The following is a 55,657-nucleotide window of genomic DNA, read 5'->3' on the forward strand; positions in this document are numbered from 1 at the left end:
TGTGCATATGAAAATTATAGGAACCCGGACAGCTATCGGCATCAATTGTCTGGAAGACTTGTTTGAGTGCTGAGATATTCTGGGCTTCTGGTTTGAGACTAGAAGCGGGGGACGTAGCGAAATTGACAGCCATAAGCGTTATTATAGAAAAAACTAGCTTTGTTTAATATATCTAATAAATTCATATGTTGCACCTGTGGCAATAGTCGGCTGTAGGATTGAAACATCTGGCTGATTGTGGCGTTCGGCACAAGATATCAATTCACTCGCACATCTTGCACAATTCTCTATCCAGCATTTTATCGTCGGGTGGGGGCGGGTTTATGAGATTATTGATTTTAGGCAATTTATAGTTGGTAAAACTCGCCTCTACAGGTTTGGGGAAAATGCCAGCAGATATCAATTACTCCCACAATATTGCATCATTCTTAACAACAAGCTTTCCGGCCTCTTCCACAAAGAGTAAATTTTCTTGTAGGGAGTAGGGTTGGGCACTCTTAGCCCGCCCTCATTTAAAAGTTTATGTAACAGTGATTCTAGTTTTTCAATTCAAATAATCTATTAGCAACATATTCCTTGGCGGAATGCCATACTAATTCAACTACGTTATAGTCCGGGCTATATTTTGGCAAAAACTCTATGATTAGATTCGGCATTTATGACGCTATTTTCTGCAAAGTCTCTGCTTTTATATGAAAACTAGCGTTGTCCAAAAATATCACAAACTTACAGCCTTTATCTTGAAAGTCTTCCGCTAAATTTACTTGCAATATCCACTCGGCTTTTAAATCTTCATAAAATTTTTTCAGCACTGCATAAAAATTAGCATAATTCCCAGATGGAATAAAATATACCCGTTTTTTTTATCTTAATATCTTACTCCACCCATAACATTAATACGACTTTTTCGTCGCTCTCCTATGAATGTTACTTCGAGTTACTTTTATACACCAGTTCTTCCTTCTAATCACCCTTAAACTAAATGCACTATCGTTCTAAAACCATACCTGCAAAAGGTTTGGATATTACTTTTCTATTTTTAAATACTCCGCTAATTTATTTTTAAATCAACCCCCTTTATACCGTATATTGCTTAGACTCTAAGCTAGATTTAGCCGAAAAGAAAACATACTTTTTTGAGTTTAAAATCCTCCTAAATTGGGTACTACTCAGCTCTATTCCTGTCTGCTCTCCTAGATGTATTGCAAGTCTAGCTGTTGTCCATATTCCGAACTCATAACCATATTTCTCAGGCTCTATTTCAACTGTTTCTAAAAGTAAATCAATGTATTTTTATGTGGCTTTTCGGTAATTACCCTTCATCCTATTATCTTTAAAACTGTCTAAATTATCAGGATGACCATGAATGCGACCGTAGGCAACTTTTATGAGAGAACATCCAATTAGTTCAGCAGTCTGAGCTTGTGTATTTCCGTTGTTTAGTAATAAAAATATTAACGCTCTTTGTCGAATGTCTGGATGCTCATGGTCTTTTAATGCTTGTTGCAGAGTTTACTTTGTCTCGGAACTGAGAAAGTTTTTAGCAGGCATTCACTTTTTCTGAATATCATTATGTTATATTATACCAATATGCGTTTTAAATGCACAACAGCTTAGACACTTCTGTTGAGCTGTGATTGTGCCACCATTATAAACGCTGAAATCATCTGAGCTTAAGACCCCAGCAAATTCTGTACCCAGCATGGTTTCTAGTTCCACACGTCACAAAAGTATCCGCGGAATGGAATAAACAGAATCCCTCTCCACTAGCCGTCCATAGCCCTTCTTTAACCCCCATCAAACACTCTTAGCGTTTCATCTACATGAACATTTGATTGCACGCCCATTTCCACAGTGCATTTATAGCTGGCTTTACCGCTGCTGCTACTCGTTGATTGGTCTTTTGGAGTGCTCCTACTCCCACTTCTATCGTGTGATGGAGGAATCGAAGAAGCCTGACTGGTGGTTCGACTTTTTCCCGTAGCAATGGCTAGTTTTTCTTGCAATTCTTCAATTATTTTTTGCAGCCCCATTACGAGTTATACCAGTTCAGCTTGGCTCAACTGCTCGATTTGGATTTTTTCTTTCTGTCTGGTGGCTGCGGGCTTTTTCATTCGTTTATTTTACCAGCTTTTGATACTTAAGTCTTTTTTGACCTGAATCCTTACCTTCTATTGTCCTCACATTACTAAGCAACTGCAAGTTCATATTGCAGAACAAAAATTTCATCAGCTTTCAACATAGCCATAGCATATTCACTCCCTTGACTATCAGCAAACTCCACTAAATACTGACATTCCTTTCCCGTATCATACACTTCAACAATAGTTCCCACAAGTCCAACTGGTAAACTAGAAATAGATGCGTATTCTGGTTCCACTAGCGCTAATCGCGTATTGGCAATCGGCTTGAGAATCGCAACAGAATCCAAAACTCTAAAGTGTTTGATCGTAGTTTAAGAAAAGCTGAAATCCAACAACGGTTAGAAGTAGTTGAAGTAATTTCCTAGAAGTACCTTCTCAAGGTTTTTAGGGGCAGGTTTAGTTAGGATATACGCGATCGCAGCGAGTTTACCCATTTCACGCACCCGCCCTCCCCACGCTAGGATTTACCCCTTACTTAGGCCTTAAGTTCGCGCTGCTAAACTCAGAAGCCACAATCATCGACCCAATCCCCGCATCGGTAAATATTTCTTGCAGCAAAGCATGAGGAATTCGACCATCAATAATGTGAGCACCCTTCACACCCTGAGCCAAACTCCGCACACAACAGTTAACTTTGGGAATCATGCCCCCAGACACAACTCCCGACTCAACCAACTGTCTCGCTTCCTGAATATCTAACTTAGCAATCAGACTCTCTGGTTTGTGATAATCCTCTAAAATGCCCGCAGTATCTGTCATCAAAATCAACTTTTCCGCTCCCAAACCAGCGGCAATTTCCCCAGCTACCGTGTCAGCATTAATGTTGTAAGATTGACCGTTTTCATCGGCGGCCACGCTCGACACCACCGGAATATATCCGCTGTTCACCAAAGATTCCAAAATCTGGATTTTCACGCCGCTGACTTCACCCACAAACCCAATTCCTTCCCGCCCATCTGGACGAGCTTGAATCAGGTTGGCATCCTTGCCGCACAATCCCACTGCTTTGCCGCCGGCTTGGTTGATTAACGAAACAATTTCCTTATTTACTTTACCCACCAAAACCATTTCTACAACTTCCATTGTCGCCGCATCAGTCACCCGCAAACCATCCTTAAATTGCGGCTCAATTCCTAATTTTTCGAGCCAAATATTAATTTCCGGGCCGCCGCCGTGAACCACAACCGGACGCATCCCCACGCAAGCTAGCAGCACAATATCCCGAACCACCTTGTCTTTGAGATTGCTATCTTTCATCGCCGCACCGCCATATTTGACAACTATGGTGCGACCGGCAAAGTGTTGAATGTAAGGCAGTGCTTCGGACAGCACCTCTACTCGATTAGTGTCCGAATTCCTAACAAAATCGCTTTGTTTGAGCATGGGTAAATTACAGAAGACTAAAAACTTAATTCTAAACTTTAATGGCTAAAGCACATATTAACAGCCACAAAAATCACTTTTTCTCTGAATTTTATCGACGCGCAGGCTCGATCGCCCTTATTGATCCCAATCTTCAAAAAATTCATAGGTTTTTTTAATAAAAGCATTAAAATTTATGTATTATAACTTATACATTTTTTGCTACAGTCAAGAAATGTATAACTCCCTAGATTTACTTAACGTTTTATGTTAACTGCTGTCGCCCAAGACTCGGAAAACCTTCAGTACAACCTACCATCAGAGGCTGACTCGTCCCCCCGGATGACGGTATTTTGCGATTTAGACGGGCCCATAGTCGATGTTTCCGATCGCTACTATGCCACCTATCAACAGGGATTGGCCGATACTCAAGCAGCTTATCTCGATCGGGGAATCAACCTCAACCTTCAAATCCTCAGCAAACAGCAATTTTGGCAAATGAAGCAAAACCGCGTGCCCGATGCTGAAATAGCCAAAAGTTCCGGCTTGTCGGGAGAAGAAATTAACGTTTTTTTAGGATGCGTCAGTCAAATTGTCAATCAGCCAGACTTGTTGCACTTAGATCGCATCCAGCCGGGAGTGCAATGGGCGATCGGACTTCTGCACTCCCGCGGCGTGCGGCTGATTTTAGTCACCCTGCGGCCGAGAAATCAAGCCGTTCAACTGTTACAAAATTACGGTTTAGCCAGACTGTTTACCAGCATTCGCGGAACTCAGATGGCGGATGCGGCCTATCACAACTATACAGCCTTAAAAACTGAATTGTTGGCTGAAGTGGCACAAGAATTTGAGTCATCGCTGGGTTCGGCTTGGATGATCGGAGATACAGAAGCAGACATCCTCGCAGGAAAAGCATTGGGAATACCTACAATTGCCGTTACCTGCGGAATTCGCAGCCGCTATCAACTGCAAAAGCACCAGCCTAATTTCATTCTCAGCGATTTGATTATTGCCGTTCATCACTTATTAGGTTCGGCGCAACAAGTAATAGTAGAATGACTACAGTTAACGAATGACTAATGACTGTTGACTGTTAACGGTTAACTGTTAACGAATGACTAATGACTGTTGACTGTTGACTGTTAACGAATGACTAATGACTGTTAACGAATGACTAATGACTAATGACTGATGACTAATGACTAATGACTGATGACTGATGACTGATGACTAATGACTAATGACTGATGACTGACTAAGATTTTTCTAAATTCCTGGTCATTTCCCACAAGCGATTGAGCGGAAAATAAATCACCGGAGCCCAAAGACTGCTAAGAATAGCAGAACACAAAGCCACTCGCTGGTGATAGCTCCAAATTTCCAGTAAAGCCCGATCGCCCATAGAAAAAAATTGCAGTCCCATCACCGTTTCCGCTACCACCGCCATCCCAAACACAATTAACGCGATCGGAATCGGATCTCTCTCAACAATATCTACCGGAATCGACCAGGTTTTCTGCAAAACAACTGTTAAGACTCCTACAACAACTAGACTGACAGCGTGGCTGGGATGAGGAGCCGTCATCGCATCTTGAAGGAACCCCAAAACCAAGCCCATGCTAGCGGCTCCCCAAACTGTACGTTTCCGCTTAATACTCCAAGCTACCAACCAAATTAACAGCCAGTTAGGCCCAATTCCCAACAATTCCATTCCCGGCATCCGAGTGGGCAATATCAGTATGCACAGCATCACAGATAGAAATGTAACTGCGAAGTTAAGAAATGGGCGCGATCGCGAAGACATCCGAGATAAAGCTTTCATTGTTGCTGTGCTCCCTCAGATGGTGCAGAAGATTGACTCTGCGAATCCTTCGGTTCGGCTTGCTTAGAGTGGGGGTAAACCACCGCCCACTCCAGAGCATTCATCGGTGCAGAAAACTCAACCACAGCCTCTGGAGCCGGAGTTTTATTCATATCCACCGAAACCACTTTTCCCACCGGCAAACCAGGAGGGAACAACTGACTGTAAGAAGAAGTTGAAACCACATCCCCAGGCTTGACATTGGGAACATTCTCAAAAAACTCCATCACCGCCTGATTTCCGCCTTTCCCGCGCATAAAACCCATGTGACGACTGCGGGTAATTCCCACACCCAATTGACTCGTAGCGTCGCTGACTAACAGCACCAAGCTAGTATTAGGAGTAACGCTGACTACTCTGCCTACTAAACCGCCGGGACTCATCACAGTAAAATCTGTTTTAATGCCATCATTACTGCCGCGCCCCAAGGTTACTTGCTGCCACCAGTGGTCGGCGCTGCGACCAACAATAGGAGCTACAATCCCTTTAGGTTTCTTAGCAGAAACGTAACCTAAAAGCTCTTTTAGCTTTTGATTTTGAGTCTCTGCTTCTAATAGTTGGGCTTGCAATTCTTGAGTTCGCGCCGAGATGAGTTCCTCTTGTCCAGAGCCGTTGGCGTGAAACGGACGAGTCACCCAATTGTAAACTTCAAATACTGCCGCACCTTGTGTTTGTCGAACTCCCCAAGCGGCAGTTACAGCTAAACCTAAAAGAGCTATTTGCAGCCGCAGATCCCACCACTTTCGGAATGTATTTTTTAGCATAATTTCACTAATCTAAAATTGTTAAGTCAGGATTTTAGATTTGAGATTGCAGCCGTATTTCTAAATCCACAATCCCAAATTTGTTAACTACATATTACGCGACGACTGCCCGCTGAAAACCCGTTCCAACTGTTTGTTTTCCAATACTCTACCAGTTCCCAAAACCACGCAGCACAGCGGATCGGCGGCCACGTGAGTGACAATTCCTGTTTCGTGACTGATCAGAGTATCTAAACCTTTCATCAGCGCGCCACCACCAGCCAGCATAATTCCCCTGTCAATAATATCTGCCGCTAATTCCGGCGGGGTGCGTTCCAATGTACGCTTGACAGCTTCCACAATTACTGAAAGCGGTTCCGACATACTTTCGCGAATTTCTGGGCCCTTGATAGTAACAGTTCGCGGCAAACCCGACAGTAAGTGCAAGCCCCGCACTTCCATCATTACATCGTCATCCTCTGGAGTTGGATATGCAGAACCAACCTGAATCTTAATTTCTTCAGCAGTGCGTTCGCCGATGACCAAATTGTGAACTTTTTTCATGTATTGGACGATCGCCTCATTGAGTTCGTCGCCGGCTACCCGCACAGACTCACTGATCACCGTACCTTGCAAACTCAAAACCGCAACTTCCGTAGTACCTCCGCCTATATCTATAATCATATTGCCAGTCGCCTCAGCAACAGGCAGTCCAGCCCCGATCGCCGCCGCGATGGGTTCATCAATTAACCGTACTTCTCTAGCACCAGCCTGAGTCGCCGCCTCAATGACAGCACGCCTCTCAACTCCCGTGACACCGCTGGGGATGCCAATAATTATCCGCGGCGAAACTAAGCTTCGGCCTTCGTGAACCCTGCGGATAAAAGTCTTGAGCATTAGTTCTGCCGTATCGAAGTCTGCAATTACCCCGTCGCGAAGCGGGCGCAGTGCTATGACATTCCCTGGCGTGCGGCCGAGCATTTTTTTGGCTTCTTCTCCAACAGCCAGCGGTATTTTTAAATCTTGGTCGATCGCCACTACAGAAGGTTCCTGCAGAACAATACCTTTGCCCGATACATAAACGAGCGTGTTAGCAGTACCGAGGTCGATACCCATATCTCTAGATAACGAAAATCGATTGAGAAGACCCACTGATTCGTACCCCCCCCAAAAACTAAAATACTATTGTGTGCAATAATGTTGTTACAAAAGTGTAACCGAGGTGGATTCTATTACGTTTTTCATCCTGAGTCTAGTCAGAAATGTACATTGTCGAGCTCAGGTTGAGCGCAGACTTGCCAATCATCCACCATCAATATGTTCTCCTAACTGGGTGTACAATCAGGATGAAGCCTCACAAGCGCTGTTCCAAGTTCAGTTTGGAGGCTAAGGCGCGTGTGGACTGTTTAACTACATCACCGATCGACCACATTCCAAAAAAAGTTTATGAGTCTTAATGTTGTAACTTTAGTAGGCCGCGTCGGCGGCGACCCGGACGTGAAGTATTTTGAGTCGGGTACAGTTCTGTGCAAGTTGACCCTGGCAGTGAATCGCAGAACCAAGAACAGCGATCAACCAGACTGGTTCAATCTGGAAATCTGGGGCAAAACAGCGCAAGTCGCTGCTGACTACGTTCGCAAAGGCTCTCAAATTGGCGTAACAGGCTCTTTGAGGTTCGAGCGCTGGCAAGACCGGAATACGGGAGCAAATCGCTCTAAGCCTGTAATTAGAGTAGACCAGTTAGAATTCCTGGGTTCCAAACGGGATAATGAATCCAGTATGTCGCAACACAACAGCGAATTCTAGCGTTTGGGGAATTTGGGAAGTAATATTTGTGAATTGGGTGGGTGCTCGTGACTTCAGAAAAGTTAGAAATAGTTCAAACTGAGTACCAAGCTGGGCAAGTAGCTTTTGAGAGTGGCCGGTATGCTCAAGCTGTGCAGAGTTTAGAAACAGCTACCGGTTTAGTCGATCGAAATTCCAGGTTGGGCGGTGAGGTGCAGATGTGGCTAGTGACAGCCTACGAAGCCTCTGGCAATACAGAAAAGGCGATCGAGCTTTGCCGCAAGCTCACCCGCCATCCCCGCCAAGAAACCCGCCAGCAAGCAAAGCGCTTGCTGTTCATTCTCGAAGCTCCCAAACTCACTATCCCTCCTGAATGGATGGTGAAAATCCCTGATTTGGCAGCTTTAGATGAAAATCAATCAATCAGTTTTCAATCCAATCCGAACGCTGATATCAAGTACGCTAAACCCAAGCCAGTCGTACCAGAGCCTGTAGATTTGAGTCAGGTTAATACGAAAGATAATAGGTTTATCTGGGTGGCGTTAATTGCGATCGGGCTAATTTTAGGCGGATTATTTCTTAGTTATTAATCATTTGTTTAATTTCATATGCGGTCGATTACCCAATATGGTAGGGGCGGGTTCACCAACAATACTCGCCAATAATTGACAATCTCAAAAACCCGCCCTGGTCGCTATATTATAGTCAATCGATCCGACATGATGATATCAAACCATTGCTTGCATAAGCCCTGAGAGAAGTTAAGCAATGCCTTTTAGCAATTATAAAAGTATCAGCGCGGTCGCCAAAGAATTCCAAATTAATTGCCTACGGGAGAATTTCATTGTCGAAACAGAATTTGCAGTCAGCGAAGTTTTTCGGAATGAATTAGAATTGATTTTCAATGAGGGAGTATTTGACAACTCGGAAATCGCCATTTGTGAAAATATCATTTATCCTGTATTAAAAGAAGTTTGGAAAAATTATCGCAGTAATTTTCTCCTCTGGAGTCACCAAACCTTAGTCTATAATGATAATCTGTCAGGAATTCCAGATTATATATTGGCGAAGCGCTCCCCCCTCGGCACAGTAGTTTTTGACCAAGAAACTGGGATACAAGCCCCGTCCTTTTAGGACGGCTTTTCTTGGTTTCTAATGTATTCCTTCAATACTTCTAGAGGTGCGCCACCTACGGAAACCGCAAAATAACTAGGACTCCATAAAGCTTCTTTGTGGGGTTTTTTGTATCCAGCCTGTCCGTAGCGACGACTAGAAACACCTTTGAGTGCATTAACTATTTGAGAAATAGATAATTTAGGCGGATACTCGATCAGCGCATGAACGTGATCGGCTTCCCCGTTGAACTCTAGCACTTGAAAGTTCATTTTTTGGGCTACATCTCGAAACGACTTTTCAATCAAATCAAGACTTTCGCTCGTGAATACAGACCGACGATATTTTGTTATACAGACCAAATATATTTTAAGTTCTGTAACAGAATGGCGTTCCCGACGGTAAACTGTTGTCATTGCTTGTCAACCAATATATAATTAAACCTACAGACCAACATTCAATATAACCATGAAGGCGAGATTCAAGTACAGATTTTATCCGACGACCGAACAAAAGCAGAGCTTGGCTCGGCTGTTTGGCTGCGTCCGGGTGGTTTGGAACGATAGTCTAGCCCTCTGCAAGCAGTCTGAAAAAAAGGCAAGTTCATCTGAGCTGCAAAAAATCATAATAACCCAAGCAAAAAACACCGAAGAAAGAGTTTGGCTGAGCGAAGTTTCTAATATCCCTCTACAGCAGTCTGTAGCGGATTTAGAAACAGCTTTCAAGAACTTCTTCGATTCCTGTAAAGGGAAGCGAAAGGGTCGTAAAGTGGGTTATCCTAAGTTCAAGAAAAGAACAAATAGCCAGTCTGCCAGATTTCGGATTGGAGGCTTTTCTTTTAAGAATGGCGGTGTGTATTTAGCCAAGATTGGTATTGTCAAGCCAATCTGGTCAAGAGAACTTCCATCTGAAGCTAGCTCAGTCACAGTAATCAAAGATTGTGCAAATCGTTATTTCCTAAGTTTTGTAGTAGAAGTTCAACCCGTTCACTCTGATGCCAAAAACCAAAGTATCGGAATTGATTTAGGAATAAAAACTTTTGCAGCAATGAGCAATGGAGAAAAAGCTGAAAGCCCTAGCTACCAAAAATTAGACCGGAAAATTCGCAAACTCCAGCGCCAATTAGCTCGTCAACCAAAAGACTCTAAAAGGAGAAACGTAACCCGAATTAAAATTGCTAAGTTGCACAATAAAATTGCCGATACCCGGAAAGATTTCCTGCACAAATTGTCAACTAAAGTAGTCAAGGAAAACCAAGTGATTATTTGGGAAGACCTCAATGTATCGGGAATGGTAAAAAACCGGAAACTTTCACGGGCAATTAGTCAGCAAGGATGGCGAGAATTTAGGACTCTCTGTGAGGCTAAATCTGAAAAGTTTGGTAGAGAGTTTCAAGTAATTAGTAGATGGGAACCTACTAGCCAAGTTTGTGCGGATTGTGGTTTTAAATGGGGCAAGATTGATTTGTCTATTCGTTCAGTGCTTTGTGTTAGTTGCGGTACTGAGCAGGATAGAGATCAAAACGCTTCGAGGAATATAGAGAAAGTCGGGATGGGGAATCGCCACGACTCTAAACGGACGCAGAGGGAGAGTGAGACTATTTCGGTAGCATCACCCGATGAAGCGTCAAGAATCACCGCTGCTTCAGCACGGTGAGTATTTCAAAAGCCCTATTTCATATTAGTTGAAGCCAAGAAAGAGAGCGCATTTGATGAAGGATGGGGGCAGTGTTTGGCAGAAATGATCGCCGTGCAGCGACTTAACAATGAACCGGAACAAACTATCTTTGGGATTGTTTCTAATGGGGCAATGTGGCAGTTTGGCAAGCTGAAATTAGAAATGTTTACTCAAAATAAAATTTTCTATACAATTCAGGACTTAGAGCGACTGTTTGCAGCAGTTAACTATGTTTTTAAACAGTGTGAATTACAATTATAGAGGAATGCTCTTCAGTTTTAGGCGCGGGTGTCGAGAAACCGGGTTTTTATGGAAATACTTCGCTGTAGCCGGCAGATTCACAAAAAACCCGGTTTCTAAGTTGAATTATTTACAGCAATCTTTGGAGATTTTACAGCATTTGCGATCGCCCGACGCGGAGACAGTGAGAGAAATTATTGCTATGGTTCAGCAGATGGCTGGGGATTGATGGATGCACTTCGACTAAAGAAACTGGGTTTTTCGCAGCTTTTCGGTGGTGTATCGATATTCTGGGAAAAAACCCGGTTTCTGGCAACACCCTAAATCGCTAAAATAAAGAAAAGACCAAACCAAAAAGGCGATTATTGTGAGCGATTCAACCATAGAACAGATATTAAAATTGGCATCTCAACGCGCGGATGCCGCTGAAGTATACTACCTGTCGAGTCAAGACACCCCCATCGAATTTGAAAACAATCGCCTCAAATCCCTGCAAACCAAAGCACTGCAAGGCGTAGCACTGCGGCTGATTTCGCACGGCAAAATCGGTTTTGCTAGTTCCACAGATTTAACGCGGATAGACGATTTAGTAGATGCAGCCATTCAAACAGCCGAAATCGGCGACCCCGCAGAATTTGAACTCGCCTCCGACTTCCACCTAAAAGGCCCGGAAACCACCTACACTCCGCCCACAACTCAAGAATTAGTCGAAAACGGCAAAAACCTGATCGAGCAAGTTCACGCCTACAATCCCGATATTATGGTAGATGTCGGCTTCCACGTCCGCAGCGGGCGCGTCAAAATTGCCACGACGCGAGACGTGTATGCCGAAAGAAGCAGCCAAATAGTCAGCGGGACGATCGCGGGAAATTTGGTAAAGGGAGAAGACTTTATGCAAGCATACAGTTACGATGTTGCGCGCGATCGTCCCCTGGATACCAACAGCATCCTCGAATCACTCCTCGAAAAATACCGCCTCGCTGAACATTCAGCCAGCATCACCAGCGGTTCCTACCCAGTATTATTTACCCCCAGAGCCGCCGCTAGCACCCTCGGTGGCCTCTTTGATACCATCCTTTCAGGCCAAGCAGTAGTTCAAAAAGCCTCTCCCCTAGCCGACAAAATCGGCGAAACCTTATTTGACGAACGCTTTACCTTTTTTGAAGACCCCACTTTAGGCCCTTCTGCTTGTCCCTTTGACGACGAAGGTACACCCACCACCCGCAAAGTCTTGATAGACAAAGGTACTGTCACCGGATTTTATTGGGATCGCAGGTGGGCCGCTCGCGCCGGTGTACAATCAACCGGCAACGGTTTTCGTGGCGGATTGTCTCGCCCCGGCCCTGATTTGACTAACTTTTGCATTTCCCCCGGAAATACCGCCACTCAAGACTTGATTGCTAGCATGGACGAAGGTCTAATAGTAGAACAGGTTTTAGGTGCCGGTCAGTCCAATCAGTTAGCTGGCGAATTTTCTGTCAATTTGGACTTAGGCTATAAAGTAGAAAAAGGCAAAATTGTGGGTCGCGTCAAGAATACAATGGTGGCAGGCAGCATTTTTGAAGCCTTTAAAAATTTGGCAGATTTAAGTAGCGAAGCCGAATGGGTAGGCGGTGCAGCCTATTTGCCAAGTATGCTGTTTCAACAGTTGGGTGTAGCTTCGAGGCAATAAGTTCAGTGCGGTTTTACTCGTTACCAGGCTCTGCCTGGTAATACAGATGATGAGGCTCTGCCTCGAATTTGGATGAAAGCTTGCGAGGCAAAGCGTCTGGACATGGGTTCCCAGGCAGAGCCTAGGAACCAGTTAAACAAACATAGAAACAGTGTCGGCAATTCAACGCTTTGCTAATTCATGCAAATAGGTAAAAATAGGGAAAAATATATAATGAAAGAGCAAAATGTCAAGGATGGAACTGGGAAGAAGAAAAAGCACTTTTTCTTTCTTTTACCTTTGGTTTTTTGCCTTTTAACTCTAGTGACTGGATGCGTTCAGTACGATGTCGGGGTCAACTTTGAGAGTCAAACTCGCGGCGAAATCGTGCAGCACATTAAACTAGGGGAAAGGTTGACGAGCTTCAGCAGCGAAACTGTTGCAGAATGGTTGAAAAGCGTAGAACGCCGGGTGAGGTTGCTGGACGGAAAAACTAAACGGGTTTCCCCCACAGAAGTTCTAGTGACGATTCCTTTCAATAATGGATCCGAGTTGCAAGACAAGTTCAACCAATTTTACAATCCGATCGCACCAACGACAAAATCTCTGGTTTCAAGTCGGCTAGAAACCGATTTGCCGAAGTTTGAATCTCACCTTAATGTCAAGCAGAATAATTTGTTATTGGTGCTGAGAAATCGGTTGAGTTTGGAATTGGATTTGCGCTCTCTTTCACTGCTTTCTTCTAATGGCAGTCTGCTGCTGAGTCCGGGGGGACTTTTGGAGCTAGACTTTAGCTTGAACACACCTTGGGGCGCCGAAAGTATTGAAACAGTCGCTGGTGCGCTGGTTCCCGAAAGCTATCAGCAAGGAAAACAGTTAGTTTGGAAGCTCAAACCCGGAGAAGTTAACTATTTGGAGGCGATATTCTGGATTCCCAGTCCCGTAGGAATTGGGGCGCTGATTATTGCCTTATTTGTGGCGGCGGGCATTGCTTTGAAATATCAAATATTGCCAGGGCTGGGAATCGGCAAGAAACCGCAAAACATCGGTCAAACCTAAAGAGGATATGTCCTAGAGGGGCGGCTTAACCAATCTCTTCAATCAACTCTCAGAGCTGCCATCAACCCGCCCCTCCCCGGATATTATGGTTAATTGACCCGATTAGATTTTATAAAAACACTGAGAATATATGCCTAAAAACAGTTGACAAATGGTAAATAATTTGCTTAACCTGAATTGAGAATTAGGAACAGAGAAAATGCGATCGCTAAATTTCTTCTTCATCTTTCTGATTTGCTTGGCTCTAGTATTATTCAGCATAGAAAATACACAGCCAGTCGTGATTCAAGTTATCGAAGGCGTCCAAGTTAAAGCTCCGCTGTGCGTAGAACTAATTGTAGCGATAGGATTAGGGGCAACACTAGCGTGGCTGTTCAGTCTGTGGTCGAGAATGCAGCGAACCCTCGCCTCGCGCCAACAACTCCGCCAAGTTCGCGAAAAAGAGCAGCGGATTCAGGAATTAGAACAAAATCTTGAACGCTATAAAGCCGAAGTAGAAGGCCAACAACCTTTGTTAGAAAGTGCAGAACCGATAAGTTTAGAAATAGCAGCCATTGAGGCCAAAGCTGCTGAAATGACCGCCAATTAATTTGATATGCTCTCTGGTTTTCTCCGAGGCAAAATCTAAAATCTAAAATCTAAAATCTAAAATCTAAAATCTAAAATCTAAAATCGAATGGCCGTTTCCCGAGACCAAGATGGTTTAGAAACGATTTCCGAGGGGATCGCAATTTTAATTGACCTCGCCGAACGGGGAGAAATTGATCCTTGGGACGTTAAGGTAATTGAAGTGTTCGATCGATGTCTGAGCAAGCTTACGAACGCCTGCGATACTGATCAGAGTAAGGATTTCTCCGATTTGTCCCACTCCGGCCAAGCGTTTTTGTACGCTTCAATGCTGGTTTTGCTCAAAGCAGAAAGTATCGTCCTCTCAGAACCCCCCGCGAATCCCGACGCCGACGAGCCTGCAGTAGAAGACGCAGAGCACTCAGGCGGGCGACACTTGCCGCAGCATTTAGAGCGGCAATTGCGCCGTCGCGGTGTAGCTCAACTACCGCAAAAACGACCGGTGACTCTCCCAGAACTGATTGAGCAGTTGCAGCTAATGAAAGCAGCAATGGAGCAGCAGACAGTTACCCCCCGGCGCCGCCCTACCTCAAAAATGCGATCGCAAGCGGCCCAGGCTATCTTTGAGCTAGCTCACCAAGAAAATCTCGTAGAAACTGCTAGTGAACTCGAACGGTTTCTGGCTCAGCGGGGCGCGGAAATTGACGAGGGTTGGCTGGACTTGGACAACTTGCTAGAGCTCTGGCATCATAAGGATTTGCACTCCTCTGTCAACCCAGAACACCCGGTATCCACTGGGGAAGTTCACTTGCCAAATCATGACCGCGTAGGTATTTTTTGGGCGTTGTTGCTACTATCGGCTCAGTCTAAAGTAGAGTTGCTTCAAGAGGAGTTTTATCAAGACCTCAAAATCCGCGCGCTTTGAGCTTAGAGGGTATTAGGTTCTCGGGCGAAACTAATAACTATGCCACTGCGTCGGTTAAAATTCCAGGGAGAATCTCGCTCTATGGCATTCTGTTGCTGAGTCCCGAATGCGGAGAGTGGCAGTGCGAAGTTCTTGGTGATTCCCTATTCCTGGTTTCTTAAATCTAGGTAAATTGGGGATAAATGATTGATAGCCTGGTACGATGTCGCCTATAAACTGGTCAGGATTTTGCTGTGCTCGATCGATTCGACGATCGCCACCGCTAGCATCTAATTGTTCAGTTGATATCAGTTAACAGAGGGTTGAGGAAGTTAAGAGTCAGGAACTCAGGGCTAAAGCCACTGAGCTTGTAAGAAATTGCAAGCTGTTCTGACCAGACCCCTCGAAAGAGGAGACGTTATTTAGGTCACGACACCGGAGAATGCGACGCTAGTTTTCCGCTCTGTCATCTGCAATTAAACAGTTTTAAAGTCACTGAAACAGTGTTGCAGGTCTAACAAGCTTTTATAACCAGGTCGAAGCGAACATTACCCCGAAAGGGAGGCTCCATAAGAGCAAACATTATGCGTACAGAGTTGCAAGGTTTGAGGCGCTAACTGTCCTGCCGAAAGTGCATTACAAAAGTACACTCCTGTCGAGCAACTCCAAGGCGGTAATGGATACAGAAAGATTAAAGGCGGTTGAAACCGCCCGTGTCGTTTCCCTCTCAGGTCTTTCATACCCTGAGTTTCCCACTTACCGAGTTTTTCTTATGAAAGCGATGATTCTGGCGGCCGGTAAAGGCACTCGCGTCCGTCCTATTACTCAGACAATACCCAAACCGATGATTCCCATCCTGCAAAAGCCAGTGATGGAGTTTTTGGTTGAATTGCTCCGCCAGCACGGATTTGACCAGATTATGGTCAATGTTTCCCACCTGGCCGACGTGATTGAAAACTACTTTCGCGACGGTCAAAAGTTTGGGGTACAAATTGCCTATTCTTTTGAAGGGCGAATTGAGGAGGGAGAACTGATTGGAGAGGCTCTCGGTTCTGCTGGTGGCATGAAACGAATTCAGGATTTCTCGCCGTTTTTTGACGATACTTTTGTGGTGCTGTGCGGCGACGCTTTGATTGACTTGGACTTGACTGCTGCTGTGAAGTGGCACCGGGAAAAAGGGGCGATCGCTACTATTGTTATGAAATCGGTTCCCCGCGAGGAGGTTCCCAGTTACGGAGTGGTGGTAACAGACGAGTCTGGCAAAATTAAAGATTTCCAAGAAAAACCTTCTGTAGAGGAAGCTCTGAGTACCGACATTAACACTGGTATTTATATTTTTGAACCGGAAATATTCAAATACATCCCTTCGGGCCAGGAATACGATATCGGTTCGCAGTTATTTCCCAAGCTAGTAGCAGAAGGCGCGCCTTTTTACGGGATTAGCATGGACTTTGAGTGGGTGGATATCGGCAAAGTTCCTGACTATTGGCGGGCAATTCAGAGCGTGCTGCTGGGACAAGTTAAAAATGTTTCGATTCCGGGAATTGAAGTGCGCCCCGGCATTTACGCTGGTTTGAATGTAGCTGTTAACTGGGATAAAGTTGATATTACTGGGCCTGTTTACATAGGGGGGATGACGATCATTGAGGATGGAGCAAAAATTGTCGGCCCGACAATGATTGGCCCAAATTGTTGGCTTTGCAGTGGCGCCACTGTGGAAAACAGCGTGATTTTTGAGTATTCCCGTTTGGGCCCGGAGGTGCGGTTGGTTGACAAACTGGTGTTCGGGCGCTACTGCGTTGATAAAACCGGGGCTGCGATCGATTTGCAAGCGGCGGCTCTCGATTGGCTGATTACTGACGCTCGCCAAGTTTTACCCACTCAACACGGAGAAGAGCGGCGCGCGATATCTGAAATTCTCGGTAATGGTGGATAATTGCTAATTGCTAATTGCTAATTGCTAATTGCTCAAGGTAAGGTGCGCCTAGCGCACCCTACTTTTACATTTACGATCTCAGCTTTCAATTCTGGTTATGTGCTTAGGTTGCACCTCACCTCTTCCACCATTCTCGCTTAACAGGCTTTCCGGCCTGTTCCACAAGAAAATCTACTGTTTGTGGAACAGGCCGGAAAGCCTGTTCATAAAAGGCTTCTTGACAGTGGTGCAACATCTCAGTTGCACCCTACATCTTGCACCATTCTCAATTAGCCCTAGGGGCGGGTTCGCCAACAGCCTTAAAGCTTGCAAATAGGTTCTATAAACCCGCCCGATCCCACGAAAAATCCTCTTATTGATATTGCTGCAAGATGTCAGTTGCACCCTACATTTTAAGACTGAAGATAAGTATATTGGCTGAGACTCCGCTCATAATTTTGCAGCAAAAGTTGGGCCTCGGAAAGAGTAATTTTATTTTGCTGCAAAGCTGCTTCTGTCTGACGGCGGATGCTTTCCACCAAATTTTCTGAATCGTACTGTACGTAGCTAAGGACTTCTTTCATAGTGTCTCCTTTCACAACGTGTTCGATATGATAGCCAGAAGGTGTTAGCTGAATATGAACTGCATTAGCATCGCCGAATAAGTTGTGAAGGTTGCCCATAATTTCTTGATAAGCACCTCCCAAAAAGAGCGCCAAATAGTAAGGTTCTCCAGGTTTGAGAGTATGCAGTTCCAAAACCGACTTCACATCTCGCAAATCGATGAATTGGTCGATTTTGCCGTCGCTGTCGCAGGTAAGATCGGCTAAAATACCGCGTTGAGTTGGTTCTTCGTCGAGTCGGTTAATTGGCATAATTGGGAACAATTGGTTAATTGCCCAACTGTCCGGTACTGACTGGAAAACAGATAAGTTGATGTAATAAATGGACGCCATCACCTTTTCTAAGTCTTCCAAATCGTCAGATACGTATTCATTTTGCCGCGCGATCGCCTGTATTTTATCGCAGCAAGCCCAGTACAACTGTTCGGTTTTCGCCCGTTCCGCAATTCCCAAATAGCCTAAGTTAAATAAACTGACTGCTTCTTCCTTGAATTGGATAGCATCGTGATAAACTTCTTGGTAATTTTCGGGACTGATAGATTGGTAAATTTCGTAGAGATTGCGCGGAATTTGGTGCGCGTTTTCGTCTACTGGTTCGGGTACTTCTCTGGGGACATCGCTAGTACCGAGTACGTCAAAAACTAACACTGATTGGTGAGAAGCGATCGCCCGCCCGCTTTCGCTAATGATAATTGGAACCGGGATTTTCCGCTCGTCGCAGGCATCTTTCACTCCCGCTACTACGTCGTTAGCGTAGTTTTGCATATTGTAGTTTTTGGAAGCGTGGAAGTTTGTTTTAGACCCGTCGTAGTCAACGCCGAGGCCACCGCCTACGTCCAAGTAGTTCATATTAGCTCCCAATTTAGCTAATTCTACATAAATGTGGCTGGCTTCTCGAATGGCGTCTTTGATAACGCTAATTGAGGAAATTTGAGAGCCGATGTGGAAGTGCAGTAACTGCAAACAACCGAGCATTCCCGCTTTTTCTAGTTCGCCGACTGCACGCATAATTTCAGGAATTGTCAAGCCAAATTTTGCCCGATCGCCCGTGGAACCTCCCCAGCGGCCAACCCCTTTGGTAGTGAGTTTTGCTCGCACTCCCAAAATCGGTTTAATGCCTAATGCAATGCTTGCGGCGATTGCGAGTTCTACTTCCTCTATTTGCTCCAGCACAATTACGGAAGTTTGCCCTAGTCGCTGCGCCAAAATAGCAGTTTCGATGTATTCGCGGTCTTTGTAACCGTTACAAATTAATAAAGCGCCTGGGTTTTTTAAGGTCGCCAAAGCTATCATTAATTCCGGTTTAGATCCGGCTTCGAGCCCGAAGTGATGGGGTTGACCGAAACGCACCAAATCTTCAATTAATTGTCGGTGCTGGTTGCATTTAACTGGAAAGACACCGCGATAGACATTTTTGTAGTTGTACCGAGCGATCGCTCTGGCAAAACACGAATTTAAGCGCTCGATCCGGTCTTCCAAAATATCAGAAAATCGAATCAGCAGGGGCAAAGCCAAATTTCGCTGTTTTAGGGATTCTACCAGTTCGCACAAGTCCAGGGAACCGCCGCGATCGCCCTTGGGAGACACTGTAACGTGACCGGCTGCATTGATCGAAAAATACGGTTCGCCCCAACCTTGAATTCGGTAGAGTTTCTCACTATCTTCTATTGTCCAAGATGCTTGTGGCAGTTGAGCCGCCGTTACCAAAGCAGTGTCTGGTGCCACCGAACTCGTGACTGTTGGCGAGTGAGTCGATAGCGGATCGAGATCGGAGAAAGCAGCGGTAGCTGGGGAACTCATCTTATCAGAAACCTCTTTGAGGAGTGGTCAAATAGATAGTTTATCGCACATATCGGGTTTCCTGATGTAGTTGAAAAATCACTTTGGGTACACGGGCTGGCGATTTTAGATTTTAGATTTTAGATTTTAGATTTTAGAATTGAGTCTACAGATAGATGAAAAGCGGGGATTGAACTACAATCTCAACCGTATTTGCTTTGCGGGACTTATTTCTTCAAACAAATATCCCTATGCAGGTGAACTCGGAAACCGGGTTTCCGAGTTCACCTGCGCCAAGAGAGTTGTCGGACGATCGCTCGCCCGACACACACTAACCAAAAATCACCTCCGGCGGCGCCATGTCAGCGCCCATAATCATTCCCCCGGTCTTAGACTTCTTCAAGCCCGGTTGAGGTGCTTTTTCTGGGGTCTTCTGAGCCGGTGCAACTGAGGCTGGCGGTGTCACCTGCGGTTGAGGTACTGCCTGTGCTCCTGGCACCACGGGTTGCTGCGACAGCCAACCCAAACCCCCTACAGCCCCAGCCATCAAAGCGGTGTAGCCGATGTACAAATGCACCGGACGCATTTGAAAGCCTTCGCCTGAGTCGGAATCGGAAACAGACACATACATACTGGGAATTGGAGTCGGAGCGGGTTTGGGCAAAGCATTCGCCATAGCGCTGCCGTCTAGTCCCAAGGCGTCGCCTAGTCTGCGGATAAAACCTCTAACGTAAATATCTTGGGGCAGTTTGTCGATTTCCCCATTTTCGATCGATTCGATGTGGTGCAGCGGCACGAGAGTTTGACTGTGGAGTTGGAGCAGGGATAGGGAGCGAATTTGCCGTCCCTTACGCAATTCTTTACCCAACTCCCGCAGGCATTCTTCTCGCTGTTGAACGGCTAAAGCTGCTTCTTCTTCCTTGGTGAGTTTTTTCGGCTTTTTGGGAAAACCGAACCCTGGAAAGAATTTTCCGGGGACGGTGACAGTTGCAGGTAGAGCCGACTCGACTTTAATTTCGTCTTGGGGCGCTTGTTTGCTGTCTTCAGAAGTGTTAGTTTCTCGATCGGAATTTTCTTCTGTGTCGGACTCGGTTTGGGGGGGCGCTTCCACAGTAGCGCTGCGCCAATAGAAGACAGGAGCAGTTACTGGTGGCTCCAATTCTTGAATTTCTGTCACCGTCTCAATAGCGGGACTTACAGCAGTAACACTCTCTTGGGCTACTTGCGCTTCAATTTTGTTCTGTTTGGGAAATCGATCGAATGCGAGCTTGACGGCTTCTCTGCTAACTGCTCTAATTAAAATTTCGGCAGCGGAGGCTGCTTCGCCCAACATTGTTTGCAGGCTAGCTAGAGCGTGGCTATAGGTGTCGCTACAGAGGAGTTCAGCTTCTATTTGACCTAGAACAGAACGAAAACTTTCTTGAGAAATTTCAATAGTTGGGTGATCTGTCACCCCAAAATAAGCCTCGGGTTTCAGTGCCATGATATTCATGTTGTCTTGGTAGAAGGTATCTGAGTACGTTCTTCGACAGGTTGGCAGTGATTCCGGATGTCGGTTGGGGGAGAGTGGGAGAGTGGGGCATCGGGCATCGGGCATCGGGCATTGGGCATCGGGCATCGGTTGCCCCTCCCCAATAACTATTGTTTGTGGATGCGATCGAGCAACCAAAGAGCCCCGAAAATCCCGACAAAATGGGCAACAGTGGCGTGAGTATTGGCGAGTACCACAAATATATCTAGAGGCTGAATAAATCGGCCCACATCAACTGCGGCACCGAACAAGGCTTGCGGCTGAGCTAGAGATTTCGCTAAAAGCGTGCCGCTGATGGCTTCTGCGCCGATCAGCGTCAGGATCATTCCTGACAAGTTGCTCATCAGTGCCAGCCGCACCTCTTTGATGGTGTCTGCTTTTTTGGGGCGCGCTGCGTTACCGGGCGATCGCAGTTGTCTCGACAAACGGGTGAAGCGGAAAGAGCGATATACGCTGTAAGCGAGTACGGCTAGCCCGCAAATGGCAAAAAAAACGCCCCCGCCGGTGCCGGCACTGGTTGAACGCCCAGCGACGGTAGTGCTGGGGAGGGCGAAGGGGATGGCAAAGAGCAAAATGATCCCCGCTACAACCGCTAGCACTAACTGTACCCAGAAGCAAACCCAGCCTGTTGTACGAAGGGCAAAGGCTACTCGCTGTACGGCGACAGGAAGCTTATCGTTATCTAACTGATTAGTCATATTTTGAGCGGGTATAATTAATTGGCATTAGTTGGCAGCAGTTTTTTCTCTTCGGGGACGGTTGACGGCGGTTAACCCTCTTTATAATAGAAGTAGCAATGTTTAAGATTTGTAACTAACATTGGATTTCACATTTGAATAGCGTCGATCGCCAGGTACCCAAAGCAATGACACAACTCCAACCCACCGTCACTCCCAAACTGGAACAGCCAAAGTTTGGCTTCAACAGCTACGCGGAACGCCTTAACGGTCGAGCCGCGATGATCGGTTTTTCTCTAACTTTAATTATCGAGTATGTCACAGGCCAGGGCTTGCTGTCCTGGTTAGGTCTCAACTAATTTTAGCAACGGCGCGGTCAGCCTTACACTTTGTCTTGACTCGAACGGCAGCGGGTGTGGCTTCTGCTGACCGCGACAAATTCGGGAATTGATTAAAATATTAATTAGAAACAAGCCCAGCGACTTCTCTGTCGAGAGAGTTCTGTTCCCGAATGCAATAGCTGGCTTTTGGAGGTATATATGGGGTGGAATTTTGATTTGACAAGCTTGGCAATTTTGCCTCGCTCCCGTACAATTCCCCACAGGCGAGAAGATTAATTTTAGTGAAGCTAGTCTTTGAGCTAGAAATCCCGATCGTTCCGCCAACTCTAAGTTTTAGAGATGGCTCTAATCGCTTAATGCTTTATTAAACTTGCCATCAAGCGAATTATGGCGACCATATTGACAGGCGCTCCGTTTTATGTAACATTCTCAGGATAATGCCGAAAACCAAGGCAAAAATTTTCTGGTTTGTAAACCACGGTCGATTTAAGACTGACCAGCCTATAACAAGGTCGAACGGGATACCACGATTCGTTAAATGGGTTGAAAATAATGGTTCAACAATGGCTAAAAGCTTCAAAAAGAATAGTTGTACTGACTAAAAAAATAGGGTGGGCTACACCCGAATTTACGCCTGTGGACAAGTAGGAGCCGACTCCCTTGGCAGAAGCAGGAATCAGACCCTCTAGAAAATACTTCTAGTTGAATGGTGAAACTGAGATAAGTTTAGCCAAGTTTTGTATAGCAGCTTGTAAATAAATATAGAACAGAGTAAAACCAAATGAATGCTTCATGGACGCGACTTTTGAGGTCAGCTTACCGTAAAGAGCCAATTACCAGCTTTGTTGTGACAGTGGGCGTTGTCGATGCAGCCATCGGCAGCATGGGTGCGAGTGGCTCTTTATTGGCTTTTGGGCTTGGCACCGCTGGGGTGGCGATGGCTCTCCGCTGGTGGCAATTTTACCGCTCTGCAGCCGAACAAACCGCACCTGCTCCCGAATACTATCTTCCTCCTCAGTCTTCTAGACCTCAGTTACCGGTGCTTAATGTGTCTAAAAAAAATCCTCCTTATTAAGATTACTGGGCAATGCTGACTGGGCGATGTGCCGATCGACTCCCTGGATCTGAGGCACCAAAAGATAGGGCAAGAAAGTCTTTCGATCTTGGATGCTTGGTTTATGAATATTTCTGTTGCCGAGAAACTGTACAAAATTGGCTCTGTAGCTGCCTGTAGCGGTTTGTCGGTCAAAACTGTTCGTTACTATGAGGAGATGGGCTTGCTGTCTCCTGCGGTGGAGCGATCGCCCGCGGGCTATCGCTTGTTTGGCGAAACCGTATTCAACAGGTTGGCGTTTATTAAACGATCTCAGACTCTGGGTTTGAGCCTTCAGGAAATTAAGGATATTTTAGAGGTTCGCGATCGGGGAGAGTTGCCTTGTTCTGAAGCGAAGCAGCATCTAACGGCTAAAGTAGAGGAAATTTCCGTGCAAATTGCAGCCTTAGAAACTTTGAAGAGGGAGTTGCAAGGCATTCTCAAGTGCTGGCAAGAGCAACCCTCGCAGGCGAGCATTACTAGCACGATTTGTCCGAACATTCAGCGGGATTGAGCAGCGGAAAGATACAAAAAAAGGGAAGGAATTATGGGTTTCCTTCCCTTGATGGTTTTGTTGGTGGTTTTGTGGGTGATTTTGTCGATCGTGTTGAGCTTTTAACTGTTTTCGCAGAGTTTGCTGTTGCTTTTTGAGTTGCCGAGCCCTGGCTGAGCCGCCTTTACCTTTGGAGTTTCTACCCTCGCTGCGAGGAGACTCCCAACTTTTTAGTCTCATGTTTTTCATTTTTTGCACTACTTCTATAATACACCGCCAGATTTTCACTGTCAAGTATTTTTTAGAGCGAAGTTTCGTAGTATCAACTGTTGAGTGATTGGGATTTGCTAAAGGCATAGCGATGGTGCGCCCCTAAACACTCTACAGCCCGATCGTGCCCCCATAAGCACCCTACAATTAGAGTTTTTTGTGGATTCCCTTAACAGCCCTAATTGTGTATATTTATCAGTCCAAATATCCGGCGGGTATTTCAGCATCTGTAAAAATTGGCAGCGTTTCCCAAATTTTCACCCATTCCGGAAATTGGGCTACTTTTTTTAGCTGGAGCGACATTTCTATTAAGGAAAATCCTAAATTGTGGAAATCTTGAATAAGTTCGGCTTTCAAGAAAATTTCATTTTTAGCTAAATCGGGAGCATTAGTCGCAATGACAACGCTGTTGCCGGTTTCTAAATTGCATATATAAACTTGTGCGAACACAGTTTGAATCGTTTTCACCGCTGCCGCATTAAACTCTTGTTTGTGGAACAGGTGGACAACTAGAACACCTGCGCTTGACAAGCGAGTTTTGCACAGTTGGTAAAATTCTTGTGTCACCAATTTATAGGGCATATAGCCGCTGCCAAAACCAGCATCCACGATAATTATATCGTTTTTTACTATGGAATCTTGTTGGGCTAGATATTCGCGTCCGTCTTGAATGACTACTTTGAGTCTGTCGTCGAATTGAATGCCAAAAAATTTTTGAGCTACTTCGACTATTTTTTGGTCAATATCTGTACATTCGACTATCGCGTTAGGGAAATAGTGGTGGAAAATTCTGGGGAGAGTGCCGCCACCAAATCCGATTACATAGATTTTTTTTGGGTTAGTTTTCCAGACTAATGCTAGCAGCACGGATCGGGAATAGGGAAAAATTAAATTTAGTGGATTGTTGAGGTCTAGGATAGATTGAGCTACATTTGTGATTAAGGTTTCTCTGTCTGCTAAGAGCAGTAGTAGCACTGAGTTTATTTTTTTTACGGCGATGCAGTTGTCGCCGGAGTTTTGTTGAAATAGGAAGCCGTCTGGCTGTTGCTGAAGCCAAGTGATTTGTTGGTTAATAGCTGCTAAGTTGCTGGTTTGTCGATCGCCTTTATAATCAGTCATACGATTTTAGATTTTAGATTTTAGATTTTAGATTCAGGGTAAACGAATCTTAACTTTAACCCAAAATATGCTACAGTTAGATCCGACTAATTTTTTATGTACTTTATTGTAGTTCAAGATTGTGATCGAGGGCAAGAGGTTTTAGTAAAGCTGTAACTTGGCAACAAAAACAAACAAACAAATAAATTCATTGCCAAAAGTGTATATTTTAAATACCATTTTTTTTTAGTTTTTCCACATTGAACGACCTAAGAATAGAAAAAAGTAAAGAAGATTTGCTCAAAGATATTAGATCGATCGCGATTCTAGCTATCCAGACGCGGTGCCGACGGATGGGTGGCAAGAACAGCCTATGGTAACGCCAAATATGAATGGTTCAAAAGCTTTCTATAATTACCGGTATACCATCTCATGACCAAGAATTTCTTGATGGTACCCGCCACGTGATTTATCCGTGGAATCAATCCAAAATCTAAAATCTCAAATCCTTGCGTCCCCCGAATTTATCTCGCGCAAGTCAATCCAAAATCTAAAATCTAAAATCTAAAATCGAATGACAGGTTTAGTCTCCTTATTAGCCCGAAGTGAACCGCAGCAGTTTCAAGAATATTTTTTGAGTTGGGTAAATGCGATAATCGGGGAATTAGAATTAAACGCGATTGCCATTGATGGCAAAACAATGAAACTATCTTATGACCGAAATGAGCAGCAAAAAGCCCTATATATAGTCACTGCATGGTCTTCATCTCATCAATTAGTTTGAGGACAAAAAAAAAGAGATAAAAAATTTAATGAGCTAGATGAGTATGAATCCGTAGAATGGCGGCTGAGTGTGTCGGAGTTAGTTTGAATAATTCATGTAGGGGCGATTCCCTACGGGATAGCTGCGCTTCATGCACTTTTTGACAATTGGGGATGTAAGGGCGATCGCACTTTCGGAAAAAGAACAATTGCGTTACACCCAAAACATTATCTGACAAGACTGATGCACTCCGACTAAAGAAACGGGGTTTTTTACCGAATTTGCAGGCTACAACGAAGTATTTGGATAAAAAACCCGGTTTCTGGGCCTCATGGGTAAGTCCTATTAAATAGATGACAAGGGATGTCGGCCACAATCAAAGCTTCGAGAGGGCGATCGAGCTTTGACGAGTCTTCGTAGATGCCGACAAACTGACTTACGCAAGCTAAAGATTCGTCTTAAGGCATTTTTTACCTGTCACTGAAGAGTCTGTACATCAGGATATGCCAGAATTTTTGCATCAGCAGTTAGTAAGGGACACCCGCAAATCCTCGCAGTTGCCACAATGATTTGATCTGCTGGATCGCGGTGAAAACCTGTGAGTTTAGTTGACTCGACAATGATGGGAATGGTGAGTTCGAGTAGCTGCACTCCGGGATAAGCCAAAGCTTGTTTTAACCACTCATCAACTATAACGGACAAAGTAAGTCTTCCCATTTCTACTAATTTAGCAACCTCCCAACAAGAAATGATGCTGATTCCTAAACCTTGAGATTGATATTGTTGTATCCTGTCCCGATGTTTCTGAGTTAGTCGTGTGTTATCGTCAACCCACCAAACCCATATATGAGTATCTAGTACAATCATTGTAACACTTCCCAATCTTCCAAGGAAACCGCAGGTTCAAACGGCTCATTATAGCCAATGACAGTGCCTCGCAAAGGATATAGAAAAGTATTTTTCATGGTTTCATTTACCAAATTTAGATAGCTAATGAATTCTCGATATCCATCCAATTCTGTTTGTTCTTCGGGAGTGAGATTTGATGCTTGTTGTTGAGCTGTTAAAGTTTGAATTCGTTCCTGGGTTTGAATAGAAGCGCTAAATATTAAGAGTCCGTTGACTAACTCAATGCGGACAGAACCTTCGCTGGGCAAGCTGTTGGGTAAGTGAGGCAGCTTGATGGGCAAATTAGCAATCATGGCATTAATTGACTGTATTTGATGTTGTTTTTTTAATTATACCGATCGCTCTGTTGAATTTGACAGTGGTTGCCATGCTGAAATTATGGGCGATCGCACTTTCGGACAATAAGGGCGATCGCACTTTTGGTTATTTGGGGGAAAAGGGATCTCGCTATCAATTTTTACTCTCGAATGCGAATTCTGTAAACTTCTACCAGTAGTAATTTACCTCGATAATGCTCCTCACTATCGTGCAATGATAAGTATTCTGTTAGCCTTGCCATCAACTGAGGAATAATTTCAGGGTGATTTCTCAGTTGAATAGAAATGATTCCTTGATATGAACTTGGCGGATAAGTCACAATATCTGAGAAGTCTCCATTCAGAGAAACAAGTATGGCATTGAATTCCTGAGCTTTGGCAATGACAATAGTATCTGGAGATTCTATTGAGATGTAATCTCCCAATACAAAAACTTCATGTCCGGTATCACGAAGTATTTGAATAATAGACTTAGGAACGCATTGATCGATGAACAATCTTAAACTCATTAGGCAACTGTTTCAAAATCCGACAAATCGCGAGCATAATCAAGACAAGCAGCTATCTGTTCTTTGGTGATATCGGGAAACTCGTCGATGATTTGTTCTACAGTGTTATTTGATGCTAAATATCCTAAAATCAGGCCAACGGGAATTCTAGTCCCTTTGATTCTTGGTTTACCTCGCAGTACATCGGGGGTACTAACGATATGTTCTCTCCAGTTTACAGGCATAACTTGTCCTTTCTGAATCTGATAAGTTATATTATCTAATCTGACAAGTTATATTTTAACTTAAGGAATGGCGATCGCCCTTTGGGATTTGACATGGGAAAGGCGATCGCACTTTCGGACAATAAGGGCGATCGTACTTTCGGAAAAAGAAACAATTGCGCTACACTCAAAGCATTATGAGACAGCTTTGAGGTATTGCGTTACAGGCTTCAAATCGATGTCATCGTTGTCAGTCAGTATTTTAAATAAATGACGCGGAATGCCGGCTGCAATCAAAATTTCCAAATCGCGATCGAGCTTTGAGAAGTCTTCATAGATGCCCACAAACTGACTTACGCAAGCTAAAGATGAATCTTTCGGGTCATTGACTCCCGTGTATTTGTACTGAATATCAAAACCTGCTTTTTCGCCAATTTCTTCGATATCCCAGTCTACAAGATTAAGATCGATCGCTTCAACGGCCAGGGCAATATGACCGGGCGGTATGGGGTCAAGAGGCTCGCAGCACCAACCCTCAGAATGGTTCCAGACACTTTGACCAACTGATTCTCGAATTTTCATGTATTTTCCCTCACTGAAAGTAGCAGCGAAACCAGGCTTTGCCTTCAGGGCGAACATCTGCAAGAGACCGTTCATATTCAGTTGCTAGCTGTTGGCATTTCTTTTTCGCTTCTTTTAGGTTATACGCTTGTACGGGTTCGTTGATGGGATTGCCAAGCTCTTCTTTTTCCCGTTCTGGATCTCTCACTTGTCCCCCTTTTTGCTGCTCTTGCTGGATGAGGGGACTTGCTGAGCCTGAAACCACATCTCGATCGCCTCTTCCAACCCTTCTCCTATATTTAGCTGCTTCAGAGTACACGCAGCTTTAAACTGAAGTCCTAGTTCTTTTCGGACATCTCCCGATAGCTGTATGTAATTTGGGTCGTGTCGCTTGGCTGGCACTTCCGTACTTTTTCCCATTTAGGCTTCCTCCAATTTTTATATTCTCACGATCGTACACCTGTTATGCTGATATGTTATCATGTTAACAAGTTGAATATGTGCGCGAGTGAATAAAAAAAGGGCGATCGCCCTTTGGGATTTGAAATGGGAAAGGCGATCGCACTTTGGGATTCGGGATGGGAATGCCGATCGCGCTTTTGGTTATTTGGGGGAAAGGGCGATCGCACTTTTGGAAGAAAAGGGCGATCGTACTTTCTCTAACTTTACTTAACTGGCTTCCAACTATTGAGAGATTCCCGAATCGAACTTAATTGACTGAGGTACTCAATAAGCTTGGCTTTTTGATACTCAAGACGAGCTAGAATTTCCGGCGCTTCTGCTTCTTTGGTTTCCCGTTCCTTCAAAACGCGATCGAAGTCATTTTGAAACCTTTTTATGTAATCATTAATTTGCTTTTCGGCACTTCTGAAATCAGCCGAAACCTGTTTGTTAATAACTCGCTCTAACAAATCTTTGTTTGTAAAAGTTTGCACATCTATTTTTTGATTGATTGACTCTAATGTTTGCCGTAAATTAACTTCAAAAAAATTGCGATTTTTGGTAACAGGTTCATCAGTATAATAGACTTGATCGGAGTCACAACAACGACTTTTTTTACCTTTTTTCCTTTCTATTTCTACCACTGCTACTTGTACATCTTTAATTCTTGCATCAATTCCTGGAAAATCAAAAGTTGGAAACTGAATCGGGTTTATGTTCAGTTTTACTTCTAAAGCATCACCAAGATAATTAGATAATTCATCTGATATTTCTTGGATATCTTCTTGAATTATTATTGCCAATTTTTCGCGAATATTCGTCCCCTCTCGAACTAATTCATCCTGAGTATCTATCCACCAACTTTGAATATAGGGCGGACAAAACTTATTAATTGTTTTAATTATTTTTTCAGCTTCAGCCTTTGTTTTACACCGAATAATGTACGGATCAAACTCTTCACTATCAACAATCTGTTCAGAAACAGAGGTATTGAAAGCTTCTGGAATAGACTCACTCAGTCCATCCAACAAAGACGTAGTGACTTTGAATGCTTTTCCTAATACTGGACCGAAAGAAGGTATCAATTCTAACAGTCTTTCTCCAATTTCTCCCACTAATTGTCCAAAAACCCCATTGTTAGTCTTAACTTCTACTGATTGGGGCAACAAGAGATTTTCTTTTAACTTAGGAGATTTAGCGGATCGACGAGATTCGGCAATTTTATGAATCTCACTGCCTATCTGCTCTTTAGCCTTATTCGCAAATGTGTTAATGCCTTGACTAAATCCTTGGATTAGTATTTGTTTTTCTTGCTCGACAGTATTTTTGACTAACTCAACTTTGTACCTCGCATTCTCTGAGCGTTTCCTGTACTCTTCAACTTTTTGTTTGAGGGCTTCAATCCCCATTTCCCAACCCCTGATATCTGTATTCAGAGTATCTTCAATTGCCTTAGCAGCTTTATCGATTTCTGCCACCACCTCACTCAATAGATTCCACCCAGAATTTTGCGTAATCCTTTGAATGACTGTTTCTTGAATGGTCGGAATACCGCTATCTTGCAAAGCTCTTGGTGCAATCTCTTCAGGTAAAGGAATTACTCTCCTACCTTTTTCATCTCTCTCAGCATATTTGGCACTAAAGAAATCCTCAAAATCTTTTATCTCCTTTTCAGTGGCCTTTTCTTGCTGAATCAGTTTCGCTAGAAGCCCTTGTCGAGAACTAGCAGGGTAAATAACTGGATTGCAAAAGCCAAAGCCAACTAACTCTCGCTCTAAATCTTTAATGACATCAGCAATTTCTTTGTCTCTCTCTGTTTTTTGGTCAACTTTATTCAAAATAAAGTAAATTTTTCCCGTGTTCTCAGCTATAAAATCCTTACGATTTTCAACAACATCCTTAAACAAATCAGCAACTGCATTATCTTTGTAGGAAGCGTAGTTTAAAATAAACAGAATGGCATTGCAGGTTCGCAGTGCTTCTAGTGCTGTCTGCTTCAGTGCATTTATGTTGAAGTTTGCAGACTCCCACTCATTAGGGCCGGGAGTATCAACTAAGGTAAAGCCTGTGAGAGAAGATAATTGGCTAATTGCTTCAATCGGATGCTCTATCTCAAAGCGTGTAGTGTTATCGGGATTGCCTTGTTCTCTGATTTCACGGGTACGCTGCAGGAATTTTTGCTGAATTTCGCCAGCGTCACCCTTAACAAGAATGACTGGTTTTCTTTCTCCTTCCCGATACTCTAAAAGTTTAGGAGTTTCGCCTGGTTTAATGTGTCGGACATCTGTACGGCAGATAGTGCAGGCGGCCGTTTCACTCGCCAGTACATCAGCACCGATGATAGAATTTAAGAAGGTGCTTTTGCCAGCTTTCATTGCTGCTATGACGGCTACTTGATACTTCTGATCTTGCAAAGCCTTTAAAGCTTTGTTAATTTCATCTTCAATGCTTTGTAGCCCTTGACTTTCATCTCCCTGAATGCGGAGTCCGTCTCGAAATTCTTTGAGATATTGTAAGAGGAAAGTGCCTGTACTGTCAATGCTGGTGTATGCTGCTTGAAATTCTTGAGAAGACATAAGTTAACACTTTTTAGTTGAGGGACGGGCTAAGTTAGAGCTAGAAATTCGCGGTTCAAATTGAAAGATATTTAGCGCTTACCCACCTATCCGCCAGGGGTTTAAACCCCTGGCTAACAGCGAAAGTCCTCTGAAGAGGACTGAAAATTTTGTACATTAGGTATTTAGTCCTCTTTAGAGGACTTTCGCTATCAGACGGGGGTTTTTAACCCCCGGCGGACTCGTGCAACAAGCGCTAAATATCAACAACCGACTTGAGTTATTAGCCTGGGATTTAAGTCCCTGGCGCGAGTCAATATTTAGTCGTCAGAAAGAGCCTTGCTAATCCCGTAAAATGCCAAACCTGCTAATGCACCTACGGCTATACCAACGGGGCCAGCAGCAGCACCAATACCAGCACCTCCGCCAACGGCACCAACTGCCGTCAAACCTGTAGCAGCTACCACACCAGCACCCACAGCACCACCCGCAGCAGCGGAACCTGCCGCTTTCGCTATTTCATCACCTTTAGCCATTGGAATACCTCAGTTTAAGGAACAAAAACTAACTTTTTGACTAATGAAAGTTAACTAAACAGGTAAAATTTGAAATATCACGATCGCGCCTCCCCGCTTAGCTAAGTATTTACACTTATATCTTTAGTATTAGTATAATACTACACTAGCTATCGATAGCAAGCAACTAACAAACGCTAGCAATTTCCGTTATGCTATCGTTAGCCACATCTCACCACACCCGACAATGGTACCAAAGGAAGATTTATTTGCCGAAGGCGCCAAACACTGGGACTTAGAAAGGCTGTACCAAGCTTTTGCAGAAGCTAAACGGCAAATCTCTCCCCGATCGCGCCGGGGACTAACAGAAACAGAAAAACTTTACCTCCGAGGATTGCTTTCCGGTTGCAGCCCCGCCGAAATCGCCCGCCAACTGTTTCAGAGTTCCAAAAGTGCAGAGGTTTATTTATGTAAAACTTTATACCAATATGTTAAAAAACTCGCCGATGTACCTAACGAACCTGTAGGAAATTGGCGCAATATTTGCGATCGGCTACAGGAAGCCGGATATAAAACTCTGTCTTCTCCTGAATTTAAAATAAATAATTCTGTACCTACAGAAGCATTAGTAAAAATAGTTGGTATAGGTGTGATTGAGAAAAATACAGTATCAATTGATATTAACATTCGACTAGAATTCCCCTCAACTTCAGAAACTGCAAAAACCGAACACTTGGATAAAGACGGTTAGATGGGCGATCGCACTTGGGGACAGAAAGGGATATCGCCCCTCCACACAGAGGCAAAAATGTTAATAATCTTATAGCCGATCGTTTTAGAAGGAACTTTTTGATAAAATATCAAAATTAAAACAGCTTCACCCGCTTCGATTTTACCTAAAACAATAAAATCAGTCAAATTTATGTCTCGATTAAGTATCAGATCGAACAAAAAAGCTCTGGGCTTTGTGCTGGGTTTATTAATTTTTGTCATTTTTATTCCCGGATGTTGGGCTTTAACAACTAATATTGCTCCCACAGCAGTACGGCAAGTAGATAACACAGTAGCTGTGCGGGCAGATGTACAAAATACATCAAATTCTCGCTCTTCTTTAGGAGTTGGGCTTCACGGTATTGCTGACTCGTCAACACAATTACCCTTTTTAGATGCTTTCAAATCTTCTAGACAATGGATAACTCAATGCGTCAGCGGACAACCAAACTGTCAAGGTGAATGGGATACAGAAGAGTATAATCTTTTAAACCTTGATGAAAATGGGTGGGTGAAGTCTCTCCCCTCGCCCGAAGATGCTCCTAAATATACTAGGGTAAGTACCCTATTACTTAGGGAAATCCCCAATCGCTATCCTTCAGGGCAATATATTGTTACTTATGAGGGTGAAGGTGCGATCGAATATAGGTTTGATGCCAAAAAAGATGAGGCTGCGTCGAAACCTGGGAGGGATATCATTAATGTCGATGCCACACAAGGCGGAGGCATAATGATTACAATTACTGCTACCGATCCCAATAAAACAGGGAACTATATCCGCAATATTAAAGTTGTTCACTCCCAAGATGAACAGCTTATTCAAAGCGGTGAAATATTTAATCCGCTGTTTATAGACAAGATTAAAAAATTTAGAGTTTTGCGTTTTATGGACTGGATGGAGACAAATGGTTCTGAACAAAAACAATGGTCAAACCGACCTAAACCAGAGAGTGTATCCTATTCTTACAGAGGCAGTGTTCCCATAGAAGTCATGGTGAATTTAGCTAATAAAGTTCAAGCAGAACCCTGGTTTAATATGCCGCATCAGGCTACGGATGAATATATGACTAACTTTGCTAAAATGGTAAAAGATAGTTTAGATCCAAAGCTGAAAGTTTATGTAGAGTATTCTAATGAGGTTTGGAATTGGTTATTTCCACAATCTCATTATGCTTTGGAACAAGGTAAAGCGAAGTGGGGAGATAAAGGCGATGCTTTTATGCAATGGTACGGAATGCGTACTGCTCAAATGTGCGATATCTGGAAAGGTGTTTTTGAGGATCAAAAGAATCGAGTTGTCTGCGTGTTAGGAACTCAAAGAGCCTGGAGAGATTTAGAAACTTATTCTTTAGAGTGTTCCTATTGGGTGGCTGAAGGCAATAAACCTTGTTATCAACACGGTATTGATGCCGTAGCCATAGCTGGATATTTTAGCGGCAACTTGGGCGGGAAAGAAAGTGTCAGCACAGTAGAGTCTTGGTTGAATGACGCAGATGGCGGATTTGGCAAAGCTTTTAAGCAATTAAGAGAGGGCGGGTTACTGCCGGGGTTCAAAGATAGTTTGCCCGATGTTGAGAATGACTTTAAGTATTTCTTAGATGTGGCTCAAAAAAAAGGTCTCAAGTTATTTGTTTACGAGGGCGGTCAACATATTGTAGGTATTGAAGGAGTTGAGAACAACGAAAAACTGACTGAGTTTTTTATGGCATTAAATAGGCGTCCTGAAATGTATGATATGTACACTCAATTACTGAATAGTTGGAAACAAGCTGGAGGCAGTCTTTTCATGCACTTTGTGGACGTTGGTGGATTTAGTAAGTGGGGAAGTTGGGGGGCTTTGGAATATGTGGAACAAAAGGGTTCGCCTAAGTATGATGCTTTGATGGATTTTATTGATAAGAATCCTTGCTGGTGGGATGGGTGTGCTGTGGAGGGATGATCGGGAATTGGGTGCAATCAAGAATCGTTCGATCGCACTTCCTCAAACTCTCCAGCATCCCCCGGCAAACCCGAACCCTCGCTACTCCTCAACCTGGGCGATTCCCCATTACTAGCACCGGCACCGTAAACCCCAGAATGCCTGCCCTCCAAACCCGAATCCCTCAGCGAAAGCGCACTTCTTTGACTCGGCGACAATCTATCTGTCGATCGGCGATTTGTCCCAGACATCGGTGGCTTGCGAGTTAAAGTTTTCCAAGCAGCCTTAATCCCAGTCACCACGCTGCGAGTAGTTACCTGCACATTTTGCGCCTGCTTTTTGGCGCTACCAATACTTCGATCGACCTGTTTGACAACCTCGCCCGCACTTTGTACTCCCTCGCTGACATCATCCGTCAACTCGCTAATTTCCAGCCCCGTCAAGCGAATCGCCTCCAAAGTCGGCGGAAATTCGCGAGAAAGCGTGTCAGCGAGCTTTTCCACGCTGCGGGCCGCCCTGGCCAGCGCTTGCACTGCAGGTATTAAAGTCACTAAAACAGCAGTCAGGCTAACTGCCACTAGCAAAATTGAAAGTCCTAGCCAAAATATAGGATCGCTCACTTGAATCTGGGATTGGGGGTTGAGAATTTCATGCCATTTAGCGGATGGGAGGGCGCGAGGAGGGACTCACTTCAGATTCAGCTTCCGACAGGGTTTGGCGTTCCCGCTGAGTCGCTTCCAAACCGGCCGCGATCGCCTCTTTGAGTCTAATCAAAGTTTCGTCCCAATTTCGGATGGCAGTTTCAGAAAGTCGATCGGCCTGCAACTGCACGCTAGTCGATAAATCTTCCGCCAACTCCGGCAAAGCATCGGCTGATTTTTTCAATATCTGCCGCGTCTCCTTGCCCGGTCGCGGTGCCATCAGCAAGCCAGTCACGGCCCCGATCGCAGAACCCACAAGCAAACCGCCAATAAATAATCCTGAACGTTTAGTTGACATTTTTATAACTTCTCTCCATACACCAATTTTAGGGGCGTTTGCCCGATCGCAGCCCTTTACAAAGGTAGAAATATTGTTGAAAATCCTAGGGAGTCAGCACAGGCGGCAATTTTAGGATAGCTTACCTCAAACGTCGATCGCGCCTGGACCAAAGCATCCGTCCCAAACCCAGCAATCCCAAAAGTTGCTGAACCTGTTGCAGTTGCAATTCTAGTTGTTGATAACGCCGTCGTAGTTGGCGAGTACCTTGCTGCCTTTTACCAAGGAAATCCGGCGACATACTGAGGACATTGCTGCTACAGCGTTCGATTGCTGCGATCCGAAGTTCCAAACGTGCGATCGTCCGCCTGATTTTCCCCACCTTCGCAGCGATATAAAAACAGACCAGAGATATCATTAAATTGATAATTACCACACCCGCCAGCATTATTTTACCTGCTTTCAACTAATCCCTTTTGCCATCTCAATAACCTTTCAGTCGTCTTCAGACGACTTAAGCTTTGAGGCAGGGGTTTAAACCCCTGCCCGACTGCCGGACTATTGTAACAGCCCCAAAATACCCCTTGTAAAAGTTTTAAGCCTGAGACATAGCAGGCAAACAAACCTTAGTACCGCCCAAACCGCAATAACCGTTCGGGTTTTTAGCAAGATACTGCTGATGATAGCTTTCTGCGTAATAAAACTCAGGAGCATCAATAATTTCAGTAGTAATTTTGCCGTAACCGGCCGCCGTCAAAGCCTGCTGGTAAGCATCTCGCGAAGCTTCAGCTAACTGCATTTGGCTAGCTGAATACGTGTAAATGCCCGATCGGTACTGAGTACCAGAATCATTACCCTGACGCATTCCTTGAGTAGGATTGTGACTTTCCCAAAAAACTTTAAGCAGCGTTTCGTAACTAATTACTTTCGGATCGAACACAACCAGAACTACTTCATTATGTCCCGTCATCCCGCTGCAAACTTCATTGTAAGTAGGATTCGGAGTAATCCCAGCCGCGTAGCCAACAGCCGTCGAAAAAACTCCATTTTGCTGCCAAAATTTGCGTTCCGCTCCCCAAAAACAGCCCAGGCCAAACAACGCAGTCTCCATGCCGTTTGGAAAGGGAGGTTTGAGCGGATTGCCGTTAACAAAGTGACTTGCCGGTACCGACATCGACTCTGCCCGTCCCGGTAATGCCTCTTGGGGAGAGGGCAGGCTCGACTTTTTGCCAAATCCAAATAGCACCATAAGTTTGTGAGGGGATCTCTGATAAACATCTTTACCTTACTTAATAATATCAGATGTATACTGAAAACAGTGGTCTGCTTAAAGGTAGAAGGTAAAAACCACAAGGCAGATTTTTTTACGGAAGGTTTTTGGTGATACTGCTCACTGTCCACGCAGTTTTAAATCACATGAGGAAGTGTTCTCTGTCACGAAAACATACCTTAAATATCACCTATTGTTGAGGTATAAATCACGCGGATTTTAGGCAAAATAGCCGATTATTAAAGGTATGGTGTTGTAGTAGTTATTCAATGCCATTTATAGGGAGTGTGTAGAGATGGGCGCTAAACCTTGCAGTCAACCTTTAAAATCTAATCCCTTTATTACTTACCGCGACCCAATTACAGGCAAGTGGATTGTGGTAAATCAGACTTTGCCCCAAGCAGCAGAACAAGCACAGCTAGCAGCAGCTTGAGTTTTCCTCTTAATTTTATACCTGAAAAATCAACTATAATTTCAGATTGCGTAGGGGCGGGTTTTACCAACCATCTATGTCGGAAACGAATAATCTGAAAAACCCGCCCTCCCAAGACGAACAATCCAAATGTACATTTTTTCGATGCGTTCACAGACAGCGTTGATGCAGATTATTCATTGTGTGGGGGCGGGTTTATCTAGATTGTTGGCAGTCATTAAATAGTCGTAAGGTGCTTAGGTTGCACCCTACATAAGCTGTGTTGCATCTAGATTGCCTATGGTATTAGAGAGGGAGAGGGTCCGATGGGGATCGGGGGAGAGGACTTGACGATTGTTCGATCGGGACTCGAAATATACAATTTAAATGCACAACAGCTTATAGCCATCCTAAATCATTTGTGAATTTCTTACTCCCTCCCCGCGATTTCCGGGAGGGTTGGGGTGGGGTAAAAAATTTACGACTCCTGCAAAGATTGCTATAAGTAGCACCATACTTTTAAACATTCCTCATCTCTTTTTGCAGTTCCAAATATCGATAGAGGCTCCAAGAACCCTATTGCATGAACGACTTAACCTTGTTCTGCAACAAATCACACCTGAACTGTCGCAGTTCGCTATCTTCTTACAATTTCATTCTTGAAGCTTTCTTCTCGGCAGCTTCATATTAAATTGGTATCAGCACTGTACATGACGTAAACCTCTAAAGTTGCTAATTTAGTCGGGTCATAAAATATTTAAAATTGATTGTGCTTTGTGATTTGTAAACTTGCAACGAGCAAGCAGCTATCTTGTAGACTCGCCGGAAATCAGGCAAGTTGAGCAACAGCGGCAACAAATAACCTGAAGTGGGGTGAAGTTTTATGTAATTGAGCCAATATGTAACTAGAGTTCCTTCGCAGCTTCCCGACTGAAATGGATATTGCAAAACTAGATACTTGGTATTCTCCTTCTCAACGCCGCACGGCTGTTTCGCTGTTGATGAAACGAGTAGGCGTAACCCGCACTAGGGCTGAATGCTTTATCAGGCTTTGGGTTTACTTATCGGTGAAACAGCTTCAGGAAAGCCAGCCCCGTCTCAAACCACCGCTGGCGAAACTGGAAGTACCCGCAACAGAAGTGCAGTGCACTCACCGGGAAGCCGCCGAACTATTTTACTGCGATTCCGATCGCGGGAGCGATCGCGCCGCCGGAATGATGTTAGATAAATTAGCAGCACTCGGATTAATCGCAAAACACTTTGATGGTAACGCTACGGCAATTAAAATTCAGTCAGTTTCAGAAATTTTAGAAACCGCCGAACCTCAAAAGCCTGTACAACTCCAATTAGATGATTTCAACCCTCGGTGCGACGCAATTATCGTTGCCAATTTATTAGCCACCAATTACAACTGGATGAACCGCAACACTAACACAGTTCCCCACAAAATTGCTAAAATACTCCGGCTTTTTGCCCATCAATACTCAAAGGGAATGCGAGTTTTGCGCCGCTCAGATAATCTAAATCCAGTCGGCTTTTACTTACTTTATCCCACAGCTAGCGAATCGGAAGTGAATTTTTTTAATGCTCCTAGTAAAGGGCTTCATTTAAGCTCTATTTCCGATATCGATCCTTTCAAAATGGCGTTACCAGGAGATCAAAATTGCCAGTCAGTATTTGTCCGCAGTTGGATGATCGATCCGCAGTATTTGTCAGAATACCGCATTGCTTTTCTCGAAGACTCACAAAAAGTTTTAGGCGAAATGCAAACAGATTTTCCCAATCTTTGCGACTTGTACACCCTGATGATCCACCCCATGTACGAAAAACAGTCCCTGGCTTTGGGATTTCAGAAGACTAGCAGCGATAGTCAGTTATCTGTTTATTGGATGTATCTAGCATTGGATAGATTTTTAGCGCTGGATATCAAGGAAGCGTTGCTAAAACTGTAAGAAGAAGGAAGAAGGAAGGCACAACACTGATTTTGACACGGATACACGGATGAATTGTCGAGCCTGAGACATCCTAGGGTGCGTCGCCATCAGTCATCTAATTGGGAACCTGAAAATCTCATAGCGACGCACCCTACTGATTTTGACACGGATACACGGATGAATTGTCGAGCCTGAGACATCGTAGGGTGCGTCGCCATCAGTCATCTAATTGGGAACCTGAAAATCTCATAGCGACGCACCATACAAGGGAGCTCGTTACCAACAATAATTCCCTAAAACCAACAATCTCATAGACGGCCGGACTCATATAATTCTGATGAAGCGCCGATTAGATATAATGGAGATTGGGAAGAAGTTGAGGATTTAACAGCACCACAAACCAGCCTACAAAACTTCCCGTCCCAAATAGGGTTGTAAGGCTTCCGGCACTTTTACCGTCCCGTCGGGCTGCTGGTAATTCTCCAAAATAGCCGCCATTGTCCGGCCCACAGCTAAACCCGAACCGTTCAGCGCGTGAACGAATTGAGTGCCTTTTTTACCCGCTTCTTTAAAGCGAATATTTGCCCGCCGCGCCTGAAAATCTGCGACGTTGGAACAACTGGAAATCTCGCGGTATTTGCCCGCAGATGGCAGCCACACCTCTAAATCGTAGGTTTTGGCGGCCGCGAAACCTAAGTCGCCGGTACATAGCGCGATCGCCCGATAAGGCAATTTCAGCGCCTGCAAAACTCCCTCAGCATCCTGCACTAACTTTTCGTGCTCTGCCTCGGAGGTACTCGGATGCACGAGTTTTACCAATTCAACTTTATTAAATTGGTGCAATCGAATTAATCCCCGCGTATCTTTGCCGTAACTGCCAGCTTCCCGGCGAAAACAAGGAGTGTAAGAACAGTGATAAATTGGCAACTGTTCTGCTGTCAAAATTTCACCTCTGTACAAATTGACAACCGGAACTTCGGAAGTAGGAATTAACCACAAATCATCTTGGTCGCACTTGAAACTTTCTTCAGCAAATTTGGGTAATTGACCCGTAGCTGTGAGAGATTCAGTGTTAACTAAAAGTGGGGGAATCACTTCTACATAACCAGCTTTTGTGTGGCGATCGAGCATGAATTGAATAATCGATCTTTCCAGGGCTGCCCCAGCTCCCATTAAGCTCACAAAGCGGGGCTGAGCAATTTTTACCGCCCGTTCAAAGTTGATAATTCCTAATTTTTCGCCGATTTCCCAGTGCGGTAAAATACCGGGATTTTGGGGTATATATTCGTCTCCCCAGCGCCGGATTTCGACGTTTTCCTCTTCATTTTTGCCGATCGGCGTTGAGGAACCAGGCAAGTTTGGCAGTGGCAGCAATAAAGCTTCTATTTGAGCTTTTATGTCTTTTTCCTGTGCTTGCAGTTCGTTCGACTCGGTGCCGACGGCGTTGCCTTCTGCCTGCAGTTCCTGAATTTCGGGAGATTCGAGGGGTAAACCCGATTTTCTTTTTTGACCGATGAGTTTGGCAATTTCGTTGCTGCGGGCTTGTAGTTGCGATCGCTTGCCTTCCAACTCCCGCTGCTGTTTGTCTAATTGCAAAATCGGCTCGATTTCATAGTTACCTCCGCGCAGGTTGAGGCTTTCTTGCACGGCTTGCGGGTTGTCTCGGATTAATTTGAGGTCTAGCACAGATTTATTCTAAATCTTAAATTTTATCGGACTTGCGCTCAGAAACCCGGTTTCTGGGAAAATATTGGCTTTGGCAAGGATAAATCTAGGAATCAACGGGGTTTCTGAGGATTCCTGCGCCTGTCCTATCTTAGATTAACAGGGACAATACGGTCTAAAGTACAAGCTTTGTTAATCATTTACAGCCTTGATTATAAGTTATTGTCATTAAATAATCGTCGTTGGTGTCACCCCTGATGGGTGACACCCCACAAATCATGCTATACTGAGCACATTAGTAGATGCACCCTGATAATTTTCTACCCCAGCCAGCGATGGCAGGGGTTTTTTGTTGTCGCACCGAAAAGAAAACCCCAGAAGGGGTTTGCTACCCGGATGTGGCGCGCGGGGATGGTTTCCCTCGATCCAATGCTGCGCCCGCATCCGAAAATTAGTCGATCGCGCGCGCACTACTTCGACAACAGGCTATATATAGGCTATGGTGCGCGAAGAATTCCCAGCATCATCGAAATCTGGCGGGAGTTTTAATTGGATCGAAAAATGCGATCGACAAATCACCTATTCTGTTTCCTAGAAATATTTGCCAGCGAAGGCGGCATTCAATCCTACGTTAAAGATATTCTCAAAGCTTACCAGTCAATAACCGCAGGGACAAACTCGCCCCCGCAAGCTGAAGTTTTGCTGTTGCGAGATTCCGAAGACTGCAACAATCCTTACAACTCAAAAAATCTGAAATTTTATTATCTCAAAACCGAGAATCTCTGGTTTGGTCGTCTTAATTTTGCTACAGTATTACTAACTCGATTGCTGCAAAAACGACCGCAGCGGGTTTTTTGCGGTCACATCAAACTCGCACCGCTAATTCAAACTTTATGCCCGCCACTGGGAATTCCCTACACAATTTTAACTTATGGCAAGGAAGTTTGGGAACCGCTTCCGCCTAAATATCAAACAGCAATGAGACAAGCTGACAGTATTTGGACTATTAGCAGGTACACGCGCGATTCCCTACGGGATAGCTTCGCCGCGCGTACTTGCGAAATTAACAATTTAAATCACGAAAAATTCCAAATAGTGCCTTGTACGGTAGATGAAAATATATTTACCACTGGGCGGAAGCCACAGGATTTATTAGAGCAGTACAATTTGGTTGGTGCTAAAATATTGATGACTGTAGCCAGATTGCGATCGACGGATATTTACAAAGGCGTCGATGTCACAATTCAAGCTTTGCCACAAATAGCAAAAACGTTTCCCAATGTGAAATACTTAGTTATTGGACGGGGAGACGATCGATCTAGATTAGCCAAACTCGCTGATGATTTGGGAGTTAGCGAAAGAGTAATATTTGCGGGTTTTGTAGCGACAGAAAAATTACCAGCATATTACCAGTTAGCCGATGCTTATGTAATGCCATCCCAGGAAGGGTTCGGTATAGTTTATTTGGAAGCGCTGGCTTGCGGAGTACCCGTGCTGGCGGGAGACGCGGACGGGTCGGCAGATCCGCTGCAAGATGGTAAACTGGGGTGGCGAGTTCCTCACCGAGATTCGGCAGCAGTAGCGGTTGCTTGTGTGGAAATGCTGCGAGGAGAGGATAAAAGGTGCGATCGCCATTGGTTGAGGGAACAAACCCTGGCAAGATTTAGTTTTGAATCCCTTTGTCAATCCTTACTAGGAATTTTTCAACCCTCTGACTCAGATCAGCTTATGCCGTAGAGAGCGGTTTCTGGGTGTACAATGGGAAAATTAACTCGATCGACCGCCTGAATTTCTGAGTAGGATAGAGTTATGCCTACCTGCAAAGACACCCAAGGAGACCACCGTGAACCAAGGCACCCCCAAAATATCTTTCAAGCTACCCCGTATTAGCAATTGGCTGATACTGCTGGGCATCGCGTATTTGTTGGTGTCTATTGGTTTGGGTTGGATAGTTAAATCAGTGTTGATTTTAGTAGCTTTTTTGTTGCTGACGCCTGTGGTTGCATTTTTCGCGCTTCAGTGGTGGCTGAAAAGCAATTTAATTGAGGACAAGTGTCCAGTTTGTCAATACGAATTTACAGCCTTAAATCAAACTCAGCTTCAGTGTGCCAACTGTGGCGAACCTCTGAAAATAGAGGAAGGTCATTTTAGTCGCTTGACACCGCCCGGTACGATCGATGTTACCGCAGTTGAAGTATCATCGGTTCAACAGTTAGAAGAATAGTTAGTTGTTATTGGTTATTGGTTATTTGTTACTTGTTACTTGTCAGTAGTTTTTGGTTGTTAGTTGTTAAGTTCTTAGTTGTTGGCTCTAATAACCAATAACCAATAACCAATAACTAACAACCAATTCCCAAAATTACTTTTCCAAGCGCACTGCATACCACTGCAAAAAATTTCCAGGCCCGACATCTAATTCACAATAAGTATCAATCAAATACTTGGCTTGATCTTCCACGCCAGATATTTTATTCACCTCCTGCGGCAAATCTTCGTGTTTCTCGGTTAAGACGGCTTTCAGCTTTTCTAACAGTTCCGCCGCCGTCAAAAACTGCTCTGGCTGGTTTGTTTCTAACACCACAAAAGTGTCTTCGTCATACAGTGACATAGTTTCAAAGGTTGAGGTTAATTATTTCTAAAGTTTCGTAAACTTAAGCGATCGAAAGTATAAACTCTTAATTACAATTTTTCAGCCCCGGCTCGATCGTGTTACAATTGAACAACATCAGAATTCCTAGCGGATTACCGTTATTAACTTACTTGTTAACTTACTTGTTAACCGAGTTGTCAACAGATCCGACACAGCATTTCTGAGGAGATTTGTCAAGTGCAAATTTGTCAAGTGTCAAATTGTCAAGAAATATTCGATCGGCTGTATCTAATTATAACTGGCACTATACATTCCCATGATCACATCTTCCACTTCAACCCCTGTTGCGCGCAAACCCTCTAAATCAGAAGGTCTGAAAGAACGCAGCAACTATTTACGAGAACCCGTTGCGACTGAACTGTTACAAGAAACTACCCACTTCACCGAAGAGGGGATTCAGATTCTCAAATTTCACGGCTCGTACCAGCAAGACAACCGCGACAATCGAGTTAAAGGACAAGAAAAAGACTATCAGTTCATGCTCCGCACCCGCAATCCCGGCGGGTTCACTCCGCCGCAATTATACCTAGCCCTAGACAAGCTATCTGAAGAATACGGCAACCACACGATCCGCGTTACAACGCGCCAAGGTTTCCAACTGCACGGCGTGTTGAAAAAAAATCTTAAAGTAGTGTTTTCCTCAATTATTAAAAATATGGGGTCAACCTTGGGAGCTTGCGGCGACTTGAACCGCAACGTCATGGCACCGCCAGCACCGTACAAAAATCGCCCAGAATACCAGTATGCGCTGCAATACGCCAACAATGTAGCCGATTTGCTGACACCGCAAACCGGTGCTTATTACGAAATTTGGTTGGACGGCGAAAAAGCTGTTTCAGCCGAGGAAGACCCCGCAGTCAAGGCCGCGAGACAGAAAAACGGCAACGGCACAATCTTTAGCGACGACAAAGAAGAACCGATTTACGGCAGCCATTATATGCCGCGCAAGTTCAAGTGTTCCGTTACCGTGCCGGGAGACAATTCAATTGACTTGTACTCTCAGGATTTGAGCTTGGTGGTAATTACCAATGAAGCTGGCGAGTTGCAAGGTTTTGACGTGTTTGCTGGCGGCGGTTTGGGCCGTACTCACAACAAAGAAGAGACTTTTGCGCGGGTTGCGGATGAGATTTGCTATGTGGCCAAGGACGATGTTTACGATTTGGTCAAGGCAATTGTAGCAACCCAGAGAGATTACGGCGATCGCACAGACAGACGGCACGCGCGGCTGAAATACCTGATTAACGACAAAGGCGTACAGTGGTTCCGCGAAAAAGTAGCCGAATATTTTGGCAAGCCGCTAGAAGCCTTTAAACCGCTGCCAGAGTGGAAGTATTTGGATTTCTTGGGCTGGCACGAACAAGGAGACGGCAAACTGTTTGTCGGCATTTCCGTGGATAATGGCCGGATCAAGGATGAAGGTTCATTTCAGCTAAAAACAGCTTTGCGGGAAATCGTGCAGAAGTACAACTTGCCGATACTGGCGACGCCACACCAAAACGTGCTGATTTACGATGTTTCGCCGGATGTTAAAGAAGAAATTCAGGGAATACTCCATCGATGCGGCATTCAGCGAGAAACTGATCTCGACCCCCTAGTGCGCTATGGGATGGCGTGTCCAGCAATGCCGACTTGCGGGTTAGCGATTACCGAGTCTGAGCGCGTGATTCCCAGCATTTTAGAGCGAATTCGGGCACTTTTGACCAAAGTTGGCTTGGCAGACGAGCATTTTGTGGTGCGGATGACTGGTTGCCCAAATGGATGCGCCCGTCCTTATATGGCAGAATTGGGGTTTGTCGGGAGTTCCCCGGAATCCTACCAGATTTGGCTGGGCGGTTCTCCCGACCAAACGCGGCTGGCAAAACCCATTGAGGAAAAGCTGCACGTCAAGGATTTTGAAGCTTTTCTGGAGCCGATTTTTGTTTATTTCAAGCAAAAACGGCAACTGAGCGAGAGTTTTGGCAATTTTTGCGATCGCGTCGGGTTAGAATCTATCCGTCAATTTGTAACCAACTACCAATCTGCTGACTCGATGACAACTGAGATAAATGAATTAGAAGTTACGTCTAGTAACGGCGATGAAAACGAGACTGCCACTGCTGGCGGCGGCAAAGTCCGCCGTCGAATTAGCGTCCGCGATGAAATCTACAACGAGCTCAAGGAAGAAGCAGCCCGTCAGGGCAAGCCGATCACGCAGCTAGCTACAGAAGCGATTTCCACTTATTTAAAGAAGATTAAGGAGGAAGGATAAGCCGATTTTCGATAGTATTCAATAGACTTCTGGCAAAAGTAATATAAAGGCAGAGCATTTGCAGAAAAAAACTTGAATTTGTAAAATAATTCCGGTTGTAGATGCTTTGCCTTTATAGTTTTTTGAACAATTGAAACTCCCCCTGCCTATCCCCTCTCATTCTCTCTTCCTCTGCGTTCTCTGCGTTCTCTGCGGTTAAATAAAAAAAATCTCTAATAGAAAACGAACAATCCCAATTCAATGCCTCAACTACAAAGATTAGCAGTTACAGCAGCTCAAATTTGCGATCGCCAAATCGACCTAACTAGAGAACAACAGCATTATTTAAATCGAGTGCTACGTTTGCAACCGGGCGATCGATTTATTGCAATGGACGGCCGGGGACACTGGTGGTTAGCAGTCTTAGAAGCCCAGGAAAGCGGGTTATTTGCCTCGATAGCAGAGGAGATTGCGGTGGACAGGGAGCTACCCGTGGCAGTAACTTTGATGGCTGCATTGCCCAAGGGAAACGCCTTTGACGAGGTTGTGAGACAGGGGACGGAGTTGGGTGTGGCAAGTATTGTGCCCGTAACGAGCGATCGAACTTTGCTCAAACCAAGCGATCAAAAAGTCGATCGGTGGAGAAGAATTGCTGCGGAGGCGGCGGAACAGTCGGAACGTCAACTTGTGCCGACTATTTTCGAGCCGATTTCGTTTGATTTTGCTGTGAAAAATTGCGGTCAAAAATATCGATTTATTTGTGTTGCTCGCGGGGAAAATCGGCATTTGTGGGATTGTTTGTTGGGTAATTTAGAACCCCCCCAGCCCCCCTTGGTAAGGGGGGAGCAAGAATTAGAACCCCATTTTGTAGGGGCGGTGTCCCCGTGCCCGCCCCCTGGGGGAGAATTATCGATAGTAATAGCAACGGGCCCGGAGGGTGGATGGACTGAGGGTGAGGTGGAAAGGGCGATCGAATTTGGTTTTGAAGCTGTTTCTTTGGGGAGTAGAATTCTGAGAGCGGTGACAGCTCCGATTGTGGCTTTGTCTTTAGTTGGCGCGGCCTTTGAGAAGTGCTAATATCCACCAAGCCGATCGGAGACTTGATGGGTTTGGCGATCGCAGTTAAAATGTAAATAGATAATTATCAGAGGAGTAATATGTTACAGTCAGTAGAGGGGATATACCGAAATGGCAAAATTGAGTTATTGGAAATGCCTGCCGACATAGAAGAAGCGCAAGTTATTGTTACTTTTATGCCAAAATTAGGGTTAGTAAACTTGCAATCTCGCGGTATCAACCAGGAAGAAGCAGCAGATTTACGGGTTCGGTTGAGTAGATTTGCTCCTGATTGGGAACTACCGGAGATGGATGCTTACGATGCCTTATAGTCGCGGTGATGTGGTTTTGGTTTTGTTTCCCAGCTCGGATTTGCGTACTGCGAAACGCCGTCGAGCTTTGATAGTTCAAGCTAATAATCTGGGGACTGGTTTAGGGCAAACAATTACGGCAATGATTACTAGCAACTTAGCCCGTTCAGGACACCCAAGCCGGGTTTTTGTTTCCCTAGCAACACCGGAAGGGCAGCAAACGGGATTGCTAGCTGACTCGGTAATTATGACAGACAATCTTGTGACTCTTCTAGAAGTTGAAATCGATCGCAAAATTGGTATTTTGTCGGATATGGTGGCAGTGGATGCAGCACTCAAGCACACTTTTGGAATCTGATAAAAAAGGCGTTTTAATTCAGTAAGCTGTTGTGCATTTAAATAGAATGTCAAAAAACAATCTAATTCTTGTGGGGTGGGCCGTCTAGCCGGGTGCATCTCACTTTGGCGAATATGTCGCAAAAGGGTTAAAATGGAAAAGCTAGTAAAATTGCCAAAAAATATGAGGTAAAGAAAATGACACCCTCAGACCAAGAACAGCTAAAAGCCTACTTAAAAGCGGCAGCATCCATTCTTTACAGAAATACAGATCCAACGCCTGTTAGAAAGTTTTGACAGCATAGAAAAATCTCTCCGTCAGAAAATGCTAGAACAAGTGGGACCAGAACTAGGTAGCTTTTTTTTTCAGCAGTATCAGGGATTCAAACAGGAAAATCCAGAAAAAGAAAATCAATAGTCGGTTCGCTCGAAATTACAGACAATCAAGCGAAATATTTTGGATTGAAAGCGTATAGTCAATTCAGTCCAATGATGGAAAAATGCTGTCTTTTAATCAGTGCCAACGAATCTTATCAAATGGCAGAAAAAGATTTAGAAATTTTCACGGGGGTCAAAGTCTCTCATAGTACATTACACAGATTAGTCAAACGACAAGAATTTGAATTACCTACATCTAAACAAGGAGTCCAAGAAATTACATTAGATGGCGGGAAAGTCAGGCTACGCAACGAAACCAAAGGCGAGGGGTGTTATTGGAAAGACTATAAAGCCATTTGTTTAGATAATGTTTATTCGGGAGCATTTTTTCAAAATAATCAAGATTTAATTGATTGGACTAATAGCCAAAAATTACTACATCCTATGTATTGTTTAGGAGATGGTCATGCCGGAATTTGGAACATATTTAAAGAAATAGGAGATACTGAACAAAGACAAGAAATCTTAGATTGGTATCATCTGAAAGAAAATCTTTACAAGGTAGGAGGTTCGCTAAAACGTTTAAAGTTAGCAGAAAATATGTTGTGGCAAGGTAAAATAGATGAAGTTATCAATCTATTTAAAGAGATGACAAAAAAAGGATTTAAAATATTTTGTAACTATTTAGAGACCCATCGCTGCCGAATAGTCAACTACCAATACTATAAAGAGGAGTCCATAAGTTCGATTGGTTCGGGAACAGTTGAATCAATTATTAAACGAATTGGGTTCAGGGTGAAAATATCAGGAGCGCAATGGAAAATTGAGAGCGTTCCCTCTATCCTTTCTCTTCGCTGTGCTTATCTCAACGGTCAACTTTCAATTTGATGTATTTGCCAAAGTGAGATGCACCCGTCTAGCCCGCCCTGAATATGCAATTTAAATGCGTGACAGCTTAAATATAAAAAAATACTTAAATTAATCAAATCCACTCTGTCTCGTGTTAAGAGGAATTATCAGATAAATGGGTTGACGAGTCATGAAAATAGAGTTGAGGAAAGGTCGATCGCGCTTTTGGTCGATTCCCTACGGGATAGCTTCGCTTCACGCGCTTGTAGCAATTTTCAGTACAACATCAGTTTCTGCACAATCTCCGAGCTTTCCCATTGCTCAACAGATTAATTGCGATCGCCCGCAAGGAGATGTGCAAGTCAGAGCTTGTATTCGGTTGAATTACGAAGCCTCGGATAAACGACTGAACGAGATTTACAAACAACTGATTTCCCAATTGAGCGGCGAAGAGCGGGCGCAACTTTCCGAAGCACAATTAGGGTGGATTCAGTTAAGAGATAAAACCTGTGAATTTGAAGTTTATAAAAATCGTGGCGGTACGGGTTATGGAGGTTTCCTCAATGAATGTTTGGATCGCATGACGAAACAGCGCACTGCGGAATTAGAAAAGTATTTAAAACAGAGATAGAATAGGAAGTACAGCGTACAATACCTGACAACAATAAATAGAAACAAGTATTTATGAAAACCCGATCGCCCTTCCCCCTCACCCTCACCCTCATCTCAGCAATTGTCACCACCACCGTCCCAGCAGTTTTCGCCCAGCGACAGCCATCAGCCAACGAAATATACATCGATAAAAATTGCCAGAGCAACCAGCAATTACCGCAACTTGAAAGATTCACTATCTTTAGCAGAAACGAATTTACAACTAACGGTCAAAACTATTGGTTCTACGCCGCCCGCTATCTAGACGGATCCGTGCTTTTCTGTACCTCACAACCCAACTTCAACCAACCTAAACCTCTAACAGCAAAACAAATACAATCCCAATTTATTGACAAAATAGTCCGAGACCCCAACAACAAAACAGCCTTTATCATCGCAGTCAGAAACGGAAATGGCCTCGATGTACCCATGACCAATTACGGCTTAGAATTGAGCAATGTCGATCGACCAAAACTCACATCCCTTTCCCTCCTACAGCAGCGGGGAACCCTCAAAGACGGCGACAAGAGCGAACACACCTTTCAAGGACGCGCAGGTCAATCTATGACGATCGACCTCAAAAGCAGAGCATTCGACCACAACATAACACTGTTCGACACCAGCGGCAAAAATATTGCCCAAAAAACAGGCAACTCCCAGAATCGCCGAGAGTCTCAACTCACCGTAAAATTGCCTAGTAACGGCACTTATAAAATAGTTGTTAAAGGAGGCGATCGCACAAGCAAAGGTACTTACACATTAAGCGTTAATTCCAATCAGCTTTAACTCAATTTAAACCAAGTGCTAAGCAAACTCAAAAACAGGTGTTTTAATCACCCTAATAGGCTTTCTCTCTTCCCAAATCATCTTTTGCAACTGTTCCACAGTTTCAGGTGAAAAAAAGCGATCTCCCGTTTCCACACACACTCTAGCAGGAACATTTTCAATGATAATAAACTTACCATTGACTTCAAGCGTGTAAGTTACTTTTTGTTCCACCATTGTTTCTTTCCGGCATATCATATCTATAAGTTAACACAACAGCAAAATTTTTTAACCAGTGGCGAAACCACCCAAACATCAGCCAAGATAGAAACAACGCCATTCCCCCAATCGCCATGACAGACATCAAAGAAATAGTCGCCGCCCTCGATGGTAAAGAATACAAACAAGCTGCCCAACTCATCAAAAAACTACAAAAAGACTCCCCCGAAAATCCGTGGGTACAATACTATATCGCCCGCTACTACGAACTCACCAACAAGCTCGAAAAAGCCCAAACAACCTACAAACAAATACTCCGCGACATCACCAACCCCAAAATCGTCTCCCAGACCCGCCAAGCTATTCAACGGATTGAAACCGCACAACAAAACCTCCGCCAACAAGCCATAGAAACTGCTAAAAACGACCCCAGCAACCTCGAACCCGGACTCCTCATCCTCGAACCCGTGAGTCCCGAAAACAAAGCCGCAGTCGTACAAAATATCAGCAGAATCTTTAAAATCGACGCCTACACCACCCGGATGCAAATCCAAAGCCGCGGCTGGAGACTCTACAAAACTGGCCCCATCGCCGAACTGCGAATTTACGGTCAAGAACTCCTCAACGCCGGCATTCCCGTATTTTGGGCAACCTTAAGCGATATTCAAAAAATCCAAATCTTCCGAGTGCAACACTTCCAGTCTCTCTCTTCTCCAGCCGTTGTTTGCAAAGATAAACTCTCACGACTCGGTGCGATCGAATTTAGCTGGTCAGAAGTTACCCAAAGAGTAGAAGGCTTGTTGCCGATGTTCATCGAAGTCATGGACTACTCGCCCAACCGAAGAAAGGATCAATTTCGCCACAGAGAAATCCGGCAAGATTACGCTCAAATCTGTGACTTACACATTCCCAGCAGAAACTGCATTCTGCGAATTTGCGACCAAAGTTACGAATTTCAACAAGGAGTTGACTTTACCAAAGTTTCAGCCGAACTTCCCACTTCACCGAACCCGAAAAACAAAACATCGACAGTCAAAAACTCTCAACAAATTCCTCAAAGTACCACCAGAATTAACTGGAATAACTTATTGGAAATATTCGATCGCCAGCTTGACGTTACAGTTTGGTCAGAATTTACGCCCTTTGCCGAGACAGTGCTCGATTACACTAATATGTTGAGCAAGATCGAATCTCATATAGAAGTCGAGCGCAAATCCGAAACTCCTTGGGACTCAGCTTTTCAGCTATACAGCGGATTAGCCTTCCTCAGAAACTCAGAAAATAGGGAATAGAACAAATAGTTAAAATTAAAAATGAGCAATCCCATTTTTAAATTGTTAACGCCAGCATTGGGAATTATCCCATGCCCAATTCCCTATTATCAATTCCCAATTTCCTACTTCGTTTTCACCTGACGAGCCATTTCCCGGAAATTGTTCATGCTGGGGCCAGGGCTCCGACGACTTCCAGTTGGTGTCGGCATTAAATTATTAGGAGCAAAAGTCCGATTCGGTTCAGCTTGACTCGGCACTTTGCCGTTAGTTGCTGCAACCGCAGGTACCTTCGCAGGTTCGGGAGTATTAGCAGGAACGCTAGCGACTGGTTCCTTGTCTTTCTTAGACTTTTTCTCTACCTTAGCCTTCTTAGCAGGTTCAGACTTCTCAGACTTCTCAGACTTAACAGGCTCAACTTTTGCCGGTGCGATCGCAACAGGCTCAGCCTTCGCAGGCGCAACTTTTGCTGGTTCCTTCGTTCCAGATTCGCCCAAATCTAGGAAATATTCAGACTTTTTCAAGCCCAATAGTCTGCCGAAAAAGCCGAAAATACCGCCGAAGAAATTTTTGATAAAACCAAACATTAGACTTACTCCTTTTGTTCTTTTAGAGAAATTTTTACAAGCTTGTCAACAAAATTAGACTACGAGGTAAGGCAACTTTTGTCTACATTTCTTAATCAAAATTTACATTTTGCTGTATCTAAGCTAGCTCATCAAAGCAAATTTTAGGTATAAATACTCGCACTGCTTTGCACTTATTTACAAAGTATCTCAGAATTTGTTAGGGATTCCCACTCATTGTCGATCGTACCTCGATCCGATTCGCTAGCTGTCCTAGTACGGGTAAAACTCCCTAGGGGAGTGATTTATGCTGTAATTAGCAAGCAATTTTCTTTTCAAATGAACAGTTCGCTCGATCGCAATCCCGTCATCCTGATACACGGCATCTGGGACACAAAGATGATTTTCAGCAAAATGTCCGCCCGCCTCACCGAACTTGGATGGTCAGTCCACAGCCTCAACCTCACCCCCAACGACGGTAGCCTCGGCCTCGACTTACTCGCCAAGCAACTCGCAGACTACATCTCTGAAACCTTCGACCCAGAACAATCTTTAGACATAGTAGGCTACAGCATGGGCGGCATCGTCAGCCGCTACTACGTCCAGCGACTCGGAGGAATCAACCGCGTACAGCGTTTCATCACCCTCTCTTCCCCCCACCACGGCACCCTCACCGCCTATTCCCTACGCCTACCAGGATACCTGGATATGCGCCCCGATAGTGGCTTGCTGCGCGATTTAAATCAAGATGTGACAATGCTCAAACGCATAAACTTTACATCAATGTGGACGCCATTTGACATAATGATTGTACCGGCGAACAGCTCCCAAATGCCAGTAGGTAAAGAAGTTAAAGTCAACGTTTTGCTGCACCGCCAAATGGTGACAGAACCCCTAAGTATTAACGCAATAGTTGAAGAACTCAAAGCACCTATAGAAAATAAAATTCCCACTTAAAAATGAATAGCAATTTCAGCCGCAACCCAGTCTTGCTAATTCACGGAATCTTCAGAAAATCGGGAATTTTTCACAAAATGTCTGCCTACCTGACCCAACTGGGATGGTCAGTCTACACCCTCAATCTCTCGCCCCATTGGGGCAACGCCAGCATAGACGAATTAGCCCAACAAATAGCAGATTATATAGACAAAACCTTTGCGCCCGAACAGCATCTAGATATAGTAGGATTGAGCATGGGCGGTTTAGTAACTCGCTACTACCTGCAAAGGTTAGGCGGCATTAACAGAGTGCAGCGCTTTATTGCCATATCTTCTCCTCACAGCGGTACTTGGATGGCTTACACTCTCTGGGGAAAAGGCTGTATCCAAATGCGTCCCGGCAGTGCTTTTCTGGAAGATTTAAATCGAGATTCTGCCTTGTTGGAAAAGCTCAATTTTACTTCGATTTGGACAGATTGGGATTTCATCATCGTACCGGCTTCTAGTTCCCAAATATCTGTTGCCAAAGAAGTAAAATTGTCGGTTTTTGCCCATGCCATGATGGCGAGGCATTCCAGCAGTTTAAAAGCGGTCGCTGAAGCACTGTCAGAACCATTAAAGATTGATAAATAGCTGGCTGTAAAGTAAAACGCTCTGCTTTGAAAACCTCGATTTTTTTTTTAAAAGTAGGGGTTCGGTCTTCGGTATTTTCGAGTCTAGCTAGACGGATTTAAAATTTATTGATATAATCTTAATTGACACCCATAAAATCAACAATTATGATCGTCCTGCCAAAACTGGAAAAGCTGCGAGACACTCTGCCTATAGAAGGAGCCGTTCGCATTGAATTAGTGGAAGGAATACCGATTTTTCGAGCCTCTACAACAGTCAAAAATCGCATAGAAGAACTGTTGGAAAAACAACAAAATTTGCAACTCAATCCCGAAGAAGACCAAGAACTGAATCTTTACGAAGAAATCGACGATTACCTCAGTTTTGTCAATCGAACTGTCCGCAATCTTTTCTTGGGCCAGATTCAGCCTACAGTATAGAAATGTCAGCTCGCCGTCAAATTCCTGAGAATATCCAAAATCAAGTTCGTCAGAGAGCAAACTGTCTGTGTGAATATTGCCATGCTTCCGAACAATGGCAGTATGTAGAGTTTACGATCGAGCACATCATTCCTCTCACTAAAAAAGGGAGTAACAATATTGACAATTTGGCACTAGCTTGCTTTCATTGCAACCGTCAAAAATCCGATAAAACTACAGCCATAGATACCCAGTCGAGTGTAGAAGTACCATTGTTTAATCCCAGACTAGATACCTGGAACGAACATTTTATTTGGTCGGCGGATGGATTATCAATAGTTGGTTTAACTACAATTGGACGAGCTACAGTTACAGCATTAGTCTTAAATCGAGAAAGAGTTATTAATATTCGTACTGCTGACAAAGCTATAGGGCGACATCCACCAGCAGGTGATTTGATTCAATCCGAAAGTTGATATGCTGCAACTGGTTGTTATTTCGCGCAGCAATCAAACAGCATCGCCAACTTCAGCGTATTCGCTGCGACCAAAAATTGCTTCAGCTTCACAATAATACTTGAACTCAAGTATATTGTGGAAAGGATCTTCTAAGAAGAAAGTACGGTGTTCTGTAGGCAAACCGACAAATCGCCGTCTCGGTTCTTGATAGAAATTTAACTTGTTTTGCTGGGCTTTTTCTAGCAACGCTTCCCAGTCAGCTTCGGAAGTAAAAATTAACCCAAAATGCCGGGGGTAGATGCCTCGCTGAGGCGTCAAAGGTTCGTGGCTGACGTGGGCGACAATTTGATGGCCGCACAAGCCCATAATCGCAGAATTTGGCGATTCGCGACCTAGGTCGCAGCCGAGCCCGTCTACGTAGAACGCTTTGGTTTGGGCAATATCGGTCACGGGAAAGGCAAGATGAAATAAGACTTGGTTCATGGAGGTACTAAATGCCGAATTCAGAATTGTTCTTTAATTATTTATCTTGGTCTAATCCTTGGTTGGTGGCGATCGCCCTAAATACATTTTTACTCACGATCGCCACCATTGCTCCTAAAAAATTGCTCACTCCTGCTGGGCAATTTCACGGCTGGGTATTGGGCGTCCTCATCTGGGGCTGTTTGGGATGGCAAGGCTATGCTGTCGTGATGTTTTACTTTCTTGTCGGATCGGGAGTTACGCGCATCGGCAAAGCCCAAAAAGAAGCAGAAGGCATAGCCGAAAAGCGTTCAGGCGCCAGAGGCCCAGAAAATGTCTGGGGTTCGGCTTTAACCGCTACTCTTTGCGCTTTGGGAGTTTTGGCATTATCTATTTTAGGAGATACAGGCGAGATGTCTGTTTTAGGAGAGACAGGCAAGATGTCTGTTTTAGCAGACACAGGCAAGATGCCTGTGCCACAAGATGCTATTTCCCTGTTATTGCTGGGTTACGCGGCGAGTTTTTGCACCAAACTTTCCGATACCTGCGCCAGCGAAATCGGCAAAGCTTACGGGAAGCGGACTTTTTTGATTACCAGCTTGCAACCTGTACCCAGGGGTACGGAAGGGGCAGTAAGTTTGGAAGGAACGATCGCAGGTATTGTCGGCTCAATTTTGATTGCGCTTTTGAGTTGGGCCGTCGGTTTAATTGACTTGACAGGAATTGTTTTTTGTGTTATTGCGGCTTTTATTGCCACGAACATCGAGAGCGTGATTGGGGCGACGGTGCAATCAAAGTTTGAGTGGCTGACCAACGAGGTGGTAAATTTTTTTAATACACTC

65 protein-coding genes and 2 pseudogenes (2 of these 67 only partly in view) are annotated in these 55,657 nt (G+C 44.4%); 35 read left to right on the top strand and 32 right to left on the bottom strand.

The window, feature by feature from the left end; translation table 11 throughout:
* The 5 genes and pseudogenes from QUB51_RS05275 to argB form a co-directional block, all read right to left on the bottom strand.
* Window positions 1-133, bottom strand: the start of a protein-coding gene (locus tag QUB51_RS05275) for a PHP domain-containing protein (protein WP_333209391.1). Its footprint begins 587 nt before the window's first position; 133 of the gene's 720 nt are visible here — the first part of the coding sequence; the start codon lies at window positions 131-133; the stop codon falls past the left edge of the window.
* 266 nt (window positions 134-399) lie between these two features.
* Window positions 400-1,509 (bottom strand): annotated as a pseudogene (locus tag QUB51_RS05280) (IS630 family transposase).
* Between the two features lie 278 nt (window positions 1,510-1,787).
* Window positions 1,788-2,033: a hypothetical protein gene (locus QUB51_RS05285; protein ID WP_333053452.1), complete on the bottom strand. Its 246-nt coding sequence runs from the start codon at window positions 2,031-2,033 to the stop codon at window positions 1,788-1,790.
* Window positions 2,034-2,188: 155 nt separating this feature from the next.
* Window positions 2,189-2,380 carry a DUF4926 domain-containing protein gene (locus QUB51_RS05290; protein WP_445243001.1) on the bottom strand — a complete coding sequence of 64 codons (192 nt, stop codon included), beginning with the start codon at window positions 2,378-2,380 and terminating at the stop codon, window positions 2,189-2,191.
* Window positions 2,381-2,615: 235 nt separating this feature from the next.
* On the bottom strand, window positions 2,616-3,527 hold the full coding sequence (gene argB / locus QUB51_RS05295) for an acetylglutamate kinase (protein ID WP_333053450.1): 912 nt from the start codon (window positions 3,525-3,527) through the stop codon (window positions 2,616-2,618).
* Between the two features lie 246 nt (window positions 3,528-3,773).
* Between argB and QUB51_RS05300 the strand changes: the two genes are divergently transcribed.
* On the top strand, window positions 3,774-4,565 hold the full coding sequence (locus tag QUB51_RS05300; protein WP_333053449.1) for an HAD family hydrolase: 792 nt from the start codon (window positions 3,774-3,776) through the stop codon (window positions 4,563-4,565).
* A gap of 196 nt (window positions 4,566-4,761) precedes the next feature.
* Here the strand turns inward: QUB51_RS05300 and mreD are convergent, their stop codons facing one another.
* The 3 genes from mreD to QUB51_RS05315 all read right to left on the bottom strand — a co-directional run bounded on the left by mreD (window position 4,762) and on the right by QUB51_RS05315 (window position 7,226).
* Complete coding sequence (gene mreD / locus QUB51_RS05305; RefSeq protein ID WP_333053448.1) at window positions 4,762-5,328, bottom strand: rod shape-determining protein MreD; 567 nt, start codon at window positions 5,326-5,328, stop codon at window positions 4,762-4,764.
* Entirely contained in the window at window positions 5,325-6,131 is an 807-nt protein-coding gene (mreC, locus tag QUB51_RS05310) for a rod shape-determining protein MreC (RefSeq protein ID WP_333053446.1), read from the bottom strand. Before mreC ends, mreD begins: the two co-directional genes overlap by 4 nt.
* A gap of 87 nt (window positions 6,132-6,218) precedes the next feature.
* Complete coding sequence (locus QUB51_RS05315) at window positions 6,219-7,226, bottom strand: rod shape-determining protein (protein ID WP_006632285.1); 1,008 nt, start codon at window positions 7,224-7,226, stop codon at window positions 6,219-6,221.
* Window positions 7,227-7,556: 330 nt separating this feature from the next.
* Between QUB51_RS05315 and QUB51_RS05320 the strand changes: the two genes are divergently transcribed.
* From QUB51_RS05320 to QUB51_RS05330, 3 genes are all read left to right on the top strand, one after another.
* Entirely contained in the window at window positions 7,557-7,916 is a 360-nt protein-coding gene (locus QUB51_RS05320; RefSeq protein ID WP_333053444.1) for a single-stranded DNA-binding protein, read from the top strand.
* A gap of 47 nt (window positions 7,917-7,963) precedes the next feature.
* Window positions 7,964-8,485 (top strand): tetratricopeptide repeat protein, encoded by a 522-nt coding sequence (locus QUB51_RS05325; RefSeq protein ID WP_333053443.1) that lies wholly within the window; start codon window positions 7,964-7,966, stop codon window positions 8,483-8,485.
* Between the two features lie 178 nt (window positions 8,486-8,663).
* Window positions 8,664-9,029 (top strand): hypothetical protein, encoded by a 366-nt coding sequence (locus QUB51_RS05330; protein ID WP_333053442.1) that lies wholly within the window; start codon window positions 8,664-8,666, stop codon window positions 9,027-9,029.
* Here the strand turns inward: QUB51_RS05330 and tnpA are convergent.
* Window positions 9,026-9,424, bottom strand: a complete 399-nt coding sequence (gene tnpA / locus QUB51_RS05335; RefSeq protein ID WP_333053441.1) for an IS200/IS605 family transposase — start codon at window positions 9,422-9,424, stop codon at window positions 9,026-9,028. The genes QUB51_RS05330 and tnpA overlap by 4 nt on opposite strands.
* Window positions 9,425-9,476: 52 nt before the next feature.
* On the opposite strand from tnpA, the gene QUB51_RS05340 reads away from it, so the two are divergent.
* From QUB51_RS05340 to QUB51_RS05370, 7 genes are all read left to right on the top strand, one after another.
* Window positions 9,477-10,664 carry a transposase gene (locus QUB51_RS05340; protein ID WP_333053440.1) on the top strand — a complete coding sequence of 396 codons (1,188 nt, stop codon included), beginning with the start codon at window positions 9,477-9,479 and terminating at the stop codon, window positions 10,662-10,664.
* Between the two features lie 75 nt (window positions 10,665-10,739).
* Entirely contained in the window at window positions 10,740-10,946 is a 207-nt protein-coding gene (locus QUB51_RS05345) for a hypothetical protein (RefSeq protein WP_333260253.1), read from the top strand.
* A gap of 346 nt (window positions 10,947-11,292) precedes the next feature.
* Window positions 11,293-12,597, top strand: a complete 1,305-nt coding sequence (locus QUB51_RS05350) for a metallopeptidase TldD-related protein (RefSeq protein WP_333260247.1) — start codon at window positions 11,293-11,295, stop codon at window positions 12,595-12,597.
* A 213-nt stretch (window positions 12,598-12,810) separates the two neighbouring features.
* Window positions 12,811-13,635: a DUF3153 domain-containing protein gene (locus tag QUB51_RS05355; RefSeq protein ID WP_333053436.1), complete on the top strand. Its 825-nt coding sequence runs from the start codon at window positions 12,811-12,813 to the stop codon at window positions 13,633-13,635.
* Between the two features lie 199 nt (window positions 13,636-13,834).
* Complete coding sequence (locus tag QUB51_RS05360; RefSeq protein WP_333211675.1) at window positions 13,835-14,224, top strand: LapA family protein; 390 nt, start codon at window positions 13,835-13,837, stop codon at window positions 14,222-14,224.
* Between the two features lie 87 nt (window positions 14,225-14,311).
* Window positions 14,312-15,127 (top strand): segregation/condensation protein A, encoded by an 816-nt coding sequence (locus QUB51_RS05365; protein WP_333053434.1) that lies wholly within the window; start codon window positions 14,312-14,314, stop codon window positions 15,125-15,127.
* Window positions 15,128-15,878: 751 nt separating this feature from the next.
* A complete protein-coding gene (locus QUB51_RS05370; RefSeq protein WP_333053433.1) occupies window positions 15,879-17,042 on the top strand; it encodes an NDP-sugar synthase in 1,164 nt (387 codons plus the stop codon).
* Window positions 17,043-17,434: 392 nt separating this feature from the next.
* Here the strand turns inward: QUB51_RS05370 and speA are convergent, their stop codons facing one another.
* The 3 genes from speA to QUB51_RS05385 all read right to left on the bottom strand — a co-directional run bounded on the left by speA (window position 17,435) and on the right by QUB51_RS05385 (window position 21,652).
* The gene (gene speA, locus QUB51_RS05375) at window positions 17,435-19,444 is read right to left on the bottom strand and encodes a biosynthetic arginine decarboxylase (protein WP_333231378.1); all 2,010 of its coding nucleotides are present in this window, start codon (window positions 19,442-19,444) and stop codon (window positions 17,435-17,437) included.
* Between the two features lie 310 nt (window positions 19,445-19,754).
* A complete protein-coding gene (locus tag QUB51_RS05380; protein WP_333053431.1) occupies window positions 19,755-20,906 on the bottom strand; it encodes a helix-turn-helix domain-containing protein in 1,152 nt (383 codons plus the stop codon).
* A gap of 155 nt (window positions 20,907-21,061) precedes the next feature.
* On the bottom strand, window positions 21,062-21,652 hold the full coding sequence (locus QUB51_RS05385; protein ID WP_333053430.1) for a DUF3611 family protein: 591 nt from the start codon (window positions 21,650-21,652) through the stop codon (window positions 21,062-21,064).
* Window positions 21,653-21,819: 167 nt separating this feature from the next.
* Here QUB51_RS05385 and QUB51_RS05390 point away from each other — a divergent pair, with 167 nt between their 5' ends.
* From QUB51_RS05390 to QUB51_RS05400, 3 genes are all read left to right on the top strand, one after another.
* Complete coding sequence (locus tag QUB51_RS05390; protein WP_172186391.1) at window positions 21,820-21,990, top strand: hypothetical protein; 171 nt, start codon at window positions 21,820-21,822, stop codon at window positions 21,988-21,990.
* A gap of 763 nt (window positions 21,991-22,753) precedes the next feature.
* Window positions 22,754-23,047: a hypothetical protein gene (locus QUB51_RS05395; protein WP_333053429.1), complete on the top strand. Its 294-nt coding sequence runs from the start codon at window positions 22,754-22,756 to the stop codon at window positions 23,045-23,047.
* Between the two features lie 103 nt (window positions 23,048-23,150).
* Entirely contained in the window at window positions 23,151-23,579 is a 429-nt protein-coding gene (locus QUB51_RS05400; RefSeq protein WP_333053428.1) for a heavy metal-responsive transcriptional regulator, read from the top strand.
* Window positions 23,580-24,023: 444 nt separating this feature from the next.
* Here QUB51_RS05400 and QUB51_RS05405 read toward each other — a convergent pair whose 3' ends face one another.
* Complete coding sequence (locus tag QUB51_RS05405; RefSeq protein WP_333053427.1) at window positions 24,024-24,947, bottom strand: fused MFS/spermidine synthase; 924 nt, start codon at window positions 24,945-24,947, stop codon at window positions 24,024-24,026.
* Window positions 24,948-25,500: 553 nt separating this feature from the next.
* Between QUB51_RS05405 and QUB51_RS05410 the strand changes: the two genes are divergently transcribed.
* Window positions 25,501-25,710 carry a hypothetical protein gene (locus QUB51_RS05410; RefSeq protein WP_333260243.1) on the top strand — a complete coding sequence of 70 codons (210 nt, stop codon included), beginning with the start codon at window positions 25,501-25,503 and terminating at the stop codon, window positions 25,708-25,710.
* A 456-nt stretch (window positions 25,711-26,166) separates the two neighbouring features.
* Here QUB51_RS05410 and QUB51_RS05415 read toward each other — a convergent pair whose 3' ends face one another.
* The 7 genes from QUB51_RS05415 to QUB51_RS05445 all read right to left on the bottom strand — a co-directional run bounded on the left by QUB51_RS05415 (window position 26,167) and on the right by QUB51_RS05445 (window position 28,608).
* Window positions 26,167-26,556, bottom strand: a complete 390-nt coding sequence (locus QUB51_RS05415) for a type II toxin-antitoxin system VapC family toxin (RefSeq protein WP_333211680.1) — start codon at window positions 26,554-26,556, stop codon at window positions 26,167-26,169.
* Window positions 26,553-26,891: a hypothetical protein gene (locus QUB51_RS05420; RefSeq protein WP_333053425.1), complete on the bottom strand. Its 339-nt coding sequence runs from the start codon at window positions 26,889-26,891 to the stop codon at window positions 26,553-26,555. The genes QUB51_RS05415 and QUB51_RS05420 overlap by 4 nt, the downstream gene beginning before the upstream one ends.
* Window positions 26,892-27,055: 164 nt before the next feature.
* The gene (locus QUB51_RS05425; protein WP_333053424.1) at window positions 27,056-27,424 is read right to left on the bottom strand and encodes a DUF5615 family PIN-like protein; all 369 of its coding nucleotides are present in this window, start codon (window positions 27,422-27,424) and stop codon (window positions 27,056-27,058) included.
* Window positions 27,424-27,648 carry a DUF433 domain-containing protein gene (locus QUB51_RS05430; RefSeq protein ID WP_190742266.1) on the bottom strand — a complete coding sequence of 75 codons (225 nt, stop codon included), beginning with the start codon at window positions 27,646-27,648 and terminating at the stop codon, window positions 27,424-27,426. Before QUB51_RS05430 ends, QUB51_RS05425 begins: the two co-directional genes overlap by 1 nt.
* A 174-nt stretch (window positions 27,649-27,822) precedes the next feature.
* Window positions 27,823-28,209 (bottom strand): hypothetical protein, encoded by a 387-nt coding sequence (locus QUB51_RS05435; protein ID WP_333053423.1) that lies wholly within the window; start codon window positions 28,207-28,209, stop codon window positions 27,823-27,825.
* A gap of 10 nt (window positions 28,210-28,219) precedes the next feature.
* Complete coding sequence (locus QUB51_RS05440) at window positions 28,220-28,396, bottom strand: hypothetical protein (RefSeq protein WP_190738037.1); 177 nt, start codon at window positions 28,394-28,396, stop codon at window positions 28,220-28,222.
* Window positions 28,393-28,608, bottom strand: a complete 216-nt coding sequence (locus QUB51_RS05445) for a hypothetical protein (protein WP_333053422.1) — start codon at window positions 28,606-28,608, stop codon at window positions 28,393-28,395. The genes QUB51_RS05440 and QUB51_RS05445 overlap by 4 nt, the downstream gene beginning before the upstream one ends.
* 88 nt (window positions 28,609-28,696) lie before the next feature.
* Between QUB51_RS05445 and QUB51_RS05450 the strand changes: the two genes are divergently transcribed.
* Window positions 28,697-28,861, top strand: a complete 165-nt coding sequence (locus QUB51_RS05450) for a hypothetical protein (protein WP_333231371.1) — start codon at window positions 28,697-28,699, stop codon at window positions 28,859-28,861.
* Here the strand turns inward: QUB51_RS05450 and QUB51_RS05455 are convergent.
* Window positions 28,854-31,205 carry a dynamin family protein gene (locus tag QUB51_RS05455; protein ID WP_333260241.1) on the bottom strand — a complete coding sequence of 784 codons (2,352 nt, stop codon included), beginning with the start codon at window positions 31,203-31,205 and terminating at the stop codon, window positions 28,854-28,856. The genes QUB51_RS05450 and QUB51_RS05455 overlap by 8 nt on opposite strands.
* 299 nt (window positions 31,206-31,504) lie before the next feature.
* Complete coding sequence (locus tag QUB51_RS05460; protein WP_333053417.1) at window positions 31,505-31,720, bottom strand: hypothetical protein; 216 nt, start codon at window positions 31,718-31,720, stop codon at window positions 31,505-31,507.
* Window positions 31,721-31,946: 226 nt separating this feature from the next.
* Here QUB51_RS05460 and QUB51_RS05465 point away from each other — a divergent pair, with 226 nt between their 5' ends.
* Window positions 31,947-32,450: a DNA-binding response regulator gene (locus QUB51_RS05465; protein ID WP_333260238.1), complete on the top strand. Its 504-nt coding sequence runs from the start codon at window positions 31,947-31,949 to the stop codon at window positions 32,448-32,450.
* Here the strand turns inward: QUB51_RS05465 and QUB51_RS05470 are convergent.
* Window positions 32,447-32,617 (bottom strand): hypothetical protein, encoded by a 171-nt coding sequence (locus QUB51_RS05470; protein ID WP_333211690.1) that lies wholly within the window; start codon window positions 32,615-32,617, stop codon window positions 32,447-32,449. The two genes, QUB51_RS05465 and QUB51_RS05470, sit on opposite strands and share 4 nt — an antisense overlap.
* Before the next feature lie 4 nt (window positions 32,618-32,621).
* Between QUB51_RS05470 and QUB51_RS05475 the strand changes: the two genes are divergently transcribed.
* Entirely contained in the window at window positions 32,622-34,409 is a 1,788-nt protein-coding gene (locus QUB51_RS05475; protein ID WP_333211692.1) for a cellulose-binding protein, read from the top strand.
* Window positions 34,410-34,426: 17 nt separating this feature from the next.
* Here the strand turns inward: QUB51_RS05475 and QUB51_RS05480 are convergent, their stop codons facing one another.
* The 4 genes from QUB51_RS05480 to msrA all read right to left on the bottom strand — a co-directional run bounded on the left by QUB51_RS05480 (window position 34,427) and on the right by msrA (window position 36,615).
* Complete coding sequence (locus QUB51_RS05480; protein WP_333053413.1) at window positions 34,427-35,008, bottom strand: DUF948 domain-containing protein; 582 nt, start codon at window positions 35,006-35,008, stop codon at window positions 34,427-34,429.
* Between the two features lie 37 nt (window positions 35,009-35,045).
* Complete coding sequence (locus QUB51_RS05485) at window positions 35,046-35,387, bottom strand: YtxH domain-containing protein (protein WP_333053412.1); 342 nt, start codon at window positions 35,385-35,387, stop codon at window positions 35,046-35,048.
* A gap of 121 nt (window positions 35,388-35,508) precedes the next feature.
* The gene (locus tag QUB51_RS05490; RefSeq protein WP_333053411.1) at window positions 35,509-35,832 is read right to left on the bottom strand and encodes a hypothetical protein; all 324 of its coding nucleotides are present in this window, start codon (window positions 35,830-35,832) and stop codon (window positions 35,509-35,511) included.
* Window positions 35,833-35,961: 129 nt separating this feature from the next.
* Window positions 35,962-36,615 (bottom strand): peptide-methionine (S)-S-oxide reductase MsrA, encoded by a 654-nt coding sequence (gene msrA / locus QUB51_RS05495; RefSeq protein ID WP_333053410.1) that lies wholly within the window; start codon window positions 36,613-36,615, stop codon window positions 35,962-35,964.
* Between the two features lie 316 nt (window positions 36,616-36,931).
* Between msrA and QUB51_RS05500 the strand changes: the two genes are divergently transcribed.
* Together QUB51_RS05500 and QUB51_RS05505 are read left to right on the top strand one after the other, a co-directional pair.
* Window positions 36,932-37,069 (top strand): hypothetical protein, encoded by a 138-nt coding sequence (locus QUB51_RS05500; protein WP_333053409.1) that lies wholly within the window; start codon window positions 36,932-36,934, stop codon window positions 37,067-37,069.
* A 914-nt stretch (window positions 37,070-37,983) separates the two neighbouring features.
* Window positions 37,984-39,000, top strand: coding sequence for a hypothetical protein (locus QUB51_RS05505; RefSeq protein WP_333260235.1), 1,017 nt, complete (start codon window positions 37,984-37,986; stop codon window positions 38,998-39,000).
* Between the two features lie 387 nt (window positions 39,001-39,387).
* Here the strand turns inward: QUB51_RS05505 and serS are convergent, their stop codons facing one another.
* Window positions 39,388-40,668, bottom strand: coding sequence for a serine--tRNA ligase (gene serS / locus QUB51_RS05510; protein ID WP_333053407.1), 1,281 nt, complete (start codon window positions 40,666-40,668; stop codon window positions 39,388-39,390).
* A 540-nt stretch (window positions 40,669-41,208) separates the two neighbouring features.
* On the opposite strand from serS, the gene QUB51_RS05515 reads away from it, so the two are divergent.
* Window positions 41,209-42,384: a glycosyltransferase family 4 protein gene (locus QUB51_RS05515; protein WP_333053406.1), complete on the top strand. Its 1,176-nt coding sequence runs from the start codon at window positions 41,209-41,211 to the stop codon at window positions 42,382-42,384.
* A 106-nt stretch (window positions 42,385-42,490) separates the two neighbouring features.
* Window positions 42,491-42,871 (top strand): hypothetical protein, encoded by a 381-nt coding sequence (locus QUB51_RS05520; protein ID WP_333053405.1) that lies wholly within the window; start codon window positions 42,491-42,493, stop codon window positions 42,869-42,871.
* Between the two features lie 135 nt (window positions 42,872-43,006).
* Here the strand turns inward: QUB51_RS05520 and QUB51_RS05525 are convergent, their stop codons facing one another.
* A complete protein-coding gene (locus QUB51_RS05525; protein WP_333053404.1) occupies window positions 43,007-43,255 on the bottom strand; it encodes a chlororespiratory reduction protein 7 in 249 nt (82 codons plus the stop codon).
* 298 nt (window positions 43,256-43,553) lie between these two features.
* Between QUB51_RS05525 and sir the strand changes: the two genes are divergently transcribed.
* The 7 genes and pseudogenes from sir to QUB51_RS05560 all read left to right on the top strand — a co-directional run bounded on the left by sir (window position 43,554) and on the right by QUB51_RS05560 (window position 49,891).
* Window positions 43,554-45,545 (top strand): sulfite reductase, ferredoxin dependent, encoded by a 1,992-nt coding sequence (gene sir, locus QUB51_RS05530; protein WP_333053403.1) that lies wholly within the window; start codon window positions 43,554-43,556, stop codon window positions 45,543-45,545.
* Window positions 45,546-45,785: 240 nt separating this feature from the next.
* Window positions 45,786-46,601, top strand: coding sequence for an RsmE family RNA methyltransferase (locus QUB51_RS05535; RefSeq protein WP_333053402.1), 816 nt, complete (start codon window positions 45,786-45,788; stop codon window positions 46,599-46,601).
* Between the two features lie 80 nt (window positions 46,602-46,681).
* Window positions 46,682-46,912 carry a hypothetical protein gene (locus tag QUB51_RS05540; RefSeq protein WP_333053401.1) on the top strand — a complete coding sequence of 77 codons (231 nt, stop codon included), beginning with the start codon at window positions 46,682-46,684 and terminating at the stop codon, window positions 46,910-46,912.
* Window positions 46,902-47,249: a type II toxin-antitoxin system PemK/MazF family toxin gene (locus QUB51_RS05545; RefSeq protein WP_333053400.1), complete on the top strand. Its 348-nt coding sequence runs from the start codon at window positions 46,902-46,904 to the stop codon at window positions 47,247-47,249. The genes QUB51_RS05540 and QUB51_RS05545 overlap by 11 nt, the downstream gene beginning before the upstream one ends.
* A 176-nt stretch (window positions 47,250-47,425) precedes the next feature.
* Window positions 47,426-48,493 (top strand): annotated as a pseudogene (locus QUB51_RS05550) (ISKra4 family transposase).
* 151 nt (window positions 48,494-48,644) lie between these two features.
* The gene (locus QUB51_RS05555; RefSeq protein WP_333210353.1) at window positions 48,645-49,085 is read left to right on the top strand and encodes a lysozyme inhibitor LprI family protein; all 441 of its coding nucleotides are present in this window, start codon (window positions 48,645-48,647) and stop codon (window positions 49,083-49,085) included.
* Window positions 49,086-49,138: 53 nt separating this feature from the next.
* Window positions 49,139-49,891: a hypothetical protein gene (locus tag QUB51_RS05560; protein WP_333053398.1), complete on the top strand. Its 753-nt coding sequence runs from the start codon at window positions 49,139-49,141 to the stop codon at window positions 49,889-49,891.
* Between the two features lie 18 nt (window positions 49,892-49,909).
* Here QUB51_RS05560 and QUB51_RS05565 read toward each other — a convergent pair whose 3' ends face one another.
* On the bottom strand, window positions 49,910-50,128 hold the full coding sequence (locus QUB51_RS05565) for a YgiT-type zinc finger protein (RefSeq protein WP_333053397.1): 219 nt from the start codon (window positions 50,126-50,128) through the stop codon (window positions 49,910-49,912).
* 95 nt (window positions 50,129-50,223) lie between these two features.
* Between QUB51_RS05565 and QUB51_RS05570 the strand changes: the two genes are divergently transcribed.
* Window positions 50,224-51,381, top strand: a complete 1,158-nt coding sequence (locus QUB51_RS05570) for a tetratricopeptide repeat protein (RefSeq protein WP_333053395.1) — start codon at window positions 50,224-50,226, stop codon at window positions 51,379-51,381.
* 104 nt (window positions 51,382-51,485) lie between these two features.
* Here QUB51_RS05570 and QUB51_RS05575 read toward each other — a convergent pair whose 3' ends face one another.
* Complete coding sequence (locus QUB51_RS05575; protein ID WP_333053394.1) at window positions 51,486-51,947, bottom strand: hypothetical protein; 462 nt, start codon at window positions 51,945-51,947, stop codon at window positions 51,486-51,488.
* Between the two features lie 318 nt (window positions 51,948-52,265).
* Between QUB51_RS05575 and QUB51_RS05580 the strand changes: the two genes are divergently transcribed.
* From QUB51_RS05580 to QUB51_RS05595, 4 genes are all read left to right on the top strand, one after another.
* On the top strand, window positions 52,266-52,883 hold the full coding sequence (locus tag QUB51_RS05580) for an alpha/beta fold hydrolase (RefSeq protein ID WP_333053393.1): 618 nt from the start codon (window positions 52,266-52,268) through the stop codon (window positions 52,881-52,883).
* 2 nt (window positions 52,884-52,885) lie between these two features.
* Entirely contained in the window at window positions 52,886-53,497 is a 612-nt protein-coding gene (locus QUB51_RS05585; protein WP_333053392.1) for an alpha/beta fold hydrolase, read from the top strand.
* Between the two features lie 146 nt (window positions 53,498-53,643).
* Complete coding sequence (locus tag QUB51_RS05590) at window positions 53,644-53,916, top strand: hypothetical protein (protein WP_333044472.1); 273 nt, start codon at window positions 53,644-53,646, stop codon at window positions 53,914-53,916.
* Between the two features lie 2 nt (window positions 53,917-53,918).
* A complete protein-coding gene (locus tag QUB51_RS05595; protein ID WP_333053390.1) occupies window positions 53,919-54,371 on the top strand; it encodes an HNH endonuclease in 453 nt (150 codons plus the stop codon).
* Between the two features lie 33 nt (window positions 54,372-54,404).
* Here the strand turns inward: QUB51_RS05595 and QUB51_RS05600 are convergent, their stop codons facing one another.
* Window positions 54,405-54,836 (bottom strand): VOC family protein, encoded by a 432-nt coding sequence (locus QUB51_RS05600; RefSeq protein ID WP_333053389.1) that lies wholly within the window; start codon window positions 54,834-54,836, stop codon window positions 54,405-54,407.
* Between the two features lie 11 nt (window positions 54,837-54,847).
* Here QUB51_RS05600 and QUB51_RS05605 point away from each other — a divergent pair, with 11 nt between their 5' ends.
* A protein-coding gene (locus QUB51_RS05605) for a TIGR00297 family protein (RefSeq protein ID WP_333260231.1) crosses the window boundary here: on the top strand, window positions 54,848-55,657 show its 5' portion. Its footprint extends 57 nt past the window's final position; 810 of the gene's 867 nt are visible here — the first part of the coding sequence; its start codon is at window positions 54,848-54,850; the stop codon falls past the right edge of the window.

It is taken from the genome of Microcoleus sp. AT8-A3 (genome assembly GCF_036705675.1).
GTDB lineage: Bacteria > Cyanobacteriota > Cyanobacteriia > Cyanobacteriales > Microcoleaceae > Microcoleus.

Coding starts and splice junctions, on each gene's coding strand:
- QUB51_RS05285 (WP_333053452.1), bottom strand. CDS start 2,033: ATGGGGCTGCAAAAAATAATTGAAGAATTGCAAGAAAAACTAGCCATT.
- argB (WP_333053450.1), bottom strand. CDS start 3,527: ATGCTCAAACAAAGCGATTTTGTTAGGAATTCGGACACTAATCGAGTA.
- QUB51_RS05300 (WP_333053449.1), top strand. CDS start 3,774: ATGTTAACTGCTGTCGCCCAAGACTCGGAAAACCTTCAGTACAACCTA.
- mreD (WP_333053448.1), bottom strand. CDS start 5,328: ATGAAAGCTTTATCTCGGATGTCTTCGCGATCGCGCCCATTTCTTAAC.
- mreC (WP_333053446.1), bottom strand. CDS start 6,131: ATGCTAAAAAATACATTCCGAAAGTGGTGGGATCTGCGGCTGCAAATA.
- QUB51_RS05315 (WP_006632285.1), bottom strand. CDS start 7,226: ATGGGTATCGACCTCGGTACTGCTAACACGCTCGTTTATGTATCGGGC.
- QUB51_RS05320 (WP_333053444.1), top strand. CDS start 7,557: ATGAGTCTTAATGTTGTAACTTTAGTAGGCCGCGTCGGCGGCGACCCG.
- QUB51_RS05330 (WP_333053442.1), top strand. CDS start 8,664: ATGCCTTTTAGCAATTATAAAAGTATCAGCGCGGTCGCCAAAGAATTC.
- tnpA (WP_333053441.1), bottom strand. CDS start 9,424: ATGACAACAGTTTACCGTCGGGAACGCCATTCTGTTACAGAACTTAAA.
- QUB51_RS05340 (WP_333053440.1), top strand. CDS start 9,477: ATGAAGGCGAGATTCAAGTACAGATTTTATCCGACGACCGAACAAAAG.
- QUB51_RS05355 (WP_333053436.1), top strand. CDS start 12,811: ATGAAAGAGCAAAATGTCAAGGATGGAACTGGGAAGAAGAAAAAGCAC.
- QUB51_RS05360 (WP_333211675.1), top strand. CDS start 13,835: ATGCGATCGCTAAATTTCTTCTTCATCTTTCTGATTTGCTTGGCTCTA.
- QUB51_RS05365 (WP_333053434.1), top strand. CDS start 14,312: ATGGCCGTTTCCCGAGACCAAGATGGTTTAGAAACGATTTCCGAGGGG.
- QUB51_RS05370 (WP_333053433.1), top strand. CDS start 15,879: ATGAAAGCGATGATTCTGGCGGCCGGTAAAGGCACTCGCGTCCGTCCT.
- speA (WP_333231378.1), bottom strand. CDS start 19,444: ATGAGTTCCCCAGCTACCGCTGCTTTCTCCGATCTCGATCCGCTATCG.
- QUB51_RS05380 (WP_333053431.1), bottom strand. CDS start 20,906: ATGGCACTGAAACCCGAGGCTTATTTTGGGGTGACAGATCACCCAACT.
- QUB51_RS05385 (WP_333053430.1), bottom strand. CDS start 21,652: ATGACTAATCAGTTAGATAACGATAAGCTTCCTGTCGCCGTACAGCGA.
- QUB51_RS05390 (WP_172186391.1), top strand. CDS start 21,820: ATGACACAACTCCAACCCACCGTCACTCCCAAACTGGAACAGCCAAAG.
- QUB51_RS05395 (WP_333053429.1), top strand. CDS start 22,754: ATGAATGCTTCATGGACGCGACTTTTGAGGTCAGCTTACCGTAAAGAG.
- QUB51_RS05400 (WP_333053428.1), top strand. CDS start 23,151: ATGAATATTTCTGTTGCCGAGAAACTGTACAAAATTGGCTCTGTAGCT.
- QUB51_RS05405 (WP_333053427.1), bottom strand. CDS start 24,947: ATGACTGATTATAAAGGCGATCGACAAACCAGCAACTTAGCAGCTATT.
- QUB51_RS05410 (WP_333260243.1), top strand. CDS start 25,501: ATGACAGGTTTAGTCTCCTTATTAGCCCGAAGTGAACCGCAGCAGTTT.
- QUB51_RS05415 (WP_333211680.1), bottom strand. CDS start 26,556: ATGATTGTACTAGATACTCATATATGGGTTTGGTGGGTTGACGATAAC.
- QUB51_RS05420 (WP_333053425.1), bottom strand. CDS start 26,891: ATGATTGCTAATTTGCCCATCAAGCTGCCTCACTTACCCAACAGCTTG.
- QUB51_RS05425 (WP_333053424.1), bottom strand. CDS start 27,424: ATGAGTTTAAGATTGTTCATCGATCAATGCGTTCCTAAGTCTATTATT.
- QUB51_RS05430 (WP_190742266.1), bottom strand. CDS start 27,648: ATGCCTGTAAACTGGAGAGAACATATCGTTAGTACCCCCGATGTACTG.
- QUB51_RS05435 (WP_333053423.1), bottom strand. CDS start 28,209: ATGAAAATTCGAGAATCAGTTGGTCAAAGTGTCTGGAACCATTCTGAG.
- QUB51_RS05445 (WP_333053422.1), bottom strand. CDS start 28,608: ATGGGAAAAAGTACGGAAGTGCCAGCCAAGCGACACGACCCAAATTAC.
- QUB51_RS05455 (WP_333260241.1), bottom strand. CDS start 31,205: ATGTCTTCTCAAGAATTTCAAGCAGCATACACCAGCATTGACAGTACA.
- QUB51_RS05460 (WP_333053417.1), bottom strand. CDS start 31,720: ATGGCTAAAGGTGATGAAATAGCGAAAGCGGCAGGTTCCGCTGCTGCG.
- QUB51_RS05465 (WP_333260238.1), top strand. CDS start 31,947: ATGGTACCAAAGGAAGATTTATTTGCCGAAGGCGCCAAACACTGGGAC.
- QUB51_RS05475 (WP_333211692.1), top strand. CDS start 32,622: ATGTCTCGATTAAGTATCAGATCGAACAAAAAAGCTCTGGGCTTTGTG.
- QUB51_RS05485 (WP_333053412.1), bottom strand. CDS start 35,387: ATGTCAACTAAACGTTCAGGATTATTTATTGGCGGTTTGCTTGTGGGT.
- msrA (WP_333053410.1), bottom strand. CDS start 36,615: ATGGTGCTATTTGGATTTGGCAAAAAGTCGAGCCTGCCCTCTCCCCAA.
- QUB51_RS05500 (WP_333053409.1), top strand. CDS start 36,932: ATGGGCGCTAAACCTTGCAGTCAACCTTTAAAATCTAATCCCTTTATT.
- QUB51_RS05505 (WP_333260235.1), top strand. CDS start 37,984: ATGGATATTGCAAAACTAGATACTTGGTATTCTCCTTCTCAACGCCGC.
- QUB51_RS05515 (WP_333053406.1), top strand. CDS start 41,209: ATGCGATCGACAAATCACCTATTCTGTTTCCTAGAAATATTTGCCAGC.
- QUB51_RS05525 (WP_333053404.1), bottom strand. CDS start 43,255: ATGTCACTGTATGACGAAGACACTTTTGTGGTGTTAGAAACAAACCAG.
- sir (WP_333053403.1), top strand. CDS start 43,554: ATGATCACATCTTCCACTTCAACCCCTGTTGCGCGCAAACCCTCTAAA.
- QUB51_RS05535 (WP_333053402.1), top strand. CDS start 45,786: ATGCCTCAACTACAAAGATTAGCAGTTACAGCAGCTCAAATTTGCGAT.
- QUB51_RS05540 (WP_333053401.1), top strand. CDS start 46,682: ATGTTACAGTCAGTAGAGGGGATATACCGAAATGGCAAAATTGAGTTA.
- QUB51_RS05545 (WP_333053400.1), top strand. CDS start 46,902: ATGCCTTATAGTCGCGGTGATGTGGTTTTGGTTTTGTTTCCCAGCTCG.
- QUB51_RS05555 (WP_333210353.1), top strand. CDS start 48,645: ATGAAAATAGAGTTGAGGAAAGGTCGATCGCGCTTTTGGTCGATTCCC.
- QUB51_RS05560 (WP_333053398.1), top strand. CDS start 49,139: ATGAAAACCCGATCGCCCTTCCCCCTCACCCTCACCCTCATCTCAGCA.
- QUB51_RS05565 (WP_333053397.1), bottom strand. CDS start 50,128: ATGATATGCCGGAAAGAAACAATGGTGGAACAAAAAGTAACTTACACG.
- QUB51_RS05570 (WP_333053395.1), top strand. CDS start 50,224: ATGACAGACATCAAAGAAATAGTCGCCGCCCTCGATGGTAAAGAATAC.
- QUB51_RS05575 (WP_333053394.1), bottom strand. CDS start 51,947: ATGTTTGGTTTTATCAAAAATTTCTTCGGCGGTATTTTCGGCTTTTTC.
- QUB51_RS05580 (WP_333053393.1), top strand. CDS start 52,266: ATGAACAGTTCGCTCGATCGCAATCCCGTCATCCTGATACACGGCATC.
- QUB51_RS05585 (WP_333053392.1), top strand. CDS start 52,886: ATGAATAGCAATTTCAGCCGCAACCCAGTCTTGCTAATTCACGGAATC.
- QUB51_RS05590 (WP_333044472.1), top strand. CDS start 53,644: ATGATCGTCCTGCCAAAACTGGAAAAGCTGCGAGACACTCTGCCTATA.
- QUB51_RS05595 (WP_333053390.1), top strand. CDS start 53,919: ATGTCAGCTCGCCGTCAAATTCCTGAGAATATCCAAAATCAAGTTCGT.
- QUB51_RS05600 (WP_333053389.1), bottom strand. CDS start 54,836: ATGAACCAAGTCTTATTTCATCTTGCCTTTCCCGTGACCGATATTGCC.